Consider the following 56,061-nt stretch of genomic DNA (forward strand, 5'->3'; position numbering starts at 1 on the left):
AATATCTACCCCACTATCTCAGCTGGTTCCGGTATATGAAGCAGAATGAAAAGTCAGATCAAGGTCTGCTGTTTGCTGCTATGACCAACACCTAACTACAACACAGCCTCAAATATACAGTATAAGGTGCAGGAGTAAAAAATTGACAAGAATACTGGCGATAGACCCAGGCTCACGCTTGACTGGTTTTGGGATAATTGATGTGGACGGCAGCCAGCGCAAATACGTGACTTGCGGTACAATTCGTTTGCCTGAGGGAAATCTGGCAGACAAGTTGCGCTTAATCTTCCAGTCCGTTAGTCATATTATCGACGAATATACGCCCCATGAATTTGCGATAGAGGAAGTCTTCTTGGCGAAAAACGCTAATTCAGCGTTAAAACTGGGTCAAGCTCGCGGGGCGGCGATTGTAGCGGCTGCAAATGCGGGCTTAGATGTCTGTGAATATGCAGCCAGGCGGGTAAAGCAGTCCGTAACTGGCAGTGGTAATGCCGACAAAAGTCAGATTCAGGCGATGGTGAAGTTGCTGTTAAAACTTGAAGTAGAGCCCCAAGTCGACGCGGCTGATGCTTTAGCAATCGCCTTGTGTCACGCCAGTACTCGAACGGCATTAGGTATAGAATACGGTAAAGGAAAGCGAGCTGGGCGTAGCGCCAAGCGTTGGCAATTGTCAGATGTTAGGAATATAAATAAATGATCGGCAGAATAAGTGGTACCTTGCTAGAGAAAATGCCGCCGGAATTGCTGGTAGATGTGAACGGGGTTGGGTACGAGTTGTTTGCATCAATGAATACGATTTATGAAATGCCTCAGGTAGGCGGGCAAGTGGTATTGCATACCCATTTGCAGGTAAAGGAAGATGGTCATACTCTGTTTGGCTTTTACACCAAGGATGAAAGGGCGTTGTTTCGAATCCTAATAAAGGTGAATGGCATCGGCCCGAAAATGGCGCTGTCTATTTTATCGAGCATGAATGCCAGCGAGTTGGTAGAGGCTGTACAAGAATCCCAGGTTGCCGCCCTCACTAAGATCCCCGGTGTCGGTAAGCGCACCGCAGAGCGTCTAGTGGTAGAATTGCGCGATAAGCTAGGGGCTGCCGCTAAGCAAGACCTATTTTCTCCCGGTGTAGTAGTGCAAAAGGTGCAATCAGATCCCCGTCAAGAAGCGGAAGCAGCGTTGATTGCTCTTGGTTACAAACCCCAAGAGGCAGCCAAGATGATAGCGGCGTTACCAAAGGACAGTAGTGATAGCGAAACCTTAATCAAGTTAGCGCTTAAGAGTATGTTGAGGTAACCACATTGATTGAATATGACCGCATCGTCAGTGGAGAAGTACGTGGCTCAGAAGGGCAAGTCGATCGTGCAATTCGTCCCCAAAGCCTTGGTGAGTACATTGGGCAGCCGGTAGTTAAGGAGCAAATGGGGATTTTTATCGAAGCGGCTCGTCAGCGTGGAGAACCGCTCGATCACTCGTTAATATTTGGTCCTCCAGGGCTTGGTAAGACCACCTTAGCGAATATTATCGCCAATGAAATGGGTGCGGAAATTCGTACGACTTCAGGGCCAGTCTTAGAACGAGCAGGTGACTTGGCTGCTCTACTGACTAATTTAAATGAGGGGGATGTGCTCTTTATTGACGAGATACATCGTCTAAGTCCAGCGATCGAGGAAGTGCTGTACCCTGCTATGGAGGACTATCAAATAGATATCATGATCGGAGAGGGGCCAGCAGCTAGGTCGATCAAAATTGATATTCCACCCTTTACCTTAGTGGGCGCAACAACTAGAGCGGGCTTGCTGACGTCGCCGTTGCGCGATCGTTTCGGTATTGTGCAACGTTTGGAGTTTTATGATGTCGAAGCATTGACTCAAATTGTTGCACGTTCTGCGGGTAAACTTGGTGTAAATTTAGATCCAACAGGCTGCTATGAGGTCGCAAGGCGATCCCGTGGTACACCACGCATAGCGAACCGCTTGCTGCGACGTGTGCGCGATGTGGCACAGGTATCTGGTGAGGCAATAGTTGGCCAAGCGGTTGCCCAACGCGCCTTAGATATGTTAAGTGTAGATTGTCAGGGGTTCGACCATCTGGATCGTCGTATGTTGTTGACTATGATCGAGAAGTTTGACGGTCGCCCAGTCGGCTTGGATAGCATTGCCGCGGCAGTCGGGGAAGATAAAGACACAATCGAAGATGTGATTGAACCGTTTTTAATTCAGCAGGGCTACGTGATTCGTACACCCCGTGGAAGGCAAGTCACCAAGCGCGCCTATGAACATTTTAATTATCAATTACCAGAAGATTTAGGTTAGAGGAAGAGTACATGTCCATTTGGGGTCTAATTGCCAGTGCAAGTCTAGTGGTGCAGCTGGTTATGCTGGTGTTGTTGTTAGCCTCGGTATTTTCTTGGGTGGTTATTTTTCAGCGGATCAGAGTGCTGAAACGGGCGCGTAAAGTGCGCAGTCAATTTGAGGATATGTTCTGGTCTGGGACTGACCTAAATAAGCTCTATCACCAACTTAATCTTGAAGGTCGAAAAGTAGAAGGCATCGAAAATATCTTCACCGCCGGTATTAAAGAGTTTGCTCGTCTGCGTAAGCATTCTGGGGTAGATCCCGATGCGGTTATGGGGGGCGTGGAGCGAGCCATGAAAGTGGCCCTATATCGTGAAGAAGAGCGTCTTGATCAGCATTTACCTTTCTTGGCAACAGTTGGCTCGATTAGTCCCTATATTGGTCTGTTTGGTACTGTGTGGGGGATTATGCATGCATTCCTTGGCTTGGCTGAAGTACAACAAGCGACGCTAGCAACCGTTGCGCCGGGTATCGCCGAGGCTTTGATTGCGACAGCGATTGGTCTAGCGGCAGCGATTCCGGCGGTAGTTGCTTACAATCGATTCTCTGCGGGTGCGGATTCTCTGGTCTCTTCTTATGAAAACTTTGCTGATGAGTTTTCAAGTGTCTTGCATCGTCAAGTGCATGCCCGTGATGGAGGCGTTTAATGGCTCGTAGTAGACGACGGGGTAAGCGTAAACAAGTCGCAGAGATTAACGTCGTACCTTACATTGACGTCATGCTCGTGTTGTTGGTCATTTTCATGGTCACGGCACCGATGCTGACGCAAGGGGTCGATGTGGAGTTGCCGAATGCAAACGCCACACCTATCGAGTCCGACAATTCTGATGTACTGATTGCCTCTGTGGATCGCGATGGTCAGTACTATATTGACATCGGAGGAGAGCAAGCTCCCCTAGGTTTAGAGGAATTAAAAGACAGGGTGCGTAAAGTGTTGGCCCAAAACCCTAGTTTGCCTGTTTTGGTACGAGGCGACAAAAATGTTTCCTACGGTGATGTGGTGGGGCTTATGGTCGCTCTGCAAGGTGCCGGTGTGCAGAATATTGGTTTGGTGACTGAGCCTGAATGAAGATGAAGTGGCGAGATAGAGACGGATATGGCTTACCTGTCATGCTGGCCGTGGGCTTACACCTATCGGTGGTGTTAGTCGGTGTTGCTGTGGCTGCTTGGGATGGCAGTGAGGTCACTCCGCCGAAACGTCCTCCGATAGTGAATGCAACAGTAATAGACGTATCGCAGACTATTATTGGCCAGCGAGAAGCAGAGCAAGCTGCTCAGGCAGCCGCTCAAGCGGCTGAGGCTGCGCGGAAGAAACAAGAGCAACAACGAATCGAACAGCAAAAGCGCGCCGCCGCAGAACAAAAGCGTCAGGCTGAAGCTGAACGAAAAAAACAGGAAACAGCTCGGCAGCAAGCAGAAGCGAAGCGTCAAGCTGAGCTAGAAAAACAACGCCAAGCAGAAGCTCAAAAACGTCAGGCAGAGCAGCAGCGTCAGGCAGAACAGCGTAAGCAAGCCGAAGCAGAGGCCAAAAAGCTTGCCGAACAACGGCGTCAGGCAGAGCAACAACGTTTGGCCCGCGAAGCAAAACAGCGTCAAGAAGAGGCTCGTCGCCAGGAGCAAGAACGCCAAGCTCAGTTGGAGCGAGAGCGGCAGGAGCAGGCGGCTCGAGAGGCTGCTGAACAGCAAAGACAGGCAGAAGAAGCCTTGAAGCGGGCAGTCGCGGAAGAGGAAGCGCGTAAGCAAGCGGTGGCTGAACAGCAAATGGTTCAGTCAATTAGTAGTTTAATAAATCAGAGAGTCACCGACGCTTGGATAAGGCCACCGAATGCGCGTAATGGAATGAAGACTAAGCTGCGTATCTACTTCTTGCCCAATGGTGAAGTCAATAACGTGCAGGTGTTAGAGCAAAGTGGCAATGGTCTATTTGACCAGCGGGCCGTGGATGCTGTCTACAAAGTAGGACGAATCGAGGAATTGTCGGAAGTGGATCCCTATATTTTTGAACGAAACTTCCGTCAAGTAGACTTATTGTTTAACCCACAAGACTTGAGAAACTAATGAATTTTAGAAATATTGGCCTTATATTGCTTCTGCTCGTAGCTGGCTTGGTGCAGCGAGCGCATGCGCAATTAGTCATTGAGATTACCAGTGGTGCTGATCAACTATTGCCCATTGCTGTTGTGCCCTTCGATGACGCAACCGCTCAGCCTTTGCCTGTTGATGTGGCGGAGATTATTGAAAATGACTTATTGCGCAGCGGGGTGTTTGAAACGATTCCTCGACGCAACATGATCAGCAGACCGAGTGACGCTAAAGATGTCCATTTCCGTGATTGGCGTCTTTTGCGTGCTGATTACGTGTTAGTTGGACAAGTGCTGAAAACTGCCCAAGATCGCTACCGCGTTGTCTACGAGCTGATGAATGTGGCGACAGAGCAGCGTGTCGGTAAAAAGGAGGGCATTGATGTGGCGGGTGCTAACCTGCGTGATGCCGCTCACTATGTGTCCGATAAAATTTATGAGCAGCTTACGGGTATCCGGGGCGCATTTAGTACGCGGATATTGTACGTGACAGCCGAAGGGGATCGGCTAGCACCTACCTTTAAATTGCAGGTGGCGGACGCAGATGGTCATCGGCCTCAAGTTGTGGTGGAGTCGAAAGAGCCTATTCTCTCTCCGTCATGGAGCCACGACGGTAAATTTATTGCCTATGTTATGTTCCGCAATCGTCGTCCGAATATATTTATTCAAGAGCTGGCGACTGGTAAACAGGAGCGATTGGCCCAGTTTCCAGGATTAAACGGTGCCCCCGCATGGTCTCCGGATGGGAAAAAATTAGCCGTTGTTTTATCGAAGGACGACAACCCCGAGATTTACGTACTAGATATTGTCACTAAAAAGCTAACCCGTATGACTAACCACTATGCAATTGATACAGAGCCTAGCTGGGAGCCGGATGGCAAGGGCATCATCTTCACCTCTGATCGTGGTGGTAATCCACAAATTTACCGCTTAGATGTGGATAGCAAGGAAGTAGAACGGGTTACCTTCGAGGGGGAATTGAACACCCGCGCTCGTTTGACTCCAGACGGTCGCTATCTTGTCACCGTACAAAAGAATGATGGCAGTTATCATATCGCCTTGCAGGATATGCGTAATGGTCGTGTACAAGTATTAACAGAGACCTATCTTGATGAGTCCCCAAGCATTGCTCCTAATGGTAGTATGGTGATGTATGCGACGACTCAGGGTAATAAAGGTATTCTTGCAGTAGTTTCCGTTGATGGATTGGTAAAATATAAGTTACCATCAGCAGATGGTGACGTGCGAGAGCCTGCTTGGTCTCCGTATTTCAAATAGAAGCGCATTAAGGAGCGACTAATGAGTGTAAAAAAACTGGGTAAGTTTGCAGTAGTTGGTTTGTCTGCTGCGTGGTTGGCAGGCTGTAGCACAACGGCAACTGAAGCAGATTCTGCTACGACAGCAGAAGAAAATGCAGCAACCACCGAAGAGCAGGCTGCTGCTGGGACTGATGCTGCTGGTGATCAGGCATTTGGTGCAGGTGGTGAATCCTCTGTGTCCAGCACTATCATCGTTGACGAAGAAGCGGCTGCACAACAGGCACAGCAAGACCTACTTGCAGGTGTTGATACGGTATTCTACTTCGATTTCGATAAATCAATCGTTCGTCCAGAAGCTCGTGAAGCGTTAGCGAAACATGCTCAATTCCTAGTGGCTAATCCTGATGCTCGCATCGTTTTAGAAGGTCATGCCGATGAGCGCGGTACCCGTGAGTACAACATGGCTTTGGGTGAGCGTCGTGCAAAAGCGGTTAGCCGTTATCTGACTATCCAAGGTGTTGCTGCCTCTCAAATCGAGACAGTAAGCTTTGGTGAAGAAGTACCAGTTGCGTTTGGTCATGACGAGTCTTCTTGGCAGTTAAACCGTCGTGTAGAAGTACGTTACGAGTAATGATAGCGATAAAGAAGCAGGCATCTGCTTGTGTATTAGGGCTGGCGCTGTTTACAGCGCCAGCTGCTAATGCAGAAGGCGCAGCCTTGTCCCCCAATGCGGCAGCAGACTTGCTATATCAGCTGGAAATGCTGCAACAGGAAGTTTCTTCCCTTCGAGGTCGACTTGAAGAGCAAGAACATGAGTTAAACAAGATGCGTGAGCGTCAGCGTGATCGGTACGTTGACTTGGATCGTAGAATTTCCCTGTTGTTAACTCAGCAAGCCCAGTCCCCTGTGGTAGGTACCGCTGTTGTGTCTGAAGCAGACAGTTCACCCGATGTGGCGACTCCGACTGTAGTCGCGTCTCCCGTTGTCACGGGTTCAGTTGCTACTGCCCCTGTTGCTTCTGTGTCCGTCGCTACCGCTCCCGTGGTGTTGCAGGCTCCGGCAGCAAATGTGGAAGAGTCCTACAAAGCGGCCTATGAGCTGATACGCAATAAGCAGTTTGATCAGGCGAAAGCGGCATTTGAGCAGTTTGTTCAGCAGCACCCCAATGTTACGTTAACAGGCAATGCCTATTACTGGTTAGGTGAATTAGAGCTTGTTTTGGGTAATCCGGCCGCTGCAATCAACCAGTTCTCAGTTGTTGTTAACAAATTTGTGGGGCACTCTAAAGTGGCTGATGCCACCTATAAGCTAGGTATCGTGTCCGACCAAATAGGTCAGCAGGATATTGCTGTTCAATACATGCAGCGCGTGGTTTCTGACTTTCCTGATAGTTCGGCAGCGACAAAAGCGACTGCTTATTTGACTAATTTGAAATAAAAGCTTGCAATTCAATGGGATGTCATTAAGATACGCAACCCGTTGGGTCGTTAGCTCAGTTGGTAGAGCAGTTGACTTTTAATCAATTGGTCACTGGTTCGAATCCAGTACGACCCACCAACTTTTCCTTTTTATGATCGATGGGTCGTTAGCTCAGTTGGTAGAGCAGTTGACTTTTAATCAATTGGTCACTGGTTCGAATCCAGTACGACCCACCATCATCTTCCTTTAGTCGCCATTTCCTCAAGGGGATGATCATGTCTGACGTGGTAGATAAGATCGCACTTCGCGAGACGGTTCAGAAATTCCTTTCTGAAGCAGAACACGCTATTCAAGCTCCTTCTATTGATACCGCTGAGTTACGCGCCGAGATTAAGCAGCTGTTAAAGCAAAAAGATGCCGTTCTCGTTGCGCACTACTACACAGACGATGCGATACAAGAACTGGCTGAAGAAACAGGTGGTATCATCGCAGACTCGCTAGAGATGGCTCGCTTTGGCGCCAATCATCCGGCGAAGACTTTGATTGTTGCTGGTGTTAAGTTCATGGGCGAGACCGCAAAAATTCTCAGTCCAGAAAAAACCGTACTGATGCCAACGCTAGAGGCCACTTGCTCCCTAGATATCGGCTGTCCCGCAGAAGAATTTTCCGCGTTTTGTGATGCCCATCCAGATAGAACAGTGGTTGTATATGCTAATACTTCCGCTGCGGTTAAAGCTCGTGCAGATTGGGTGGTTACTTCTGCTATAGCGCTAGATGTGGTGCAGTACTTATCCGATCGCGGTGAAAAAGTGCTTTGGGCACCTGATCAGCACCTTGGTGGTTACGTACAACAACAGACCGGCGCCGATATGGTGTTGTGGGATGGTGCCTGTATTGTGCACGAAGAGTTTAAAGCCAAAGGGATCTTAGACCTTAAAGCGGTTTATCCTGATGCGGCGATCCTAGTGCACCCAGAATCCCCAGATGCGGTAGTCGAAATCGCGGATGTAGTCGGTTCAACTTCTCAATTGCTGAAAGCGTCCCAGCAGATGGATAACGATACTTTTATCGTCGCTACTGACAGGGGCATTTTCTATAAAATGAAACAGGCTTCTCCTGGTAAACGTTTCGTGGAAGCGCCAACGGCTGGTTCAGGAGCTACCTGTCGCAGCTGTGCTCACTGCCCGTGGATGGCTCTAAACTCCCTTGAGCTATTGCGTAACGCCTTGAGAGATGGAAGTGGTGCTATCGAAGTCGATGAGGCGACGCGCATTGGGGCGTTGAAGCCATTGCAACGCATGTTAGACTTTAGCAAGTAGTCATTTAATAAGCCCTCAATTGAAGAGGGCTTGATCAATTTCCAGTCCTTTCATTTTTTCGTACTGACTCCTAAGTTCAAGGCTGCGGTAGTGGCTACTATCAACGTTCAACGCATCTTGCAAATAGCGCAAGGCCAGTTCCGTATTGCCATTCCAGTAGGCTTGTTCAGCTTTAATCGTATACAGCATCGCTTCATCGTTATTATTTCGGGCGGCAACAAGATTGCCCCGTAGGCGTTGTTCTATTTGGTAACGATAGGCCTCGGTTGTTGCTGCAATATAAGGAAGTCCAGGCTGTATAAGATGCAGTAGTGTTGTCATGGTGAGATTGTTTGGCGCAATTTGTAGTTGTCTGGTTAGCCAAGTTTTTGCCCGTAACTCTTGTTGGGATTGCAGCCACACCTGTAATTGGAGATAGCTAGTAAACTCATTTTCGCTAGTTATTTGGTCGAGATGCTGCTGAGATTTCTCGATTTGATCTAGCAGTAGCGCTAGCAAGGCTAATGCAAAATGCTGACTATCCGGAGAAGTAACTTGGCTTTTTAAATAGGGCTCTGGGTTATCCACGAGCGCTGCTCGGTACGCCAACAGGGTAGCTCGAAAATAGCGGAAAGAAGCGTCGGAGTTTGCGGCGAAGGAGGGTTGACTCGTTATGCGATTATCCTCTGGCGTCAGTTGGTCGGCGGCGCGACTGAGTGGGAGGGGGTGAGTATAGAGGAATTCTAAGTCTGGATTGGCTTGGCTTTGTGCGGAAAGTCCTAGTAACAAACGAGTCATCCCCGATGGCGCCTTGCCAGCCATACGCAGAAGTTCTCGGCCTCGACGATCAGCTTCACGTTCGTGATCCCTTGAATAGGACAATAGATTACTTGCTTGATTGGCGGCGCCACCAATGGCAATCGAAGTGCCCGCTTCCGCACTGCCATTCGCCGCCGCAAATATGCCTGCAAGCATCAGTGCTAGCGCCTGGCGTTGCTCATTCGCGCGCTGTTGTTGTCCCCTTTCATAATGACTGAGCTCTAAATGGGCCAGTTCGTGGGCAAGAAGTCCCATAAGGCTGTCTTCTTGGTCGATTAGAACCAAAATGTCGCTATAGATAAATAGGTGATTGCCGGGAATCACGAAGGCATTAGTCTGTCGGCTGTTGAGTAATGCGATATCCACCATTTTATTGGTCAGTTGCGAGTAGGGTGTCAACTCAGCCAGCTTAAGACGGAGATAATCGTAAGCTGGGGGAAAATCTATTAATCCAGGGCTTGAAGATATCTTGCGAAACCAATGGTGCCCTAACACAAAGCTAGGGTTAGTTAGGCTGCGCTCATCCGCTTTCGGGATGAGATCAGGTAGTTGGCTGCCGGAGTAGGGGGAGCTAAAAACACTAGTGCTAACCAATCCAACCAATAAAAATGCGGTAAATAGTGGTTTGTTAACCTTGCTGACAAGTAAAAAAAATAGTCTCATAAAGCCCACTGTTCAGGAGTCAATGGTAATGTTGCAAACAGAGTTAGAGTATGACCTATTAGTGGATGCGAGAGAAGATCGCTGTCCAATGCCATTACTAAAGGCCAAGTTGGCGTTGGCGAAATGTCAGCCCGGTCAAATCATTTGTTTGATGGCGACCGATGAGGGTTCTTTGCAAGATGTGCCACGTTATCTGGATATGGTTTCCCATCGACTGTTAGAGCAGGCGATGGTAGAAGATTGTTGTTACTTTCTAATAGAGAAGGGAGTCGCTTGATGTTTAAGGTTGTTGACAGTCTCATTAAGCGTTACTTGTCTAACGAAGAAGTCGTTATATTTATACTGTTACTACTCGCTGGCTTAGGCGTTCTGGCTTTTTGGGGAGGGATTCTTGCGCCGGTGCTCATCGCCATCGTGCTGGCGTTCCTTATGCAAGGAGTTGTCAACAAGCTCAAAGGCTTTGGATTAGGCCATACGGTTGCCGTCTCTATTGTCTTTCTGGTCTTTATGGCTGCCTTTGGTTTGTTTATCGGTTTCATGATACCGATCGCGTGGCGTCAAGCGGTAAAGCTCGTGAATGATTTGCCCCGTATGGTCGGCGAGTTGCAAGATCTGGTAGATATGTTTGCTTTGCAAAATATCGACTACATTAGCCAATCTGCACTGAATGAAGTGATTAATACGATTACGGCAGAGGTTGCCAATCTCGGCCAGTGGTTAGTTTCCTTTTCCTTGTCGAGCATTCCATCTCTTTTTTCCTTGCTGATTTATCTAGTTTTAGTTCCTATCGTCATGTTTTTCTTAATGAAGGATCAGGATCGCATCATTGCTTACCTGACTTCTTGGTTGCCAAAAGAGCGACGGATGATGAACATGATTGCCCACGAAATGAATGATCAGATCGCCAACTACATTCGTGGCAAATTTATTGAAATGGTCGTTGTGGGGATCGTTTCCTACATCGTATTTTTGTACTTTGACCTACGCTACGCCGAGCTAATGGGATTGTTAGTGGGTCTATCCGTGCTTATTCCCTATATTGGAGCAGCGGCGGTTACGGTGCCGGTTGCACTGGTTGCCTTCTATCAATTTGGGGCAACAAACGAATTTCTGTATGTGTTTGGAGCTTATTTGGTAGTGCAGGCTCTAGATGGCAATGTATTGGTGCCAGTGTTGTTCTCCGAGGCGGTGAACTTGCATCCGGTAGCCATTATTGTGGCCGTGTTGATATTTGGTGGGTTGTGGGGTTTTTGGGGGGTGTTCTTCGCTATCCCGTTAGCCACGCTAGTGAAAGCCATAATTAACGCCTGGCCAAAGGGGCATGATTACGAAGCGGATCAGAGTTAGTTTGGAAATATTGCGCACGAGGAGGTTTATCCTCGTGCGCTCAAGTTGCTAGGCGAGAATTTGTTCAGCGTGTTCTTTGGTTTTGACTTTGCTGATTATATCCGCAATTTTACCCTCTTCATCAATAATGAAGGTGGTACGAACCGTTCCCATGTACTCTTTACCCATGAATTTCTTTAGTTGCCAAGTACCGTATAGGTCATGCACGCTGTGATCTTCATCGGCGATTAACGTGAAAGGTAATTCATTCTTGGCGATGAAATTTTGGTGGCGTTTTGGTGAGTCGGTGCTGATGCCAAGCACCACAAACCCTTTACCTGTCAGAGCGTCAATGTTGTCACGCAAGTTACAGGCCTGAGCAGTACAACCTGGCGTAGAGTCCTTCGGGTAAAAATACAATACCACTTTTTTGCCACGGTAATCCGATAGACTAATCATCTCGCCGTTTTGGTTGGGGGCGGTAAAGTCTGGGGCCATCTGCCCGATCTCAATGCTCATATTTTGCTCCATTCGGTTTGGATGAATTGTGTATTCAGTGAACTTACGGTGGAAATGATGAAATGGATGGGCTGACAAAGCAAATTTTCCTACTAGTTTTGGGTAGAATTGTTGTCAGTCCCTAAGGCCAACGTTACTATTAGCACGCATTTTCTAATCGGAGGTTTCCACATGATCACAGGTAGTTTAGTAGCCCTTATCACCCCAATGACCGACAGCGGTGACGTTGATAAGGTTAAGCTTGATGATCTGGTGGAGTTCCACATAGCCAACGGTACTCATGGCATTGTCGCGGTGGGTACAACGGGCGAATCAGCAACACTAACTTACGATGAACATGCGGACGTGATCCGTCAAGTGGTGACTAAGGTTGCTGGTCGCGTTCCTGTGATTGCGGGTACTGGCGCTAACTCAACCCACGAGGCGATTGATTTAACTAAGCGTGCCAAGGAAGCAGGGGCTGACGCTTGTTTGTTAGTGACGCCTTATTACAACAAGCCTACTCAAGAAGGCTTATTTCAACACTTCAAGGCCATCGCTGAGGCAGTTGATATCCCTCAGATTCTGTACAATGTACCAGGCCGAACAGCTTGCGATATGAGCAATGAAACCACTTTGCGTTTGTCTAAGTTGAATAATATCGTTGGTATCAAAGACGCTACCGGTGATTTAGAGCGGGGTAAGGCTCTGATTGAACAAGCGCCAGAAGATTTTGCCGTTTACTCCGGTGACGATGCAACGGCTGTTGGGCTCATGTTATTGGGAGGTAAAGGTAACATCTCCGTTACTGCCAACGTGGCACCTAAGCAAGTTGCACAAGCAGCGGAAGCTGCGTTAGCCGGCAATAGCGAACTAGCCCGTGAAATCGATGGTGGAATTAGCCCATTGCATAGCAACCTTTTCTTAGAGTCAAACCCGATACCAGTAAAATGGGCATGCGCCGAGCTCGGCCTCTGTGGTTTCGGTATCCGTTTGCCGTTGACGCCTTTATCAGATGTTCATCATGAAGCAGTGCGTCAAGCCTTACGCGTAGCGGGAGTGGCGCGTGATTAAGTCTTTTTCTGTATTGATTATGCCACTAGCGTTGATTGCTAGTGGCTGTGCGGTAGTAAAAGATCACGGGCTAGATTATCAATCTGCCGCTGTGAATGAGACTAAGCTCGTACTGCCAGAGGATGCCCAAGCGCCAGTTGATAAGTTGGTTATCCCTAACGACGGCAAAGTTGCAACCCTCACTCCAACGGGTGATTTCAGTGCTCCTAGAGCTCAGATGATTTATCAGTCATTGGGTGGAGCGGACATCTTCCTGTCAGAGAGTTCGGTAAATCTGCACTTTGATCAGCCTACGACTCGTGTATTGGCGACTCTGAAAGGATACTGGCGCGATAATTATGAAATTGAGTTGGAAGAACAAACAATAGAAAATGGTGCGACTACCCTAGTTACAGCTCCTGTTCAGCTTCAAGAGCAAGGGGGCTGGGCAGCACTTTGGAGTAAGATCACCCGACTTTACCCAGACAAGTATCAATTTCGCTATGTTCTCCAAGGTCACGAGAACCTAACCGAAGTCACGGTGTCCATGGCGAAAGTGGTTGAAGGAGAAGACGAAGTTTGGCTATCGCCAGTGGCTGATGAACTTGCTCTAAGAGAAACTGTACGTTCTTGGTCTAAAATTGGTCGCCGTAGTTTGGATGGTTCTGCGCTGCTGTCTGAGCAAACCACCATCGCCGGTGGCGGAAAGTACTGGGTAGATCATCAGCGTCTTTTCGCCATGAAACTCGATAGCGCTCAATTATCCGATGAGCAAGCCATTGCTAAGCTAGATGTACTTCCAGGCGTCTATCTCAGCCAGTCAGAGCAAGGGTATAGTTTATCCTTAGTGCCTGAGGAAAAAGTGGCTAGAGTAGGCGATATTGTGGATTTTACTCTTCCAACGGGAAACGGCGAGTCCGCTAAGTTATTTAAAGTAAAACGTCGCAACCTAAATGATGTGGATTGGCAACAGCGCCAATACCCAGTTACGGTACAGCGTCAGCCGAATGGTACTTTTATCCAGCTTGATACCAGCGCTGACAGTAATCCTGAATTAACGTCGTTCCGCTTGGCCTATCAGCTGACCCAACGATAATTTATTCCCTCACAGCAACACACTCGGAGACTGCTCAATGGAAAAACGACAAGAGCTCTATGCGGGCAAAGCAAAATCGGTATTTCGTACCGATGACCCAGATAGAATGGTACTTGTATTCCGTGACGATACATCAGCGTTTGATGGTAAAAAAGTTGAACAACTTGATCGTAAAGGCATGGTGAACAATAAGTTCAATGCTTTTATTATGACTAAATTGGCGCAAGCTGGTATTCCTACTCACTTTGAAAAGCTTCTTAGTGATAACGAGTCTTTGGTTAAGCGCTTGGATATGATGCCTATCGAGTGTGTTGTTCGTAACGTCGCTGCGGGTAGTCTCACTCGTCGTTTGGGTGTGCAAGAGGGAACCGAGTTAACACCGCCTACGTTTGAGCTATTCTTGAAAAACGATGCTTTGGGCGACCCAATGATCAACGAATCTCACGTTGAGGCGTTTGGTTGGGCGAAGCCTGAACACCTAGCAAAAGCGAAAGAGCTAACCTACCAAGTCAACGATGTGCTGAAAGCCTTGTTTGCTGAGGGCGGTATGATCTTGGTGGATTACAAACTAGAATTCGGTTTGTTCAACGGTGAAGTGGTGCTCGGCGATGAGTTTTCTCCAGACGGTTGTCGTCTGTGGGATGCAGAGACCAAAGAAAAAATGGACAAAGATCGTTTCCGCCAAGGTCTAGGCGGTGTGATCGAGGCCTATGAAGACGTGGGTCGTCGTATCGGTATCGATTTCGACGCCTAAGCGGTTTGCCAGTTAAGGAGGGGTAACCCTCCTTAGTTGTTTCTGACCAATACCTCCCTGGGACAAGCATGAATTTCCTTCCGGTAACCATTGGCTTACGTTACGCACGTGCCAAACGCAGTAATCATTTCATCTCCTTCATTAGTTTTTCCTCCATTGCGGGTCTCGCCCTAGGTGTGGCAGTGCTAATTACGGTACTGTCGGTAATGAATGGTTTCGATCGTGAGTTACGCCAGCGTATTCTGGGGATGGTGCCCCATGCCACTGTGTGGGGAGAACCCACATTGGATGACTGGCAGGAAACGGCACGGTTGGTCGAGGCGATGCCAGGGGTAGTGGCGGTGGCACCCCATACCCAGGCCCAGGTGATGTTTCAGTCTCAATATGGAGTGCATGGCGCTTTGCTCAATGGGATTGACCCGGCGTTAGAGCAAAAGGTATCCATCATTGGTAACCACATTAGTAGTGGGTCGTTGGATGGGCTCAATCAAACACGCTTTGGGATTATTCTGGGCGAGCAGTTGGCACGTATGTTGGGAGTTAAAGTCGGCGACAAGGTGACGGTCATATTGCCAAAGGCCAACGTTTCCATAGCAGGTATTACACCAACTCTGAAACGCTTCACGCTTGTAGGCACCTTTAAAGTAGGTGCTGAGTTAGATGCCTCGTTGGCATATATCAACATTAAAGACGCCGCCACCCTGAAGCGCTACACCGGTGATGGTGTTGAAGCCCTAAGAATAGCTTTTGACGATTTGTTTTCCGCACCAACCATGATTTGGGATATCGCCCGGGTAGTACCGGGACAGAACCGCGTTAGCGACTGGACTCGAACCCATGGTAATTTGTTTCAGGCAATCAAAATGGAAAAAACCATGATTGGTTTATTGCTGTTACTGATAGTGGCTGTGGCGGCGTTCAATATCGTTTCCACCTTAGTGATGGTGGTAACGGATAAGCGTACCGACATCGCCATTTTACGTACCATGGGGCTTACTTCTGGCCAAGTAATGGCGGTGTTTATCGTACAAGGAATTTTTATCGGACTGCTTGGTACCTTAATTGGCCTCGGTTTGGGGGTGGCAGCAGCGCTCAATGTGAGCGATGTGATCGCTTGGGTAGAAGGGATTATGGGGACTCAATTTCTTAATGGTGATGTGTACTTTATCAGTTATTTACCATCAGAATTACAATGGTCGGATGTGCGTTTTATTGTGATTAGTGCCTTCATTATGACGGTTATGGCTACGCTTTACCCGGCGTGGCGAGCTGCTAAAGTTCATCCTGCGGAGGCGTTGCGTTATGAATAATCCAGTTTTGCAATGCGAGCAGTTGGAAAAGAACTATCTTGATGGGCGAGATAATATTGCGGTAATTCGCGGTGTAGAGTTTGCCTTAGGAGCGGGGGAAGCTATTGCTATTGTGGGGGCTTCTGGTTCTGGCAAAACCACGTTATTAAACCTACTTGCGGGGTTAGATACGGCGTCTAAGGGAAGTGTGAAGCTTGGTGGCGTTGCTTGGGAAAGCTTATCTGATAAGGGGCGGTCAAAATTACGTAATCAGGATTTGGGCTTTGTGTATCAGTTTCATCATTTGCTGCCTGAGTTTTCGGCACTGGAAAATGTGATGATGCCTATGCTAATCAAGGGCATAGCTCGTAAAAAAGCTAGTGAGGAGGCGCAATCCCTATTAACAAGTGTGGGTCTGGCCCATCGCCTGCATCATCGTCCTTCAATGTTGTCCGGTGGAGAGCGTCAGCGCGTCGCTATCGCGCGGGCGTTAGCCAACCACCCTAAGTGTGTGTTAATGGATGAGCCAACAGGAAACCTAGATGAAACAACATCCCTAGAGATTCAGTCATTAATTGGCGAGCTCAAACGCCAATATGATATGGCGTTTGTAGTAGTAACCCATGACGAGCGTATGTTGGGGTGGATGGATCGTGCCTATCGCTTAACGGAAGGTAGGCTGGCATTAATGTGACCTAAGCTAGTCTTGGTCTCCCTTAGGGTTGTGATCTGGTAGGATGCGACCCAAACGTAACAGTTTGCGGTTTTGCCAGCGTTTTACCACATGCAAACGCCATAGCAACAAAATGCCAAAGTACGACAGTCCACCGACGACCAGCCCTGCGACTATCGAGCCGACGTATAACGGTAGCCAGATATGCTCCATCTGGTGCCACATCCATTCCACCGACATTTTAAATTCCATATCGCTGGGACCGCCGACTAGAAAGGTGCCTAAAAGATAGTTAGCATAGAACACGATCGGCATGGTTATTGGGTTGGTCAACCACACTAAAGCAATAGACAAAGGGATGTTGGCACGCATGGGCACCGCGCAGAGAGCAGAGGCAACCATTTGAAAAGGCATGGGCAAGGCGGCCCAAAATAAGCCATTTAGAAAAGCGCGCGCAACGGAACGTCTGGTTAGGTGCCAAAGGTCTGCTTCGTAGATTTTGCTCCCCAGTATGCCAAGTGCTTTGTTTTGCCTTAGCTTATCAGGGTGTGGTATGTACTTCTTAAAATAGTGCTTTGGCATAGTCCGGTACAGCAATAAACAAGGGCAGGGAGGTCCTGTGTTGCTAATTCAAATCATTATTTGCATCTTCGCGGTACTGATGCCGGAAGCGGCAAGATGGCCATATTTTACGCTTATAACTATCCTTTGTCTCTGCAAAATCTATACAGGTGATTGGCGGACGCCGATATTGCTTGTTGTTTCCACTGTTTTGTTGATCTTACACGGGGTATTTTCTCATCCGAAGCTGGAGAGTATTTCCGAGATCTCCTTCAATATAGATAAAGCTTGTTACGTTTCGGTTAAGTTAACCGGTGTTGGCGTGCTGGTTGGTGAGAATGGCGGTTATTTGCTTGCTCGGCCATGCAATGACTCGTCCCCCGCGGATATTTCAGTTGTTGCAGTGAAATCGGCACGCGCACTAGGGTATGGGAGTTGGCAGGAGCGACGCTTCTTTGCTGAAGGCGCAAAATGGCGCCTCGATATAGTCACACCATTACCCTCCCATTTCATTGTCTCTGACTTATCTGATTACTCCCGCGGAGAAGCCTTAACTAGGGCGTTAATATTCGGGGAAAAAAGTGCTATTTCTCAACAAGATAAGTGGTTAATTCGTCACTTGGGTATTGCTCATCTATTCGTTGTCTCTGGACTTCATATTGGCTTTGCTTGGATGCTAAGTCGATTTATCAGTCGCTTAATTTATTTGTTTTATCTAGCGGTTGGGCGATCTGCCACCCCATTGCCACAAGTACTACTGGAAGCACCGCTAGGTATCCTTGCTTGTGCCATTTACGGTTATATGAGCGGTTGGGGAGAGCCCGTTATTCGCGCCTTTTTGATGGTAGTTTTATGGGGTTACTGGCGTAGTCAATGGCACCGAGTAACCCTATTTGGTTTATTGCAAACTGCGGTTTTGCTGATGCTATGGTGGCAGCCTTACCGAATAGTTAATGCAAGTTTTTGGTTGTCCGTGTCTTTTATTCTGTTATTGGTGATCTTGTTGCCTCGGTTAGGCAAAAGCTATGGCTGGTACCATCTTTGCCTTCTATTATTTTCACTCTTTCTCACTGCTGGTTGGCAGGAAAGCCAATCCCTAGTGGCACTATTGACCAATATGGTGCTTGTGCCTGTAACGGGGTTTATTTGGTTGCCATCCGCAGTGGCCGTATTGCTGATTGACAATGTTGTTCTATCGTCCCACTACTATCATGGTATTGGGCAGATGTTTGGTCTGCTCTGGCATCTAGCAGCATGGGGGGACTCGGTTTCTTTGAATACCACGTGGGGAGAGCATAGTAAGTTACTACTGGTAATCTTCGCCTATGGATTGGTGCTGCTAATGCCCTTGTGGCGGGCTAGGCTGGGTCTGATATTGCTGATGTTGGCGCTCATTGATGAGCCAAATTCTGATCTCATGGTAGAGAACCGCGGGGGAGATTTATTGGTTAGAGCCAACGGCAAGGTTGTGGAATTGGGAAGTTGGCAGGCTCTGCCTCGGAGACTCACGCCCAGTGAGTACTTTCCAAATGCCATCATTGCCCAACGTTTACCAGACTACAGCGCTGGAGAGTGGCTGAGGAGTGCGCCCAAATGGGTTCTAACACGCCACGCTACTCAGTACCAAACCCAGTTGCTAGCGGCGCTGAAAATTCCACTGTATGTTGTGCAAACCAATGAAACACTGCATTTTCGTGCAAACACTCGCAAAGGGATTGAGGTATCGTCATCACTCTGCCCAAGGGGGCTAAAACTTTTTGCGACGTCAGCTTGCAAACGTGTTGCTGCGTTGGAGAGTGTGGTAAATTAAGCCCACATTTGCACAGGAGGTCTCGTGTTAGAATTTATCAAAACCGGTGGCGTTTTTATGTGGCCACTTCTTGGCTGTTCCATTTTAGCGCTAGCTATCATCATCGAGCGTTTTTGGTCGTTACGTAAAGGGCGGGTGGTTCCGAATGGATTAATGGCCGATGTCATGGCTCGTTTGAGAGAAGATCGCATGACCGTTGATTATATTCGCTCGTTACAATCAACTGCAGGTTTAGGCTTTATTTTTGCTGCTGGATTATTGAATTCCAAACACGGTCGGCAATCCATGAAAGAGAGTATTCGCGAAGCAGCGAGTCATGTTATCCACGAATTAGAGCGCTTCATGAGCACGTTGGGAACGATTGCTGCGATCGCTCCACTGCTAGGGTTGCTGGGTACTGTCGTGGGTATGATTAAAGTATTTTCGGTGCTGATGGAAGAGGGGGCTGGCAATACCGCTTTGTTGGCTGGAGGGATTTCCGAAGCGCTGTTAACCACAGCGGCAGGGCTTGGGGTCGCCATCCCAGCATTGATTTTTCATCGCTATTTTTCCCGTCGAATTGACGAGTTGGTGGTATCGATGGAGCAGCAGTGCAACAAATTGGTCGATGCTTTACATGCCGAACGCACAAGCTAAGGAGCGGCAGTGAAATTTCGTCGCCAAAAAATCGAAGATGTGCAGATCAATCTCACGCCACTGATAGACGTGGTTTTTCTGCTGCTAATTTTCTTTATGGTTAGCACTACTTTTAAGCAAAGCACCGAATTGACTATTGATTTACCGACAGCGAGTTCCGGGGCGCCATCTCTAATCGCGCAACAGCCGGTAGAGATCACCATCACAAAAGATGGACGTTATGTTATCAATGGACAAACCTTAGTAAATCAAACCACCGATGTTTTGGTGCAGGGGTTGAAGGAAACCTTTGCTGAAGATTTTAAACGTCCGCTAATCATTACTGCTGATGCGGGAGCGGAGTATCAGATGGTAATGCGTGTCTACGATGCGGCAGCCCGCCTAGGTATCACAAAACTAGCCCATACCGCTCAGCAGGAGCAGGAGTGAGCTGGATAGAGAGACAAATTTCAGCCTCTTGGTATCGTCCATTTGGTTGCTCTTGGCTGCTTTACCCTCTGTTGCCATTGGCCCGTTGGCTGATAGCGCGCAAGCGGCAGGCATTTTTGCGACACCCACCGGCTGTATTGAAAGTGCCGGTCGTGGTAGTGGGCAATATTACAGTGGGTGGTACGGGCAAATCGCCCTTAGTGCTGGCTTTGGTGGAACTGTGTCAGCAGCAAGGCTGGCGTGTTGGTATTATTAGTCGCGGGTATGGGTCAAATGTCACGCAACCGGTGCTCGTTCGCCACGACAGCCTAGCGAGTGATGTGGGAGACGAGCCACTTATGTTGGCCCAGCGTAGCGGTGTCCCGGTGTGCGTACATCCACAGCGACGCCTCGCTGCTGAAGCATTATTGCAGCACCATTCCCTTGATCTAATTCTTAGTGACGATGGCTTGCAGCATTATGCTCTACCGCGTGATTTAGAAATTGCCATGATAGACGGGCATAGAGGTGTTGGTAACGGTCAACTGCTTCCTGTAGGTCCTTTACGTGAGCCAGTTTCGCGCTTACAAAGAGTGGATTTTCGCTTCTTAATCGGCGCTCGGGATACGAGTGTCGCGGGTTTTCCTGTGACAGCTGTTCCTTTGCTGCCTGTGGTACTGAGAAATGTATTTAACCCTAAGCAAACTTTGCCTTTGTCGGAGCTTCAGGGAAAGTCATGGCAAATACTAGCGGGGATCGGTAATCCACAAAGATTTTTGCAAACACTGCAAGAGCTAGGTTTGACAGCCGACTCACCGAAGCATCTGTTTCCCGATCACCATGTTTTTGCAACTGAGGATATTCCTAGTGATGGCAAAGTCGTGATGACGGAAAAAGACGCAGTGAAATGCCGCGTGTTACCAACGCAAAACCGCGAACTTTGGTACCTAGAAGTAAAAGCTCAGTTACCTACAGCAGTAACCAATGCGTTGCTGGAAACGATTAACTCGATAATAGAGATGAGAAAACATGAACAAAGCGCTACTTGATATCTTGGTTTGCCCTGTTACCAAGGCCCCCCTTGAACTGAGTGCAGATGGCACCGAACTCATTAGTCGCGTCGGTGGTATGGCCTATCCCATTCGAGATGGCATCCCAGTCTTATTAGAAACCGAAGCGCGTACTCTTACCACTGATGAGCGCCTCCACGACGATAGCGCAAAATGAAAGTGTTAATGGTCTGCCTTGGGAATATTTGCCGTTCACCGGCGGCTCAAGGTGTGTTGGAGTTTCTCGCCCGCAAACATCGTCTTGATATCCAAGTGGATTCTGCAGGTACGGCTGCATACCATATAGGTAAGCGTCCTGATGCGCGTTCGATTGCTGCCTTAGCAGAGATCGGTATCGATATTTCACAGCAGCGTGCGCGACAAGTCTCTCGTCATGACTTTGAGGAGTTTGACTGGATATTGGCCATGGATCGAGACAATTTAAACAATCTCGCTCAATTAGCTCCAGCTCAAGAGCGTGCGAAAATAGCCTTGCTAGGGGAATATCGTAACGGGCTTAACGGAGGAGAAGTTGCAGATCCGTATTGGGGAGAGGCAGCCGAGTTTGCGCAAATGCGCGAACACCTGATGGTTTTATTACAAGACTTCATTAGCGAGATAAAGTCGTGACTGCAGCACTGCCTCACCCATTAACGCCTGATGTTGAATTAACCGATTACAACACCTTGCGGTTTGCTTATCGGGCGCAATATCTCTGCGAAGTAGAGACGTTACACCAATTGCACGAAATATTGGAGTGGGGGAAGCAAAACGCCCTGACTTGGCGAATCTTTGGTGGCGGAAGCAATTTGGTTATTTGTCAGGATCTGCCTGGTATTACGCTAATTAACCGATTAAAGGGCCGAGTCGTGCTCCGAGAACATGACGATTTTGTCGATATCGAAGTTTGCGGCGGAGAAAACTGGCATGAACTGGTTGCTTGGACGGTAGCACAAGGCTGGTGGGGGTTGGAAAATTTGGCTCTGATCCCCGGAAGCGTTGGTGCTGCCCCCGTGCAAAATATTGGCGCTTATGGGGTAGAAGTTAAGGACTGTATTTTAGCTGTGGAAGTGTTGGATACCCATACCATGCAGCTTTGCCATCTGTCCCCAACTGATTGCGATTTTGGCTATCGGGAATCCGCATTCAAACACCAATGGGCTGGTCGTTACATCATAGTGAAGGTGTGCTTTCGCTTGTCCAAGCTTCCTAGGCGAGTGTTAAATTACGGCGGTTTGAATCAGCGTCTTGCGGAAAATTGTAGTCAGCAAGAGATTTTTGATACGGTTTGCCAGATTCGCTCGGCTAAGTTACCCAATCCCAATGAGTTGGCTAACGTGGGCAGTTATTTTAAAAACCCGATCGTTGCTGACCATGTCTATAGAGAGTTACTCAATCGCTACCCCGATTTGGTGGCGTTTCCCTATGGTCAAGACTGGAAACTTGCAGCGGGTTGGTTAAATGAGAAAGCGGGCTGGAAGGGCAAGCGTGTAGGTGGTGTTGGAGTTTACTCAGAGCAGGCTTTGGTGCTAGTAAACTACCAAGATCGTCACGCAGCAGGTTTGTTGTCGCTGCAGCAGCAAATTGAGCAGTCAGTGTTGGCTCAGTTTGGTGTGCAGTTGGAGCGCGAGCCGATTTTGTTGCCGGGCGAGGCCGAATAGTGTCTACGAAAGTGGGTATATTCGACTCTGGTTCGGGCGGACTCACGGTATTGGCCAGCTTGCGTCAAACTATGCCGCACCATGACTACCTCTATGTGGAGGATGCCGGCTTTGCTCCCTATGGTAGTCATAGTACATCAGTGATTACCGACCGCTGCGTTAAAATAACAGACTACTTATGTCAGCAAGGCGTCACCGCTTTAGTGGTGGCATGTAATACCGCGACAGTAACAGCGATTCATATCCTGCGAGAGCGTTTCGCACATATGTCTTTCGTTGGTATCGAGCCTGCCGTGAAGCCAGCATACGATATAACCCGAAATGGTAAAGTGGCGGTGTTAGCTACACCTATCACTATCGGTAGTCCGCGTTTACAGCAATTGATTGAACTATGGGGAGCGGGAAAAGAAACTTCCCTATTCCCATCGGCGAGTTTGGCGCAACTGATTGATCAACCTAGTGCGATGTTGGAGTTACAGCAGGAGTTGGATCGAATTGCTGAGCAAGTCAAACAAAGTCAAGCGGATGTGCTGGTTTTAGCCTGTACCCACTATCCTCATGTGAAAGACTCCTTACAGCAGCGTCTTCCAGAGGTAAATATTATTGAGCCAAGCCTTGGAGTAGCCAAGCGTCTATCGTCAATTTTGCCAATAAGACAACATGTGGACACTAGATTGATGGGTAGTGTCAGTTACTTTACTACCGGTAAGATGAGGCAGTTAGGGCGCTATCCATGCGCCCCTAGGGAAATCGATATCTAACCTTTTCTTAAGCGTCGCTGCCTGTACAGGCTAGTGCTAATTTCAGGGCTTCCTTGCGTGAAGAAGCGAAAGCATTGGCCGGCAATCTGGTAGTGACGCCGAGCTTTTCTAAGCGTTCCGTAGTTTGCCCATTCGGGCTAAAGATAAACACCTGACAGTTTACCTCTATGGCGTCTTTAATGGCGTTTTCTAAGGCTAAACCCACAGTTAAGTCCATCATTGGAACCGCACTTAAGTCCAAGACCATAGCATCATGTCCCGCTACATGGGCATGTTGTCGTGCAATGGCCTTACTGACGCCAAAAATCATTGGTCCCGACAAATAGAATAGCAACACTTTACCATCTGCCTGATCCAGCAGTTGTCGCTCTTCATCGGTGAGCGGGATGCTGTCATCGGCATCACTGATGGCCTTAACATTGGACTCTTGCAGACGACTCAATCTTTCAATAGTCAAAATGTTGGCAATGAAGACACCAATAGCAACCGCAATCATCAAATCCACAAAGACAGTGAGTAGCATCACCCCGTACATGATAAGAGTTGGAGCTAACGCCACCTTGTGGGCTCGTTGTAAAAAAGACCAGTCAAGGATATTGATGCCAACGAAAACCGCAATGCCGGCCAAGGCTGCCATTGGAATGGATTGAGTAAGTGAGGACGCGCCGACAACGACCACCATCAGTAAGAGAGCACGTACCACGCCGGCTAGAGGTGAGCGAGCGCCAGCTTGGATATTGACGACAGTTCCCATGGTGGCGCCTGCTCCTGGTAGGCCACCGCAGAAACCAGAAATGGCATTGGCGATTCCTTGACCCACTAATTCACGATTGGAGTCGTGGTCTTTGCGTGTCAGGCTGTCGGCAATTACCGCAGTAAGAAGCGTGTCGATACATCCAAGTGTACCTAGTACTAGCGCATCCGCCAGCATGGTCGTCATTTCACCATAGCTGAACGTTGGCCATTGTAAGTCTGGCAATCCCGAGGGGATGACACCGATACGGCGAATATCTTCCTGATCAAACAGAATAACCGACAGCAAGGTAATACCGACCAGAGCAACCAGCTGTGGTGGCACGAAGCGCCGCCAGCTTTTGGGCATGTAATACAGACTTGCCAGGGTCAAAATGCCTAAAAACAATTCGCGAAAGGAGAGGTTGCTGATTAACTCAGGTAGTGCGCCTAGGGTGCCAACTACGCCCCCCGGCGGGGTGGGTTGCCCGAGCATAGGAGCCAATTGCAAAATGATTAAGATAACACCGATACCAGACATGAAGCCGGAAATGACGCTGTAGGGCATTAAGGTGATGTACTTACCTAAGCGCAGAGTGCCTAACAGTATTTGAAAACCACCGGCTAATATCACGACAGTGAATGCCATCGCTTTGCCATTTTCAGGGTTGGTGGCAATTAATGACGAGAGTACCGCTGTCATAATTACCGTCATGGGGCCCGTAGGTTCAGATATTAAGCTGGTGGAGCCACCAAATAATGATGCAAATAGACCAACTAAAATTGCTCCCCACAGACCCGCCTCCGCCCCGGCACCAGACGCGACGCCAAAAGCGAGTGCCAAGGGTAAAGATACAATGGCAGTCGTGACACCACCGAATATATCTCCCTTTAGCGAAATCTCTTTGAAACGGTTTAAATCAACTAACATAGTAACTATCTTGTTCAACTAAGCCCTAGGTTAAGCAGAAAAAAGAGCCCGCAATCGCGGGCTCTTAACAGTACAAGATTATTCGTTTACCGAATTCTCTGGTGCCTTCTCTTCGATAGTATGATCGGACTCCGTAGCGAGGCGCGGATCATTTTTTACTCTACCTGGTTGGCGACGACGGCGCTCTTGAGCCTGTTCTCGTTTCGCTAATAACTCTGCCTTGCTTGCCTCTTGTGCGGCAATTAAAGCTGCAGGTAGGGCGACTGGCTGGCGTTCCGTTGCCGGCTTGACGGTAGCTTTCCCACGCGCGCGACGAGGTGTACGAACACGCTTTTCAGTCCCTTCGCTTACTTCTGCTGTCTGTTCAGGCAGTTTGTCTGCTTCGCTGTCAGCATCGGCTACTTGGGTATCCGTTTCTGCCGCTTCACTTGGCTGGGCGTCAGTTTCAGTTGCTACGTCCTCGGTTGTCGTGTCAGGCGTTACTCCAACCGCCACTGGTTCTGCTTCAGCGGTATCAGGTGCAGATTCTGGAGTAGCAGCTTCCTGAGCCTGAGTCTCTGGCGCTGGTTCGACTGTAGCGTCTGGAGATGCGATTTCAGTCGCCTCAACAATCGTAGCGGACTCTTCCTCCTGAGTTGGCTCTGATGCTGGTGCTTCAGATGGCGCCGGCGCCACAGTTAGGTCAACGTCAGTTGCTGCTGTTTCACTCGCCGAGGTGGCATCCTCAATCTGCTCTACTGCAGGCGTCGTTTCGACTGCTGCTGTAGCTTCCGCTGCCGCATTTTCAACTGCATCGGTTTTAGGTGCTTCTACAGTATTAGTGATCCCGTTAGATTCAGCCGTTTCAGACTCGGCTGTAACGCTGGTAGCTACGACATTCACCACTTCTTCCACAGCGTCTGTAGTCTGTTGTTCAGGCACTGTGTTTTTGTCTTCCGCCTGACTTGGGCGACGTGAACGGCGCGAGCGACGTGGTTTGCGTTGCTCGTCACGCTGTTCACCATCTTGCTTGACGTCATTAAAATCAGAGTCGCCTGATGCTGGGAGTTGCTTTTCATCTTTCGCAACAGACTCTTCTTTGATCATTGTCGCTTGTTGTTGGGCAAGCAATTCCTGTTCCTGAGCTTCTACTTTTAGTGCACCAGAACGACGCTTATTGTCGTTACGAGTACGTTGGCGTTCCTCAACCTCTGGAATTACTTTTTTCGCACGCGGTGCTTTTACCACAGGTGTATCGCTGTCGTTGTCCTCGTTACGGCGGCGACGGCGTGGATTCTTCGGTGTACGCTCTACTGGCGCATCAACTTCTTGCGCCTTGGCCCGGCGTGTCTCACGAGTAGATTGTTGAGTGTCCTGCTCAGCATCCTTTTGGAAGTCCTTGCGCTGATGCTTGCTACGCTTGTTACGGCTTGGGCGTGTATTTGGCGTCGCTTTCGCTTCTGGGGCTTTTATTTCCGCGCTAGTTTCCGGTACAGCCGCCTCGCTACCACTACCGAATAGCGCATTGAAAAGGCGCTTAAAGAAACCAGGCTTTTTAACCGGTTCTGGCGTTGCCACTGGGGCTGGAGCAGGAGTCGGTGCTGGCGCAGCAGGGGCGATGCTGGTCACAGCAGCCTGTGGACGGGCTTTTTGGTCAGCTTGGCGGGGTTCGTAAGGTGGATGCTCAGGTGTTTCTACTAGAGTGTAAGAGCTATCGTCTTGACTAATGATAGAATTATCATCGCGGATACGTTCTACATGGAAGTGCGGGGTTTCCATGTGCGGATTCGGTACCAGAATCACATGCACGTGGTGACGTTTTTCGATTTTCGCGATATTAGTACGCTTTTCGTTAAGTAAGAAAGTGGCAACAGACACCGGCAAAATGGCACGAATTTGAGCAGTACGTTCTTTGGCGCATTCTTCCTCGATTAGGCGTAAAACGGATAGAGCTAGTGACTCCACATCGCGAATAAAGCCTTGCCCATTACAACGTGGACAAACAATGCCGCTAGTTTCGCCAAGGGACGGGCGCAAGCGCTGACGAGACATTTCCAACAGACCAAAGCGGGAAATGCGTCCCAGTTGAACTCGCGCACGATCTGCCTCTAGGGCCGTTTTCATGCGATTTTCCACTTCTTTTTGGTTGCGCACCGGCGTCATGTCAATAAAGTCGATGACGACCAAGCCACCAATGTCACGCAGACGTAACTGACGCGCAATTTCATCGGCTGCTTCTAAGTTGGTTTGTAGAGCAGTCTCTTCAATATCGCCGCCTTTGGTTGCGCGAGCGGAGTTGATATCGATAGAGACAAGGGCTTCGGTTGGGTCGATTACAATAGAGCCGCCAGATGGCAGGCGTACTTCCCGTTGGAAAGCCGTCTCGATTTGAGTTTCGATTTGGAAGCGGTTAAATAAAGGTGTTGGATCGGTGTAAAGTTTGATGCGACTTTTGAAGTGCGGCATCACTTGCATCACGAAGTTGATCGCGTCTTGGTAAACAGATTTCTCGTCGATTAATACTTCACCGATATCTTCGCGCAAATAGTCACGAATCGCGCGAATAACAATGTTGCTTTCTTGGTAGATCAAAAACGGAGCAGGGCGCTCAGAAGCTGCTTTGGTGATGGATTCCCAAAGCGTGTTAAGATAATCCAAGTCCCATTGCAGTTCTTCAGTAGAGCGACCAACCCCTGCCGTGCGGACGATTAAACCGCCCTCATCTGGCACATCTAAACCATTCATGGCTTCTTTAAGTTGGGTGCGATCATCACCGTCGATACGACGGGAGATACCACCAGCCCGTGGGTTGTTAGGCATGAGTACTAGGTAGCGGCCTGCTAAGCTAACGAAAGTGGTTAACGCCGCACCTTTGTTGCCACGTTCCTCTTTATCGACTTGTACGATAACTTCTTGGCCTTCGGTAATCACATCTTTGATATTGATGCGACCATCGTGGTTGGATCTTTTTGAAAAGTAAGTTTTGGAGATTTCTTTAAGAGGCAGGAACCCGTGACGCTCAGCACCGTAATCGACGAAAGCGGCTTCTAAGCTAGGCTCTACGCGGGTGATTCTCCCCTTGTAAATGTTCGCTTTCTTTTGTTCCCGAGATCCTGATTCGATATCTAGATCGTAAAGACGTTGCCCGTCTACCAGCGCAACACGCAGTTCTTCTTGCTGGGTTGCATTAATAAGCATTCTAATCATGAAAAATGAACTCTGTAGTCTGAAACAAACGAGTTCGCAGGGCAGGCGGTATTGACGAGGCCAGTAACGTCGCGCGTTAGCCAGATTTCGTAATGTGTTAAGTAGCAGGTCGCAGACAACACGTACGCTCCAACCGTACTGCATGAGCTAACATGGTGGCTCAATGTAGATAATGGCACAATGTCGATTTGTGTGCGTCGTGGCGGTGACCAGCTCGGAAACTTTTCCTACCCCATGAACATCGATTGGCTCATGTGGTTAATTAAATATATGTGTAACTGTCGCTAAGGTAAGACATTGCCAAAGTGTCGCTTTGGCTTGGGTTCTTCATTCTGTACAATACTGTCTTCGAGGTGTTTTGTTGCCTCTTACCCTCAACGCGCTTGAATATAGCAGTAAAATCTAAGTGCTTCAATTACATAGGAAACCATTCTTTTGGCTAGCAACGACTCAGAACGCCCACAAGTGCGATTTTTTGAAATAGATGACAGTCATCTAGGGCAGCGCCTCGATAATTTTCTGTTGTCCAAACTTAAGGGATTGCCAAAGGGCAAGCTCTACAATTTGATGCGCAAAGGAGAGATTCGCGTCAATAAAAAACGGATTAAACCGGATTATCGTCTTGAAGTTGGCGATATGGTTCGTGTTGCACCCATCAATTTAGCCCCAGTTGCAGACAAGCCAGTGGTGAATGACGGCCTGAAAGAGTTAGTGCAGAGTCGCATCCTGTATGAAGACGATGCTTTGATGGTGATAAATAAACCGTCGGGATTGGCGGTGCACGGCGGTAGTGGACTCAGCTTTGGTTTGGTTGAAGTAGTACGTCAGCTGCGTCCCGACGAAAAATTTATTGAGCTAGTGCATCGGCTTGATCGTGATACCTCCGGTCTCATCATGATCGCCAAAAAGCGTCCTATGTTACGCAAGCTACATGAAGCCCTACGAGAAAAGCATGGAGTGAAGAAGATCTACCAGGCGCTGGTGTATGGGGCTTGGCCTAAGCATCAAAAAGAAGTGAATGTGCCGCTGCAAAAAAATGAATTGAAATCTGGTGAGCGAGTTGTCAAGGTTGATACAGAAGGGAAGGAGTCCCTGACTCGATTTAGTATTTTGCGACAGTTCGAGCATTTCACTTTGATTGAATGTGAGCCAGTTACTGGGCGTACACACCAAATTCGTGTGCATACTCAGTTTGCCGGTCATCCTATTGTTGGGGATGAAAAGTATGCTCCAAATTTCAAGAATCGTAACGCCAAAGACTTTGGCTTGAAGCGCCTGTGTTTGCACGCAGCGCGGTTGACCATCAATATTGACGGCAAGCATCAGGTGTTCGAAGCGCCGTTGGATGATGATTGGCGCGAGGCTATGAACGAAAATCTTACGGCAAGATTTTAAGTGAGCAATGAAGGGAGACCCTTTGTGTTTCCCTTCATAGATTTATGTCTAAATGCTACGGCAGCATGATAGTGGCTTCACCAGTCACTACTTTTTTACCTTCCACCGTGCAGACGGTTTCTAGTACCGCTCGCTTACGACGTTCGTTTAGTTCTTTCACAGTTACCGTGGTCGTTACTTCTGCACCAATAAACACGGGGGCGCGGAATTTCAGGGTCTGCTCTAGGTAGATTACTCCTGGTCCTGGTAGTCGGGTGCCGATCGCTGCGGAGATAAAACCGGCAGTCAGCATTCCGTGGGCAATGGGTTGACCGAAGCTGGTGGTAGCAGCGTATTCCGCATCTAAGTGAACGGGGTTGTTGTCACCGGTAACAGCGGCGAAGGTGTGTACATCGTCCTCGGTCACTATGCGGGTAATGGACTCCGATTGGCCGACGGTTAAATTCTCAAAGCTATAACTCATTTTGCGTCCTTATTTACATTTTGTTGCCTATGGTACACTCCCGTCCAAACTTTCTTAAGAGGCGAATATGACGAAGCTGGTGATTTTTGACTGGGACGGCACCTTGTTTGATTCCATTGGGCGCATTTGTACCGCGATGCTGCGCGCGGGTCGACAAGCTGGTGTTGCGGAGCGTACCCATGCGGATATTCAAGATATTATCGGCCTTTCCCTAGATGTTGCGATCCATAAGGTATGGCCTGAAGAGTCAGATCTCGCTCGCCAGCAAGTCGCAACATTGTACAAAGAGTTTTACGTGGCCTCTGATCAAACCCCGCCCAAGCCTTACCCAGGCGTGATGGAGATCTTGTCATGGTTGCAGCAGCAAGGTGTACAAATTGCAGTGGCGACGGGCAAGACTCGTCGGGGGTTGGATCGAGTGATGGCACTGTCGCAAACGCAGCACTTTTTTGCCGCTACTCGCTGTGCGGATGAAACCATCTCGAAACCTGATCCGTTAATGTTAAAAGAGATATTAGATGAACTTGGCGTGTTGCCATCTGAAGCCATCATGGTGGGTGACACCGAGTATGATTTGGAAATGGCCCAGCGTGCTGGTATGCGCTCAGTTGGGTTAGATTATGGCGCCCACAGTACAGAGCGTTTGTGGCGTCACGAACCGATAGCGGTGCTTGGTAATTTAATGCAGTTGAAGGAGTTGTTGTAATGGCTTGGACTGAAGAAGAGGATGCGAACGGGGTAAATCAAGTCCCACTTAATAAAGAAGAAGCAGAGTCTAGTGCCTCTGGTAAAAAAGGAGCGACAGAAGGTAAGGATGCTGTTTGGTTTGAAATGATGGAGAAAGTGCTCGGTGCCACTGTCATTGAGCAGCGCCGAGCGCGTCGCTGGAAAATCTTTTTCCGCTTCGTGTATTTGCTGGTTTTTGTTGGTATTGGTGTCGGCCTGTTTTGGGGGCAACAGGAACATGAGTCCTACGGCGGTGGTCAGCAGGTTGCAGTGGTACCAATGGTGGGAGTAATTGGCAGTGGTGCAGAAGTGGATGCCAACGAGTATGTCGCTTTGCTGCAAGATGTCTACTCTGATCCGCGCACCAAAGCGGTATTGATAGAAATGAATAGCCCAGGCGGAAGTCCAGTCCATGCGGATATTCTTTACCAATTCATCGTTTCCCAGCGCCAGCGTCACCCAGATATTCCTGTGGTGGTAGCGGTGGAGGATTTGGCAGCCTCAGGGGGCTATTACATAGCGGCGGCGGCAGATGAAATTTACGCGAATCCCGCGAGCCTCGTGGGCTCCATCGGAGTGATCTCGGCTGGGTTCGACGCGACCGGTCTGATGGAGAAATTGGGAATCAAAAGACGTTTATTCACTGCTGGGGAAAACAAAGGCTTCATGGATCCATTTAGTCCCATGTCCGAGCAGACTCCAGCTCATTGGCAAGGGGTGTTAAACGATACCCACAAGCGCTTTATTGATGCTGTTCGCCAGGGGCGAGGCGAGCGCTTAAAGGAAGATGCTAGCACTTTCTCTGGGTTGGTGTTTAGTGGTGAAGGTGCTCTAGCTCTTGGTTTAATAGATGGTTTTGACTATAGCGCTAATATGCTGGCGACTCGATTTGCGAATTTGGAGCCAGTTTATTACGAGCCAGCTAAGGATCCGTGGGAACAAGTGGCCAAGGAGTTTGGTGTCTCTTTTACTGGCTCGGTGTTAAATCTGCTACGTTGGTGATGTGACGGTCGGGCTGATCTAACCAAGTGGATCCAGTCCAAACTTTATCAGTAATTCGCTGGTGGCGATCAACGGAAGTCCTTCTAGGGCGGTTGGGTCGTTACCAGCCATTTTCTTAAATAGGCGAATGCCTAATCCTTCACACTTAAAGCTACCAGCGCAGTCCAGCACGGATTCCTTGGCGAGATAACTCAGTATTTCTGCCTCGGTAAGTTCCTTGAAAGTCACATCAAATGGCACCGAACGGTACTCAAATTTCATATCGCTTACGCGAGTGATGGCAATGCCAGTCAAAAACGTGACTGTGTTGCCGCTGAATCTCATTAGCTGTGTTAGCGCTTTCTCAATAGTGCCGGGCTTTTGGATGACTTCCCCTGCAAACAAAGCTGTTTGATCGCTGGATAGTATTAAGCTGTCACCTTGATATAAAGTCGCTACTTTGCGTCCCTTTTCTAAAGTCATGCGTTGCACATAGTCTTCTATGGCTTCTTCGATAAGTGGGGTCTCATCAATATCCGCAGGATGAGTGCTAAACGGAAGTTGCAAACGTTGTAGTAGCTTCTGGCGATATGGCGATGCAGAGGCAAGAATAAGATTGGCTGACATGATTTTCCTAGGTTTTGCTAGTGAAATGGGAATAGCTGTGGCAGATTATCACTAATCCACTGCAAACCCGCAAAAATCTAATGGTTACGGCTAACTTTGTTTTGACAAGCTATAGGGTAGGCAATATCATTGCGCGCCATGTTGAATAACACATTACCCAAATATTTTGACCCGCGAAAATACGCTAATCAAAAAGTAGCGTTAGAAGGTCGTGTCGCGCTGGCATTAATGCCAGAGCTCAGCGAAGTTTTGACGTCCAATGAGGGCGATGCGGTTGTTCATCTAGACTTTAGAGTCGACGAAGATAGGCGCTATATCGCAACTGGTAGTGTTAAGGCGACTGTGCATCTTGAATGTCAGCGTTGCATGCATCCAGTTGGTATCGAGTTAGGCGTCGATTTGTCGCTTGGCTTCGTCTATGACGAAGATCATGCTAAAAATCTACCCGCTGAATACGACCCCGTTGTCATGACCGAGGGGGAGGTCATTCTGGCCGATATGATAGAGCAAGAGCTTTTGCTTGCGCTCCCTATAGTTGCTTATCATGAAGAAAATGGTTGCAACCCAATGGCTCTAAAGTATGCCTCGTCTACCGATGACGCACCGGATGACGAAATAAAACCGAATCCATTTAGTGTATTGGCCGATCTTAAGGTCAAGAAAAGTTAGGAGCTCCAAAAAATGGCTGTACAAAAATCTAAAGTGACTCGTTCACGTCGTGGTCAACGTCGTTCACACGACGCTCTAACTGGCCCAACTCTATCAGTAGAGCAGACTAGTGGTGAAACTCACCGCCGTCACCATATCTCTGCAGACGGTTTTTACCGTGGTCGTCAAGTAATCACCCCTAAAGGTGAGTAATAGATACCCGAAATGATTAGGGTAGCTATTGACGCTATGGGCGGGGACTTAGGTCCCCGCATTGCTTTTCAGGCTGTGGAGTCTATTCTGCAGCAGCATGACTCAGTGTTATTGCATATTTATGCTCGTCCTGAGCTGACGTTGCCTCCGCAACTCGCCACCCATTCTCGTGTTGTCTTTATCCCTTGCTCCGATGTCGTTGCTCAAAATGAAGCCGTAGATCGACGTTTGTTTAGTCGCCGGGATGCTTCCTTGTATCGCGCCTTGGATGATCTAGCACAAAGCAAGAACGATGTGGTGGTGACCTTAGGTAATACCGCCGTTATGGTCGCATTAGCTCGGCATCTTCTTGGTCTGTTGCGACCCAAGCTATACCCCGCGTTAATTCGCGAGCTGCAAACATCTCCCTTGCGTTGCTTGGTGGATTTGGGGGCAAATGTTCATTGTCCACCGAGCATGCTGCAGGGGTTTGCGCAACTGGGCGCAGCGTATCTTGAGGTTCATCCAGGGGAAAAAGCGCGAGTAGGCCTGCTGAACGTTGGCGTTGAAAGTAGTAAAGGAAGTCATGTTATTCGCGAAGCTAACAGTCTGTTGGCAAGGGAGTGTTGGCCGTCCTATGCTGGTTTCGCTGAAGGCTTTGAGCTATTTCAAGGGGAAAAAAATGTCATCGTTTGTGATGGCATCGTCGGCAATGCTGTGTTAAAAGCTGCCGAGGGCTTGCTAGCGTACATTGGCGCACAAGTTGGTCCAGGACATGAAATTAATCAATTATTTGCCAAGCAACATCGTCATGGTGCTTGCTTGGTAGGGGTGCGTGGCAACTTGGTAAAAGGTCACGGCCGTTCGGATGTTAACGCTATGGTTGGGGCACTGGAATATGCCATTGAGGTTGCCCAGTTCAACTTAGCTGTCGAAATAGAGAAGAAATTACATACACAGGGGATAGTATGAACAAGTCATTAGCCTTTGTTTTTCCGGGGCAGGGTTCCCAGCAGCTAGGCATGCTGGCGGATCTGGCGGAGCAATACGCAGTGATCAAAGAAACCTTTGCGCAAGCGTCTGAGGTGTTGGGGTACGATCTTTGGGAGTTGGTGCAAAATGATGCTGACGCTCTAAACCAAACAGATAAAACCCAGCCAGCGTTGTTGACTGCCAGTGTAGCTTTATGGCGCTTGTGGCAAGAAAAAGGCGGCGAGCAGCCTGCTTACGTCGCAGGCCACAGTTTGGGTGAGTACTCAGCGTTAGTTTGCGCCGGTGTTATTGCTTTTGAAGACGCGGTAGAGCTAGTGAAGTTGCGTGGTGAATACATGCAACAAGCGGTGCCTGCAGGTGAAGGTGCCATGGCAGCTATTATTGGCTTGACGGATGAGCAAGTTGTAGAAGCCTGCGCCAAAGTTGAGTCGGGCATTGTTAGTGCGGTGAATTTCAACTCCCCTGGTCAAGTGGTTATCGCAGGTCAAGCTGCAGCGGTAGAGGCGGCAATGGCTAACGCAAAAGAGGCTGGCGCAAAACGTGCTTTGCCATTACCGGTTAGCGTGCCATCCCATTGTGAATTAATGATTCCAGCGGGCGAAAAGCTGGCGCAGAAGCTAAACAGTATTACTTTCTTCGAGCCGCAAATTGCCTTGGTGCAAAACGTGACGGCTCAAGCAGTGTCAGATGCGGAAGTGATTAAGACCAATTTGGTGGCGCAATTAAGTCAGCCAGTGCTTTGGACGCAATCGGTCGCGCTGCTGAGCGAGCTTGGTGTAGAAACGACTGTCGAATGCGGTCCCGGTAAAGTGTTGGCAGGATTGAATAAACGTATCGTGAAAGGGCTCAATGCTATCTCCATCGGAGATGCGGCAAGTTTTGAAGCGGCACTAGCGTAACAACAGATAGGAGAAAACGATGAGCAATAAAGTAGCATTGGTAACCGGCGCTACCCGTGGTATTGGTAAAGCCATTGCCCAGGCCTTGGTCGCTCAAGGTGTTACCGTGGTCGGTACTGCAACCAGTGAGAGTGGTGCAGCGAGCATCTCTGAATACCTAGGCGACAATGGCAAAGGGTATGTGTTGGATGTTTCTAGTGACGAATCGGTTGATGCGGTACTGAAAGATATCGTTGCGCAATTTGGCGCGCCGACGATTTTGGTGAACAACGCAGGTATTACGCGCGATAACCTAATGATGCGCATGAAAATGGACGAGTGGGATCAGGTTATCAACACTAACCTAACTTCTGTGTTCCGCGTATCGAAAGCTTGCTTACGAGGCATGACAAAAGCTAAATTCGGCCGTATTATCACCATCAGCTCCGTTGTAGGTTCCATGGGTAATGCTGGACAGGCCAACTACTCGGCAGCGAAGGCTGGTTTAGAAGGTTTTAGCCGTTCCTTGGCGGCAGAAATCGGCTCTCGTGGCATTACAGTTAACTGTGTTGCCCCAGGCTTTATTGAAACAGATATGACCAAAGATTTGCCAGAAGAGCACAAAGCGAACTTGATCGCAAAAGTGCCTGCTGCGCGTCTAGGTCAACCAGAAGAAATTGCGGCTGCAGTGGCGTTCTTGGCATCGGATAACGCGGGTTATATCAACGGCGAAACTCTGCATGTCAATGGCGGTATGTATATGTCGTAATTTGAGTTGAATTTTCAATTCAAATCAATGAGAATACGTTCCCGGTTCATGATGAGAATCTCAGTCCGTGTAACGGGCGTAACGAATTTTATAATATGCTCAAAATGAGCTATTAACGAGTAAAGTAGGAACTTCTAATGAGCAACATTGAAGAACGCGTTAAAAAGATCGTTTGCGAACAGCTAGGTGTTAAAGAAGAGGAAGTAGTAGCATCTGCCTCTTTCGTAGATGACTTAGGTGCAGACTCCCTAGACACAGTTGAGCTTGTAATGGCTCTTGAAGAGGAATTTGATACTGAAATTCCTGATGAAGAAGCTGAAAAAATCACCACTGTTCAAGCTGCGATCGACTACATCAACGCAAACTTGTAATTCTCTGGTGAACTAAGTTTCCGAAAAGCCGCTTGTATTTTAAGTACAGCGGCTTTTCTTATTCTTGATACCTGCACCTAACATGGGTAGGTACTTTTTGGAGGAGCCTTATGTCTCGTCGTCGGGTAGTTGTCACCGGAATGGGTATGGTGACCCCCCTTGGCAACACAGTGGAAGATACTTGGGACAATATTCTCGAAGGAAAAAGTGGCGTTTCTGCTATCGAACACTTCGACGCCTCACAGTTTTCCACTCGTTTCGCAGCACAAGTAAAAGGGTTTAATGCCGAGCTTTACATGAAAGCAAAAGAAGCTCGTAAAATGGACCTATTTATCCAATATGGGATTGCAGCGGCTGTGCAAGCGTTAGAAGATTCCGGTATCACCGAGTCTAATGTTGACTACAGACGGGTTGGTTGTGCAATTGGTTCGGGTATTGGCGGTTTGCCGATGATCGAAAAGAACTTGGAATTGCTCAACGAGTCTGGTCCAAAGCGTATTTCTCCCTTTTTTGTGCCGGGCGCCATTATTAATATGATTTCTGGCCACGTTGCCATTCGCTTTGGTTTTCAGGGACCAAATATCTCTATTGTGACTGCCTGTACCACAGGTACACACAACATTGGTATGGCTGGTCGTATGATTGCTTACGGTGACGCTGAAGTTATGGTGGCAGGCGGAGCCGAAATGGCGATTACTCCATTAGGTATTGGTGGTTTCGGTGCCGCCAGAGCCTTGTCTACGCGCAATGATGATCCGTTTACAGCCAGCCGCCCATGGGATAAAGGGCGAGATGGCTTTGTAATGGGTGATGGCGCGGGCATGGTAATCTTGGAAGAATATGAACACGCTAAAGCTCGAGGAGCCAAAATATACGCCGAGCTTGCTGGTTTCGGTATGAGTGATGATGCTTTCCACATGACTGCCCCACCGGAACGAGGAGAAGGTGCTGTAGCCGCCATGGATGCCGCTCTGCGTGATGCTGGTTTGGCTCCAGTCGATGTGGATTACATCAATGCCCACGGTACTTCTACACCAATCGGGGATCTGGCTGAAACTGAAGCGGTGAAACAGTTAATGGGAGCCGATGCTTCAGATGTGGCGATTAGTTCTACTAAGTCCATGGTTGGGCATTTGCTGGGTGCTGCTGGAGCGGTTGAATCAATCTTTTCAGTACTGGCGATTCGTGATCAAGTTGCACCGCCAACCATCAACTTAGAAGAGCCTGGTGATGGTTGTGACTTGAATTATGTGCCGATGACCCCACAAAAGCGTAAAATTGATGTGGTACTCAACAACTCGTTTGGCTTTGGCGGCACAAACGGGACGTTAGTCTTCAAATCTATCTGATGATATCGTCAGTCGGTGCTGAATGACGCCGCTAACCGGATGTATTTCGGTTAGCGGCTCACCGCTATTGTATTGAAGTGGGAGTGGCTTTCAGGCTGTTAATGACCTGGGAAATGTCATAATCCTTTTCCTGAGAGTCGTACTGATACAGCTCCTCTTCCAATACTTCGTAGAATGCGATCTCTTCATCACCAAGATAATGTAGGCATTCTCCCCCAAGAAACCACAACAGTTCTCGTTTCATTAGTGGTACTAGGTGTGGGTAACAACGAATAAAACGTGCCACTAGTTCTTGTGCATCGAACTGAAAGTTAGGGGAAGCCGTTGCAGCTTGGGAGATGGCGTGCTGCCACTGCTCAATGAAATCCTGCTCTTCTTCATCGAGTACTTCCCGATCAAACGGGTCGTGCTCACGCCAGCGTTGTTGAAGTTCTGTCATTAACGTCACGATATATTGGGTGCGATTACTCAAGGGTAATAAGCCTCTTAACTGAATTTACTAAGATCTCAACGAGAACAGCTATTATGACATATGCGATCGAGATAAGAGACCTACGTAAGCGCTACGATAATGGTTTTGAAGCGCTTAAAGGCGTCAGTTTAAATGTGGAGCAGGGCGACTTTTTTGCCCTGTTGGGCCCGAATGGTGCAGGTAAGTCCACCACCATCGGCATACTGTGTTCCCTGGTCAATAAAAGCGGTGGTCATGTCGCTATATGCGGTGTGGATATCGATAAGTCGTTTGCCGATGCTAAAAAATACTTAGGCGTAGTGCCTCAAGAATTTAATTTCAATGTCTTTGAGACCGTATTCAATGTAGTGGTTACCCAGGCCGGATTTTACGGAATTCCCCGTCAACTGGCGGAAGAGAGAGCGGAAAAATACCTAAAGCAGCTGGATTTATGGGAAAAGCGCAATGTGCAATCCCGTATGCTATCGGGTGGCATGAAACGTCGTCTGATGATCGCACGAGCCTTGATCCATGAGCCGAAAATCCTGATTTTGGATGAGCCTACGGCCGGAGTAGATATCGAATTACGTCGTTCCATGTGGGAGTTTATTAAAGGGCTAAATGAGCAAGGCACTACCATTATTCTAACGACCCATTATTTAGAAGAGGCTGAGCAGCTATGTCGCAATATTGCCATCATCAATGCCGGTGAGATTGTAGAGAACACATCGGTAAAAGCCTTGTTGCGTACTCTCAATCAAGAAACCTTTATTCTAGATTTAGATCGGGAGCTCGATGCTGGTTTGCTGGGGCAATTTGAAGCCAAACCGGTAGGTGAAAGTAGTGTCGAGGTGGTCATCACTAAAGGACAATCTCTCAACGGCATTTTCGCTGAGTTACAGTCGGCCGGTATCCAAGTGCTAAGCATGCGTAATAAATCCAATCGTCTAGAAGAACTATTTGTGAAGCTTATCAAGGGGGATAAATAATGTCGTCCCAAGAAATTTGGATCGCGTTTTACACCATATTGCGTCGCGAAATTCGTCGCTTTATGCGTATTTGGCCACAAACTCTGTTGCCACCTGCAATCACTATGTCGTTGTATTTTGCGATCTTTGGCAATCTGATCGGTAGTCGAATTGGTGAAATGGGGGGCTTCAGTTACATGCAGTATATTGTCCCCGGCTTAATTATGATGTCGGTGATCACTAATTCTTATAGTAATGTGGCATCGTCGTTTTTTTCTGCCAAGTTTCAGCATTCCGTACAAGAGCTGTTAGTGTCCCCAACGCCTAACTGGGTGATTTTGACCGGGTATGTGCTCGGTGGTGTTGCCCGTGGCCTGTTCGTGGGTTTGATAGTGACCGTATTGTCGTTGTTTTTTACTAAGCTGCATTTGCAGAATTTATTGCTTACAGTGGTAGTAGTCTTTCTCACGGCAGTGATGTTTTCACTGGGTGGCTTTGTCAATGCCTTGTTTGCGCGCAGTTTCGATGATGTTTCTATAGTGCCAACCTTTATCCTAACGCCGCTGACCTATTTAGGTGGGGTGTTTTACTCGATCAGTCTGTTGCCAGATTTCTGGCAAGCGGTGTCCCTATTGAATCCCGTGTTATACATGGTGAATGCATTCCGTTACGGTATTCTCGGTGTATCAGATATCAATGTGGGTTGGGCATTAGTTATTATAGTGGCCTTCAGTGTTGCTCTATTTGCGGTCGGATTATCTCTACTTAATCGCGGCCGTGGTATTCGTAGTTAATTTGTATTTTTGAGGTTGTAATTGTATGGGTGCATTGCCCCTTGGTCAGCAGACAGAGTATGTCTCCCAGTATGACAAGGACTTATTGTTTCCAATCCCTAGGGTGGATAAATGGACTGAAATGGGGATCGGTGCCGAGCGCTTACCGTTTTTCGGCGAAGATATTTGGAATGCCTACGAAGTCAGTTGGTTAAACGAAAAAGGTAAACCTATTGTCGCTATTGCTGAGTTCCGCTTGCCTTGCAATAGCCCGAATATCATTGAGTCTAAGTCATTTAAGCTGTATTTAAACTCCCTAAACCAGATGCGCTATGCCAATGAATACGAAGTGCAAGCCTTGTTGGAACGTGATTTGTCCGAAGCGGCAGGGGCGCCAGTGCAAGTGGTGTTGCGCGATGTGGAGGCTATGGAGGCGCTGGTGGTGCTGACGCCGGATTATTGCATTGATGCCTTGGATGTGGCGATCGAGCATTATCATCCTGAAGCCTCTTTGCTATCTGCTGATGCTGACCAAGTTGTAGAAGAGCGGCTGGTAAGTCACTTGCTTAAGTCCAACTGCCCAGTAACCAATCAGCCGGATTGGGGTTCTGTGTTTATTGATTACAAAGGCCCGCGTATCAGTCACGAAGGTTTGTTGCAATACATTGTCTCCTTCCGAGAGCACACGGACTTCCATGAGCAATGTGTCGAGCGTATTTTTATCGACATTATGCGACAGTGCCGCCCGGAGCAGCTGACTGTATATGCACGCTACGTGCGTCGCGGTGGATTGGATATTAATCCCTATCGCTCTACTGGGGATATTCGTCTTGGTAACGACAGATTAGCGCGTCAATAGAGGTCAGTTCTTAACGTACCAGTAATAATTTTGACTTGCTGGTACGTCATTTCTAATTAAGAGTGCCTAGGTATTTCCGCTCTAAATCTGAGTAGGCAAGTTGTAAGCGGTCTAGCTCTAATGATTTGCGGTTATACTCGGTGCGCAACTCCTTCTCTTGGTTATGAGTCGCAGCGTTGACTAGCTGGTTTTTCAAATTGGTTGTGGCTTCTACCAGTTGACGATTGCGCTGGCGTAACCTATTGAGCTCGATCGTATCGTTTGTGCTACCGAGGGTCTTGTTTACCGAGTTCTCTAATTTCATGCGTGCGGCTTTCCTATCCAGTTGTTGCAGTAGTTCCTGATTCTCTTTTTCGGCGATCTCTAACTCTTGTACCAACAGTTGCACACAGGTTTCCGACTCTTGAAGTAGGCGCTCTAAGACTTTGACTTCCTTTTCTTGTTCTTCATAAATTGCATTATCGACCGCATCATTTGCTTTAGCATCCGATATGTCCGTCATGAAATCATTCAGAGTATCCTTTTTCGAACTGTTTACTTTGGTGAATTGTCCCACAGCAGTAGCATTTTCCTGTTGTAGCTTTTGCTCCAGAGCTTGCAACTCCTGGTCGCGCTTGGATATATCCTCTTTTAACGATTCTATAGATAGGTTAGTGGTATCTAACTCGTTGTTAAGCTGCCCAATCAGTGATTTTGACTCATTTACCAAGCGCTCCATACGTTGTAGGGCAACGGTGCGATTGTCTTTGTCTTGTTGGCTACCGTTCTCTTTTTGTTGTGCAAGTTGAGCCTGTAATTGCTCGATCACCGTCTGTTGACGGTCCGACAAATGCTGTAATGACTGTAAGTGCTTGTGGGAATCGTGCCGTAGTCTGTCTTCATTTTTGCTAATGGCGGATGGCTTAGGCGCAATCGAGATGGGTTCATTGTGGTACGCCTGTAATTTTTCATTTTGGCGGCGGAGTTTATCTAACTCAGCAGAAAGGCGCGCCAATTCTTGTTCTTTGATTTTCAAACGATTAAGACGTTTACTGGCTCTATCTATGCTGTCAGTGATGTCTTTATGTAGCAGCTTCTGATTATTGATTAGCTCCTCTTTGGAAAGGAGTAACTCGCCAGCTTGCTTAAACTCGTCATCCACTTCGCGAATACTGAGGGTTAAGTTCTCTTTGTTTTGCTGGTTCCCAGAAGAGGAGGCTACTGCATTCAAAATGCTGGCCATAAACCGGTTAAGAATCGGCCGTGGGCGGCTACTGGCTTCATTCAAAATGATTGCCCGTTCCGCCTTCAGTAGCGTTCCCCAAATTTTGAAGCGTGTAATCAAGGTTAGATCATCGACAGGTCGAAGACTTTTCAGCTTTTCTGCCGCAAAAGTCACCTGTTTATCCAAGAACGCAGCGAATTGCTTCATATTGCGCTCTTCCGCTTCTTCCCCAGTGGGTTCTGTAGTTGCCTCTGCACTCAATTCGGAGTCGGAGGAATCATCTTGTCGGCGGCGTAACTTAGCGCCGCGCCAAAATAAAAAAGCGCTGATGAACACCATGACTGTAGACACTTCCAGTAGTGCCCATAAAATCCACTTTGGCATCGCTTACCCCTCCCTTTTCGTGCACTAGGTTTGAATTTACATGCGCTCAGAAGTTCGCTATGTTGCACTTTCTATAAATATTAACGGAACTTGTGCGCTTATGAGTAAAGAATTTGTGTCTTTTATGCGTCGCCGTGTATCCGCGGCAACATTGGATATTCCGGCACCAAACAAAGCAGAGTGGCGCACCATATTGGACGCAGCTAGCCGCGCGGCGGATCATGGCAATTTAAAGCCATGGCGCTTTCGGGTCTACCAAGGGGAAGCCAGAGCGCAAATCGGTGAAATTTACTGGCAACATGCAAAGGCAGAAGTGCCTGAATTGCCCGAAGACAAAAAAGCGGGCTTTGTGAAAAAAGCCTATCGAGCACCCGCTATACTGATGGTTTACGCCAATGTCGTCGAGCACCCGAAAGTGCCGCGGGATGAGCAAATCATGGCCACTGCAGCGGCTGCGCAACAAGCTCTATTGGGGCTTGATGCCTATGGTTTTGGTGGTATCTGGCGCACTGGGCCGGCTTGTTTTACCGAGCAAACCAAACAGCTACTTGGCTTAGCGCCCAACGAAGAGGTTGTGGGACTCATCTATTGTGGTACGCCGACCCAAGACCTGGTTTATGTTGGCGACACCGGTATCGACGACCGCCTGACTTTCGTTGATGAATAAGCATTTAAATTTATAAAACGCTTGCAATTCAACAGCTTCGCCACTAAGATACGCCCCACAAATCGCGATGAGCGGTTAACCTGTTTTGGTGAGCTGTCCGAGTGGCCGAAGGAGCACGCCTGGAAAGTGTGTATGTCGAAAGGCATCAAGAGTTCGAATCTCTTGCTCACCGCCATATTAGAAACCCCGTTGGGTACGCCTAACGGGGTTTTCGCGTTTTTCGTACTCAAAAAACTAAAACAACTGCGCCGCTTCTTTGAATACTACCGGTTTGCCTTGGTCCGATATGGAAGCGACGATGATGCGAGCTTGCATCATTAGTTTGCCGGTGGTAGCGCAGGTGATGCGTTGGTTAAAGGCAAATTTAAAGCGGGAGACGGTTTCTGGCTCGGTGCTGATGACGGCGGTCATGCCGCTTTTTAGGGGGGCTTTGTAGTCGAGTTCCGCACGCATAACCACAAGGTGGATACCTTGTTTGGTGATTTCGGCGAAGTCCAGGCCTTTATCTTTTAGAAACGTGTGACGGGCGTGTTCTAGGTAGTTCTGGTATACGGCGTTGTTTACGATGCCTTGCATGTCGCATTCGTAGTCGCGAACGTCGATTTTAATGGTGTGTATGCTCATAGTTACCGTGTTGCGATGCGGTTTCTTCCTTGCCGTTTGGCGTTTTCTAAACACCGGTTGGCCCGAGCAATAAAGTTTACGGCAGTTTCTTGGCCGATAACAGTGGCGACACCGATAGAGACGGAAATGTTCTCGATATTGCTGCCTCGCTTGTTGCGAAGCCGTTGACGCGACATCTGTTCCCGCAATATTTCCGCATATTCCGACGCGTAATCTAAGGTTGCCTCATTGATCAATAGGGCAAAAGTGCCACCTTCTAATCGAGCTAAAGCTGAGTTATCAATTTTGCGGTTACGAATTAGGTTCGCCATGTAGCAGATCAAGCCAGTGCCCGCACGTCGTCCATACTGCTTGTTTACGGCTTTTAGATAGTCGATATCGATCAAAAGAATAGAGAGATCATCCTCCGAGCCGGGTAACCACTGGTAAAGATAGCGCTCTAGGCCTTTTTGGTTAAGTAGGCCGGTCAACGGGTCCAATTCGACGTTGTTGCGTAGTTCTTCCAGTTCCGATTTGAGCCCTTGAATCTCTTTTTGCACCAGTTGTAGGGAAGTCTGAAATTTATCCGCATCTTGGAGGGCTTTATGGGTACCTTTTTCAAGGTAATTCACGACTTTGTCAAGGTGCTGCTGACGATCGGCCCGTTTCAGCACGTGGCGGCTTTTGGTGACCACCTGTTCGAGCTGTTGAATAGAGCTCTTCATTTGTTCAGAGCTGCTGGCGACGGTGTTGATAAGTTGTTCTAAGGTATCTTTGTGTTCGCTGCCATAGCGCGCTTCCTCGGCAAGGAGGAACTCGTGGAATAGCTCCCGCGATATGAAACTGGGCAAGTGACCGATACGCGCCAGGGTATTATCGACCAATTGATTCAGGCGCGGAGACGTCTTGCGTACGTACTCGTACCAGATGCCGTAATTGTAGGGCGTGGGGGCAATATCCAATTTTTGCATAAGGGGAACTGCCTGGCGCAGGAAGCCGTATGCTTGCCTTGGACTATCGTTATGCATTCCAACCTCAGATACGAAAAGTTAACGGAAACCTAATATGTTAACGCCAGTTCAATTAGTCTATGTAATTGATATTATGGCGTAAATTTTTAAAATTCCGTATGGATTACGTTATCTGAGGCGGAAAATGTTAACACAAATGTAATAATATGTAATTTAGCCGCCGGCAAGCTTAGCTTTGATACCCATGTCTGCCAGAAAACGCATCACTTTTTCCCTTTGGTCTCCCTGAATTTCTACTGTCCCTTCTTTAACTGCACCGCCAACGCCACAATGGCTTTTTAATTTCTTCGCTAGCGTCTTTAGCTCTTCGGCTGTCATGGCAAGATCTTTAATTAAAGTGACGCCTTTACCTTTACGTCCTTTAGTCTCGAGCTGAACACGTACGTTGCCGCTGCCCAGTATGGCGTCTGTTGCCTGACAGGCGCAGTCGTCGATGGGATTGTTGCATTCTGGGCAAAGTCTGCCTTGGTCGGTTGAGTAGACCAAACGTTTATTTTTCATATCAATATCCTAGGGTTACGAAATTGTCTGATGACGATACAAATAGCTGAGCAGATCTTGAAAGTCGGCCGGATAAGGGGCAGTGACATCGACCCTTGCCCCAGAAAAGGGGTGTGTAAAGCTGAGTCGATGAGCATGAAGCATCAATCGCAGAGCGGTAAAGCCGTGTTCGCGAAAGGCATGGTTTTGATGACGGCAACCGTAACGGGTGTCCCCTAAAATCGGATGGAAGATATGCTTAAAGTGCCGTCGAATCTGGTGTTTGCGCCCCGTATCGATACGCGCTTCCATAAGGCTCAGCCGCGCCGTGGGGTAGCGACTAACAGGAATTGGTGCTTCAAACCTTGCTAAAGGTGAATAGTGCGTCACCGCGTCCTTTTCGGTGCCCTCGATTTTAAAACGACTTCTGCCTTTTTCCTCGTTGAGAGTCGCTAATGGGTAATCCACTACTCCGGCTTCTTGGACATGCCCCCGACTAAGGGCATGGTACACCTTGGTTACGGTGTGTGACATGAAGTCACTACCTAAACGGCGGGCTGCTTCGGGGGTTAGGGCTAACAGTAAGGCGCCGGATGTTGCCCGGTCGAGTCGGTGAACGGGGTAAACCCACTGGCCCAGTTGGGTATTCAGGCGTTGTACTACCGCGTCATCTTCCCCTTTGGCAAGGTCGGTACGATGTACCAACAAGCCGGATGGTTTGTTAATAATGACTAGATGTTCATCCTGGTATAGCAGTTCTAAAGGTGCAAATTCACCTGCGTGATCTGTTCCGGCCATTGTAGGCTCTTGAGGTAAGAAATTGGTCGTCACTTGGTGTCCTGTAACCGCTGATTAGGGTTGTAATAATTCGATTACGGCAGGGTAAAGGTTTTCAAGCACCTTTTTTTGTCCCTCTACGTTGGGATGTAGGCCGTCACTCAACATGAGGGAAGGATCTAGGGCCACATTTTCTAGCATAAAAGGGTAGTAGGCGACACCTGTTTCTGTGGCTAGCTCCTTAAACATATTGAAGAATTGCTCGGTGTAGAGGCGCCCGTAGTTGGGTGGCAAATGGTTACCCACTAACAATACTTCGGCTCCTTGGCGACTGGCGGCGTTTATCATTTGTTTGAGGTTGTCTTTTGCTATATCTAGTGGGTATCCCCGTAACCCGTCGTTGGCTCCAAGTTCCAAAATGACCCAATTAGGCTGGTGGGTACGTAAAAGGTTTGGGAAACGGGCGGCACCGCCTTGGGTGGTTTCGCCACTGACACTTGCATTCACAATATTTACGTTGGGGTGAGATTGTGAAAGTTTCGCAGACATGAGACTCACCCAGCCATCTTGCTGTCTTAAATTATAGGCAGCGCTTAAACTGTCACCCATTACTAATAGATTTTGCGCATTAATTGGCGATGCGTTCGCCAGAAATAGCAGGCTAAATAACAGGATAATCTTCTTCATAAGGGCCCTTCTAACTATGGACGATACCAATAACGCGGTGGTACTTAAAACCAACAACCTTACCCACGATGTTCAAGCAGGCGGTCAACCGCTGCAAATACTGAAAGGAATTTCTTTTGAAATCAAGGGTGGCGAGAGTGTCGCCATTGTCGGTGCTTCTGGTTCCGGTAAATCCACTCTGCTTGGCTTATTGGCTGGTTTGGACCGTCACACCGGTGGGGATATCGAATTAGCAGGACAATCCCTAAACGCTTTGGGGGAAGAGCAGCGGGCGCAGCTTAGAGCGCAACACGTGGGTTTTATCTTCCAGTCCTTTCACTTACTGCCGAGTTTAACCGCCTTGGAAAACGTGATGTTACCCGGTGAGCTAAAAGCCCGTGATGATGCCAAAGAACTAGCGCAGTCTTTATTGCAGGCGGTTGGTTTATCCCATCGTATGGGGCATTACCCAAGGCAGCTATCCGGAGGTGAGCAACAACGGGTGGCGATCGCCCGAGCCTTTGCTTCTGAGCCAAGTATCTTATTCGCCGATGAGCCGACTGGTAATTTGGACTATGAAAATGGTCAGAAAATCGAACAACTATTGTTTGATTTGAATAAAGAAAAGCAAACAACGCTGGTGGTGGTTACCCATGATCCAGAGCTTGCGGCGCGATGTGACCGTCGTCTGCATATGCATGATGGACGAATCTCGGAGCAGGAGGGGGCAGCGTGATAGCTTGGCGGTTATTGTGGCGGGAAGCCAAAACAGGGGATTTGTTAACGCTATTTTTAGCCTTGGTGTTGTCGGTTGCCACCGTGAGTGGTATCGGGCTATTTGTTGATCGTTTACAAACGTCTTTTACCAACCAGTCTGCCACCCTGTTAGGGGCCGATCGCTCGGTGCGGGCAGATGAACCTTTTGCATCAGAATGGTACCAACAAGCGCAGCAGCAAAATTTGCAAACAGCCACCACCGTCGGTTTTTCGTCGATGGTGTTTGGTGGGCAAGGGTTGCAATTGGCGCAAGTGACGGCAGCTTCAAATAACTACCCGTTAAGAGGCGAATATTTAGTCGATAATCAGCTATTTGGTACCGGCATAAGCTCAAATGAAGGGCCTAATGTCGGGGAAGTTTGGATTTCTTCCCGCTTGGCGAGTTTGTTGTCGGTGTCTTTAGGTGAAACTGTTCGCATCGGGGAGGCGGAGTTTACTGTGAGTCGCTACCTAGTGCGGGACCCGGGGGCGACCAGCTCTGCTTTCGCGATAGCTCCTCGAGCAGTGATTAATCTGGATGATCTGGCCAAGACGGAAGTTATTATTCCTGGTTCGAGGGTGCGCTATGCCTTCCTCTTTTCGGGAGAACCAGACAATTTAACCTCTTTTGAACAGTGGCTGACGCCCCAATTGGGAGAAGGACAGCGTATTCGCACCCCGATTCAACGGGGCGAGCGGATTGGTGATACGGTTGGCCGTGCTGAGTCGTTTTTGCTGCTGGCGGGGGCTTTAGCGGTGATTATGTCCGGTGTGGCGATGGCATTGGCATCGAGCCGTTATGTTAAGCGCCACTTGATTCAATTTGCGGTGATGAAAACCATCGGTGCGACGCCAAATAAGATTGCGGCGATTGTGTTATTGCAGCTGGCCGTGATTTTGGTGGCTGGCATCTTGGTGGGCTCCGCCCTAGGTTATGGGGTACAGCACATTATCAGCCAAGTGTTGCAAAGCCTTATGTCTATCGCATTACCCGCACCTAGTTTAATGAAACTTTGGTTAGGGGCGGCGACGGCCTTTATCTCGCTGGTGGCGTTTTGTCTGCCGTTGTTGATTCGTTTAATTCAAGTGACGCCGTTGGCGGTATTGCAACCTTCAGCAGCATTGCCTCCGAGAGTGGCGGTAACCTATCTAACCGGCATCGGTGGCCTATTTACCTTGATGGTGATCTACACGGGGGGCTGGTTGATGCCGCTAGTTATGCTGGTTGGTATCGGTATTACCAGTTTGGTGGTGGGGTTGCTTGGGCGTTTCTGTTTCCGCTTGCTGCGCCGTGCTGGTCAGAATATGAGTACCGGCTGGCAGATTGGCTTGGCTGCATTGCCGCGACGAATGCTGTCGAACCTGTTCCAGCTGTTGGTGTTTACCTTGATTATTATGCTGGCGCTGATCCTTTATGGCGTACAGAACAATCTGATCGCTGATTGGCAGCGGCAGCTCCCAGAGGGCACGCCAAATCACTATTTGTTTAATGTCCTAGAGAATCAAAAGGACGGTATCCAAAGCTACGCCCAAGACAATGAGTTGGCCATGTCCGAGTGGTTCCCCATGATTCGGGGTAGGGTAACTCATCTGAACGGGACGCCGGTGGCAGAGTTGTTTGATGAAAGCAAGGATGAGCCAGAGTTGGTGGAGAGAGAGCTTAACCTCACTTGGTCGACCCCAGAGCGGGAGCAACAGAATGTGGTAGCGGGTGAGTTCGATAATATTGGTGTCTCCGTCGAGCAGGAGGCGGCCAACGAGGTGGGGCTGGAAATTGGCGACGAGATGACAGTGAGCCTTGGAGGGCTAGATTATACCCTTCCGGTAACCTCCATCCGTAAGGTTGATTGGGAGTCTATGCAGCCCAACTTCTATCTGATGTTGCCTGCTTCAGTACTGGAGGAGTTCCAAGCTAACTTTGTCTCCAGTATTTTCCTAGACGCAGAGAGCGCGCCACCGTTCTATCGGTTTATGGCCAACTATCCCACGGTTTCCATGTTAAATATTGGTGAACTGTTACGTCAGGTGCAGGATATCGTCGCCCAGGTGGGGCAAGCGATTCAGCTGGTGTTGATCTTTATTTTAGCCTCGGGGGCCTTGGTGCTGTCTGCCAGTGTCCGTACGACCCTAGACGAGCGTTTGGAAGAAGGAGCTCTGCTACGTACCCTGGGTGCGCGCAAACAGATCGTACGTCAATCCATGCTGATTGAGTTTGGTGTACTAGGTGGTTTGGCGGGACTACTCGGCGCCTTTGGTGCAGAGTTGGCACTTTATGGTGTACAGAAGTTTATCTTCAATATGGAAACCAGTTTTCATGGTGTAATCTGGCTAGTGGGGCCGGTTGCTGGTTTGGTAATTGTGACAACCATTGGTATATTTGCCGCTCGAGCTGTTATTAGCGTTCCTCCTATACGAATACTGCGAGCAAATTAACTTCTATGACTCCCATTACTGGTCACGGCTATCTTATTACTCGCCATAGTCGTGACCAGAATGGCAAGCTCATATTGAGCTACTATCTCAATACTCCCCACGGCATTATTGAAGTTTGTGTTGTCGGCGAACAGGATGTGTTCTTCACCAATGCGGCGGTAGATTTCCTACCTCAAGTGGACGGTCTAATCTGTGAAACCTTGCCATTAAAGTCGTTTGCCGGTGAGCCAGTGACCATTGTACGCTGTGACAGTCTTGCCCTGAAACAGCAAGCGGTGGAGCGCTTGCGTCGCGGCGGCTACGAACTATACGAAGAGGATATCGCTCCTCAAGATCGCTATTTGATGGAGCGGGGTATTCGTGGCCTAGTAGAGTTCATCGGAGTGCCACAGGGTGCCACTGGTGTTGTTATTCGTGGGCGCTTACGTCGCGCTAGGGAAGAAAACGTTCCCCAATGGCAAGTTTGGTCTATCGACATCGAAACTTCCGTCAGTCGTAATGAAATTCTTTCGATCGGTATAGTCAGCGAGGCGCTGGAAGTTGTGCTCGCCGTACAGACTAGCGAATGTGATCTTGCCAATGTGATCCCTTATGGGGATGAAAAAGCCTTACTGCTCGGTTTTATGCGCTTTGTGCGCAAGCATCAGCCTCATGTTTTTATCGGCTGGAACGTGATCGGCTTTGATATCCAAATGATTGACCGGCGTTGTCGCTTTTACCAAATTACCCCAGCTTTTGGTGTGCAAGGGGAGCCTTGGCATGTACGTATGAGCAAAGGGACGGGTAAAGCATTCGCTACGATTCCCGGTCGGGTGGTGTTGGACGGTATTACGTTGCTAAAAGTAGGCGGATATCATTTCGACAGTTATAGCTTGAATCACGTGAGTGCCGAGCTGCTTGGGGAAGAGAAACTGCTGACGGCGAGCTCTAGATGGCAAGAAATCGAGCGTCTGTATGCCGAAGAGTTTGAGCGCTTTATCGAGTACAATCTGCAGGATTGCCGTTTGGTAGCCAAGATTTTCGCCAAGCTAGCCCTTTTAACTCTGCAGCAAACCCGCGTCGATTTAACCGGTATCCCGCTAGAGCAAACCGGTGGCTCGGTGGCATCATTTGAAAATCTCTATTTACCCCGTTTACATCGTTCTGGTTATGTAGCGCCCAGCTGGCGTGACGAGCCCTTTGTACCAAGCCCGGGGGGATTTGTGATGAACTCGGTGCCAGGGCTTTTTCGCAATGTGCTGGTTTTTGACTTCAAGAGCCTGTATCCCAGCATTATTCGTACTTTTTTCATTGATCCGCTGGCGCGAGTTGTGGACGCCCCTAGCGGTAGAGTGCCAGGGTTTCGTGGGGCGGCGTTCAACCGTCAAGTGGCAATTTTGCCCGCCTTGGTGGGTGAGTTAGCCGAGGCCCGAGAACAGGCCAAAGCCCAGCAACAGAGCATTCTTAGCTATGCCATCAAGATCATTATGAACTCCTTTTACGGCGTACTTGGCTCGGACGTGTGCCGTTTCTATCATCCGCAATTGGCAAGCTCTATTACGCTCAGGGGGCATGAATTGCTCAATATGAGCAAAGAGTGGATGGAGCAACAGGGGGCTAAGGTCATTTATGGAGATACGGACTCCCTATTTGTATGGCTTGGGGATGACCTAGACGAACAGAAAGTATGGCAAACCGGTGAACATCTGTGTGCTGGGTTGAACCAATATCTTACCGATTGGTGCTGGCAATATGCCCAGCTAGAGTCCCACTTAGAATTAGAGTTTGAAACCCTATATAGCCGCTTCTACATGCCTACCATTCGTGGTCAAGAAGAAGGAAGTAAGAAGCGCTATGCTGGACTAAGTAATGGCAGCTTAGTATTCAAAGGGTTAGAGGCAACTCGAAGCGACTGGACGGAGCTGGCGCGACGCTTTCAAACTGAGCTGTTTGAGCATCTGTTCCACGATCGCGATGTGACTGAATATGTGAAAGACTTTGTAGCACGTTTACACCAAGGGGAGTTCGACCATGAGTGTATCTATCGTAAGCAACTCACTAAACCCGTCTCCAGCTATATCAAGGTCATTCCACCCCATGTAAGAGTAGCGAAACAGATAGACCTTGAACGGCAACGTCAGGGGCTGGAGCCCATGTTTGAGCAAGGCCGGCAACGGGTGGAGTACTTTTATAGCCTAGAAGGGGCGCAGCCGTTTGAAAGTTATGAAAATTTAACACGAATTGACTATGATCATTACATTAATAAACAGCTTTTGCCGATTGCTGAAGGTGTTTTGGCGTTGCAAGGAATTGAAGTAATGTCACTGCTGACGCCACAATTCAATCTAATTTAGTGGTAGCGCCTCGTTGACTGGTTGAGGCGGCAATGGAATCTTTGGGAGAGATGGCATGAATGCCCATCGGACGACCTTCAAATCGATCTATTTAATCGCGCTGTTGTTTTGTGGGATTTCGCTCGTTGCTTGGCACCAAGCCAGCAGTTTTACCGAGTTGCGTCCGCTGGGTTCAAGCAAAGATGTCTTATCTTATACTTTCGTAGATGATGGTTCTGTACTCTCCGTTGAACAAATTCAAAGTCAAGCGTACCGCGCGGCCAAGCACGGGGATCTTTCTTTTGGTTATCAATCTGACGCATTGCTGGTAAGAGTTACGTTGCCCCAAGGGGTGAGTCAGGACGCCATTTTGGTGGTGGACTACTCGTTGCTTGATCGATTGGAGTTATGGCAAATTAGCGACACCAAAGTCGTCGGGCAATGGCAAAGTGGAGATATGCAGCCCTTCTCATCGCGTCCGCTAGCCAGTCGTCAGTTTCTCTTTCCATTAGTCGAGACATCTTCGCCAACCGAGCTATTTCTGATGGCTCAGAGTGAAGGTACCTTGAAAGTGCCACTTTACTTTTCTTCTTTTGCTGTGGAAGACGCCCGCGGCCAATACACGAGTATGTTGCTGGGTGGGTATCTTGGCTTTATTGCGCTAATGATGCTGGTTAGCGTGATGATGGCACTTATTGCCGGGGATCGAACTTATCGCATCTATATGCTTTATGTCGCATCAATCGGTTTATTTAATGCTCAAATGACCGGCTTGCTGTTTCAGTGGGTTTGGCCAGAATCCCCGAAATTTAACGCCTCTTTTACTAACGTGGCTATCTACCTTTCAGCCGCCTGTCAGATTTGGTTCGTCATGGCCTTCCTGAACGTAAAATCAAAAATTGCCCTCATAATCGGACGCGGTTTTGTGCTGATCTGTATTTTGGGCATGGCCTCGGCGTTTCGTCCCAACACCTATGCTTTATTAACGTCTGTTGGAACGGTAGTTCTAATAGCTTCAAGCTTGTTGTGTGTGATGCTAGCAGTAAACAGATTGAAGCAATCTGCTACCCATGGGAGTGACTGGTATTTCATGGCAGCTTGGGTGTGTATGCTACTTGGAATCAGTATTACTGCAGCGGGTGTCATGGGGTTGCTACCGTCTACCTCGATAGTCAACAACGCCACGTTAATTTCCTCCATGTTAGAAGTCTATTTCCTTTTGGCGGCTCTGATTGATAGATATAACCGGGAAAAAAATCAAAGTGTCTCCGCCTTGTCTCAAGCCCTGTTGGAATCGCAAAAACGCGAACAAATTGAGCGCCATTTGTTGTTTCAGGCAACCCACGATTCCCTATCGCGATTACCTAAAAAGGAGTTGTTGATTAGTCGTTGGGGGGCAAAAGACGCGAATTCGTTACTGCAACATGAAACGGTGTCCGCCTATATCGTGCATTTTGAAGGGTATTATGATCAGGTATTAGCGTTGGGACAGGAGGCTGCAGAGGCGATTGTACTTGCGTTGCATACGCGGCTACGCCACTACACCAAAAATAATAACGCCATAGTGCGTATTGATGATCAGTGGTCGCAGGATAAGGTTGCGGTGCTGGATACCTCCGATATGTGTTTTATCGGCGTCAATGACGGTTTGCTAACGAGTCCCGCAGAGCTTGAACACCTCTATCGTTGTTTATGTGAACCTGTTCCATTCGGATTGCTAAAGCTTGAAGTTAAACTAACTATTGGCGTAGCAACGGTTTCCCAAGAAAATGACCTGAGTAGTACTTTGCGCCGTGGGCAAGTGGCAGCCAAAGAAGCTGCAAACCGAAACTTGCACTTCCTTTTGTATGACGAGAGAGAAGGAGAAGATCCAGAGTATTCGGCAAAGTTACTAACGCGCTTTCAACAAGCCATGCAATTTGAAAACTTATTTATGAAGTTTCAGCCACAGATAGATCTCCGTACCGGTGAAGTGGTGGGTTTTGAATCTCTATTGCGATGGTTTGATGTAGAGGAGGGGGTATATCAATCGCCGGATCACTTTATGCCTTTGGTTGAGCATACTGGCTGGGTGGGGCCGTTGGCAGAGTTTGTTACCCACTATAGCTGTCGTTTTTTACAGCGCTTTTATGCCCATTTTGGCGTACAGCCCCAGATATCTATAAATCTATCCGGCAGAAATCTAAGCGACCCCCATTTGCCTGAAAAACTGATAAATATCATTAAAAGCTATTCAATTTCACCTGATAAGGTCGTTTTTGAGGTCACAGAGACCGCATTTGTGGGAGACGCCACCAAAGCGAAAATGATATTATCTCGCTTGTCGGAAAGCGGCGTGAAAATCGCGCTGGATGATTTTGGCACGGGATATTCTTCGTTGAATTACCTACGTACACTGCCATTCGATAAATTAAAGATAGATAAGTCTTTTCTCGATGACATAGATCGCTCAAGCCACGCAAATACAATCATGGCTGCGACTCTTGCTCTCGGGAACGAGCTGGGTATGGACGTAATCGCCGAGGGAGTGGAAACACAACAAATGGCTGAGCGCCTGCAAGCCATGGGTTGTCACTACTGTCAGGGCTTTTATTACGCCAAACCCTTAACAGAAGCTGAACTATTTGAGTGGTACGCCGCTCGCAATAGTAATGGAACTATTATTGAGTAAAACATGAAGTTACCGCCGAAACGATTAATCACCCATGACCGCCTTCGTAAAGCTATTCAAGAATTGATTCTTGAGATGGATTGGCCAGCAGTGACCGTACAGGATGTAGCACAGAAAGCGTCAGTCAGCGTTGGTACTTTTTATAACTATTATCAGAGCAAAGATGAAGCGCTGGCGGATATTCGCGCCTGTCTTACTGATCTTATGCGTCGCGATCTCGGTGCGTTATTAGCCACTCAGGAAAGTGTCGAGAAACGCATCGCGTTATTAGTGAAGTACTTCTGCAATTTGATCAATAATAAACCCTCTTGGGCGAGTTATTTCTTCAAGGCCGAACGCTTTAGTGATCGCATTGATGGAGGTCTTTCCTACTGGTTAGTGCCCCTGATCTTAGAAGGTCGCCATTTTGAGCGGATGCATTTTGACAGTCCAGAGATTGCGGCTAATTACATTGAAAATGGCTTATTTCCATTGCTCAAGCGCTTCCATATGGAACAAACCCAGGTGACGGAATTACAGAGCCATCAACTGAGCATGATCACGCTCGCATCCCTTGGATTGCATGGTGAATCTCTTGAAGTTGCTGTACAACAGGTCTGCCCCGTTACGCCATTGGCCACCTTGCCAGTATCTATTTTTGAGCTAGAGAGGCAGTTACTTGGCTTTTCATAGTATCGCGCTACTTGGCACCCTAGGGTGCCATCTGTGTGAACAGGCTCACGCCATTGTTCATCATGTGGTAGGCGAAGAGTTTCGCATTTATCAAATTGATATCGCATCTCGAGAAGAATGGGTTGCTCAATATGGTCTGCTGATCCCAGTAGTGGAATGCGGCGGGCAAGAATTGCATTGGCCTTTCAACGATGCTGATGTCGCTGCATGGCTAAGTGCTATAGAAGAGCCTCAGCGAGTCAGTCAACTGGCTCCTCTGATGATAATTGAGTCCCCAAAGTCGCGAAGATATTTGCGCTAATCACGGGGCTTTGAATTGCTGGATTAGTCGCTGATGCCAAAGAGGTCGGCATTATTTTTGTTGGTCTGCTGAATCAGCTGTTCCAAATCGACCCCTTTTTGTACTGCGATTGCCTGAGCAATCACCGGAAGGTATTTCGGATGATTACGTTTTGGTCGAGGGCGAACATTTCGAGGCGTTAGATAGGGAGCGTCCGTCTCTAATAAAATGCGATCTAATGGCAAATAATTTAATGCTTCCACTAACTCGCTGTTACGGCGTTCGTCCAGTAGCCAACCGGTGATGCCGACATAAAGTCCTAAATCCAAATAAGTAGCCAACTGCTCTTGATCGCCCGTAAAACA

60 protein-coding genes and 3 tRNA genes (1 of these 63 only partly in view) are annotated in these 56,061 nt (G+C 48.4%); 48 read left to right on the forward strand and 15 right to left on the reverse strand.

What is annotated here, in order from left to right; translation table 11 throughout:
* Positions 1-142: 142 nt before the first annotated feature.
* The 12 genes from ruvC (at position 143) to nadA (ending at position 8,432) form a co-directional block, all read left to right on the forward strand.
* Positions 143-697 (forward strand): crossover junction endodeoxyribonuclease RuvC, encoded by a 555-nt coding sequence (gene ruvC / locus FJM67_RS00005; RefSeq protein WP_140586461.1) that lies wholly within the window; start codon positions 143-145, stop codon positions 695-697.
* Positions 694-1,293, forward strand: coding sequence for a Holliday junction branch migration protein RuvA (ruvA, locus tag FJM67_RS00010; protein WP_140586463.1), 600 nt, complete (start codon positions 694-696; stop codon positions 1,291-1,293). Before ruvC ends, ruvA begins: the two co-directional genes overlap by 4 nt.
* A gap of 5 nt (positions 1,294-1,298) precedes the next feature.
* On the forward strand, positions 1,299-2,312 hold the full coding sequence (gene ruvB / locus FJM67_RS00015) for a Holliday junction branch migration DNA helicase RuvB (RefSeq protein ID WP_140586465.1): 1,014 nt from the start codon (positions 1,299-1,301) through the stop codon (positions 2,310-2,312).
* Positions 2,313-2,323: 11 nt separating this feature from the next.
* Entirely contained in the window at positions 2,324-3,001 is a 678-nt protein-coding gene (gene tolQ, locus FJM67_RS00020; RefSeq protein ID WP_140586466.1) for a protein TolQ, read from the forward strand.
* The gene (gene tolR / locus FJM67_RS00025; protein ID WP_140586468.1) at positions 3,001-3,423 is read left to right on the forward strand and encodes a protein TolR; all 423 of its coding nucleotides are present in this window, start codon (positions 3,001-3,003) and stop codon (positions 3,421-3,423) included. The genes tolQ and tolR overlap by 1 nt, the downstream gene beginning before the upstream one ends.
* On the forward strand, positions 3,420-4,412 hold the full coding sequence (gene tolA, locus FJM67_RS00030) for a cell envelope integrity protein TolA (RefSeq protein WP_235889950.1): 993 nt from the start codon (positions 3,420-3,422) through the stop codon (positions 4,410-4,412). Before tolR ends, tolA begins: the two co-directional genes overlap by 4 nt.
* Entirely contained in the window at positions 4,412-5,713 is a 1,302-nt protein-coding gene (gene tolB, locus FJM67_RS00035; RefSeq protein WP_140586470.1) for a Tol-Pal system beta propeller repeat protein TolB, read from the forward strand. Before tolA ends, tolB begins: the two co-directional genes overlap by 1 nt.
* Positions 5,714-5,734: 21 nt before the next feature.
* Entirely contained in the window at positions 5,735-6,325 is a 591-nt protein-coding gene (pal, locus tag FJM67_RS00040; protein WP_140586471.1) for a peptidoglycan-associated lipoprotein Pal, read from the forward strand.
* The gene (gene ybgF / locus FJM67_RS00045; protein WP_140586473.1) at positions 6,325-7,131 is read left to right on the forward strand and encodes a tol-pal system protein YbgF; all 807 of its coding nucleotides are present in this window, start codon (positions 6,325-6,327) and stop codon (positions 7,129-7,131) included. The genes pal and ybgF overlap by 1 nt, the downstream gene beginning before the upstream one ends.
* Positions 7,132-7,175: 44 nt before the next feature.
* Positions 7,176-7,251, forward strand: a tRNA-Lys gene (locus FJM67_RS00050).
* A 22-nt stretch (positions 7,252-7,273) separates the two neighbouring features.
* Positions 7,274-7,349, forward strand: a tRNA-Lys gene (locus FJM67_RS00055).
* 39 nt (positions 7,350-7,388) lie between these two features.
* Positions 7,389-8,432 carry a quinolinate synthase NadA gene (gene nadA, locus FJM67_RS00060; protein ID WP_140586475.1) on the forward strand — a complete coding sequence of 348 codons (1,044 nt, stop codon included), beginning with the start codon at positions 7,389-7,391 and terminating at the stop codon, positions 8,430-8,432.
* A gap of 15 nt (positions 8,433-8,447) precedes the next feature.
* Here the strand turns inward: nadA and FJM67_RS00065 are convergent, their stop codons facing one another.
* A complete protein-coding gene (locus FJM67_RS00065; RefSeq protein WP_140586476.1) occupies positions 8,448-9,893 on the reverse strand; it encodes a M48 family metallopeptidase in 1,446 nt (481 codons plus the stop codon).
* A 28-nt stretch (positions 9,894-9,921) separates the two neighbouring features.
* Here FJM67_RS00065 and FJM67_RS00070 point away from each other — a divergent pair, with 28 nt between their 5' ends.
* A complete protein-coding gene (locus FJM67_RS00070; RefSeq protein ID WP_181161388.1) occupies positions 9,922-10,170 on the forward strand; it encodes a sulfurtransferase TusA family protein in 249 nt (82 codons plus the stop codon).
* On the forward strand, positions 10,170-11,240 hold the full coding sequence (locus FJM67_RS00075; protein ID WP_140586480.1) for an AI-2E family transporter: 1,071 nt from the start codon (positions 10,170-10,172) through the stop codon (positions 11,238-11,240). The genes FJM67_RS00070 and FJM67_RS00075 overlap by 1 nt, the downstream gene beginning before the upstream one ends.
* 48 nt (positions 11,241-11,288) lie before the next feature.
* Here the strand turns inward: FJM67_RS00075 and bcp are convergent, their stop codons facing one another.
* Positions 11,289-11,738 carry a thioredoxin-dependent thiol peroxidase gene (bcp, locus tag FJM67_RS00080; protein WP_140586481.1) on the reverse strand — a complete coding sequence of 150 codons (450 nt, stop codon included), beginning with the start codon at positions 11,736-11,738 and terminating at the stop codon, positions 11,289-11,291.
* 171 nt (positions 11,739-11,909) lie between these two features.
* Here bcp and dapA point away from each other — a divergent pair, with 171 nt between their 5' ends.
* The 5 genes from dapA to FJM67_RS00105 all read left to right on the forward strand — a co-directional run bounded on the left by dapA (position 11,910) and on the right by FJM67_RS00105 (position 16,603).
* Positions 11,910-12,791 (forward strand): 4-hydroxy-tetrahydrodipicolinate synthase, encoded by an 882-nt coding sequence (dapA, locus tag FJM67_RS00085; protein ID WP_140586483.1) that lies wholly within the window; start codon positions 11,910-11,912, stop codon positions 12,789-12,791.
* Positions 12,784-13,866, forward strand: a complete 1,083-nt coding sequence (locus tag FJM67_RS00090; protein WP_140586485.1) for a hypothetical protein — start codon at positions 12,784-12,786, stop codon at positions 13,864-13,866. Before dapA ends, FJM67_RS00090 begins: the two co-directional genes overlap by 8 nt.
* 37 nt (positions 13,867-13,903) lie before the next feature.
* The gene (purC, locus tag FJM67_RS00095) at positions 13,904-14,620 is read left to right on the forward strand and encodes a phosphoribosylaminoimidazolesuccinocarboxamide synthase (RefSeq protein ID WP_140586487.1); all 717 of its coding nucleotides are present in this window, start codon (positions 13,904-13,906) and stop codon (positions 14,618-14,620) included.
* A gap of 68 nt (positions 14,621-14,688) precedes the next feature.
* Positions 14,689-15,930: a lipoprotein-releasing ABC transporter permease subunit gene (locus tag FJM67_RS00100; protein WP_140586488.1), complete on the forward strand. Its 1,242-nt coding sequence runs from the start codon at positions 14,689-14,691 to the stop codon at positions 15,928-15,930.
* On the forward strand, positions 15,923-16,603 hold the full coding sequence (locus tag FJM67_RS00105) for an ABC transporter ATP-binding protein (RefSeq protein ID WP_140586490.1): 681 nt from the start codon (positions 15,923-15,925) through the stop codon (positions 16,601-16,603). Before FJM67_RS00100 ends, FJM67_RS00105 begins: the two co-directional genes overlap by 8 nt.
* 6 nt (positions 16,604-16,609) lie before the next feature.
* Here FJM67_RS00105 and FJM67_RS00110 read toward each other — a convergent pair whose 3' ends face one another.
* Positions 16,610-17,164, reverse strand: coding sequence for a DUF2062 domain-containing protein (locus FJM67_RS00110; RefSeq protein ID WP_140586492.1), 555 nt, complete (start codon positions 17,162-17,164; stop codon positions 16,610-16,612).
* A gap of 37 nt (positions 17,165-17,201) precedes the next feature.
* Between FJM67_RS00110 and FJM67_RS00115 the strand changes: the two genes are divergently transcribed.
* The 8 genes from FJM67_RS00115 to murI are packed head-to-tail and all read left to right on the forward strand — an operon-like array spanning position 17,202 to position 23,468.
* On the forward strand, positions 17,202-18,953 hold the full coding sequence (locus FJM67_RS00115; protein WP_140586494.1) for a ComEC/Rec2 family competence protein: 1,752 nt from the start codon (positions 17,202-17,204) through the stop codon (positions 18,951-18,953).
* A gap of 24 nt (positions 18,954-18,977) precedes the next feature.
* Positions 18,978-19,589: a MotA/TolQ/ExbB proton channel family protein gene (locus tag FJM67_RS00120; protein ID WP_140586496.1), complete on the forward strand. Its 612-nt coding sequence runs from the start codon at positions 18,978-18,980 to the stop codon at positions 19,587-19,589.
* A 9-nt stretch (positions 19,590-19,598) separates the two neighbouring features.
* On the forward strand, positions 19,599-20,018 hold the full coding sequence (locus FJM67_RS00125) for an ExbD/TolR family protein (RefSeq protein ID WP_140586498.1): 420 nt from the start codon (positions 19,599-19,601) through the stop codon (positions 20,016-20,018).
* Positions 20,015-21,046 carry a tetraacyldisaccharide 4'-kinase gene (gene lpxK, locus FJM67_RS00130; protein WP_140586500.1) on the forward strand — a complete coding sequence of 344 codons (1,032 nt, stop codon included), beginning with the start codon at positions 20,015-20,017 and terminating at the stop codon, positions 21,044-21,046. Before FJM67_RS00125 ends, lpxK begins: the two co-directional genes overlap by 4 nt.
* Positions 21,027-21,224: a Trm112 family protein gene (locus tag FJM67_RS00135; RefSeq protein WP_140586502.1), complete on the forward strand. Its 198-nt coding sequence runs from the start codon at positions 21,027-21,029 to the stop codon at positions 21,222-21,224. The genes lpxK and FJM67_RS00135 overlap by 20 nt, the downstream gene beginning before the upstream one ends.
* Positions 21,221-21,676 carry a low molecular weight protein-tyrosine-phosphatase gene (locus tag FJM67_RS00140; protein ID WP_140586504.1) on the forward strand — a complete coding sequence of 152 codons (456 nt, stop codon included), beginning with the start codon at positions 21,221-21,223 and terminating at the stop codon, positions 21,674-21,676. The genes FJM67_RS00135 and FJM67_RS00140 overlap by 4 nt, the downstream gene beginning before the upstream one ends.
* The gene (gene murB, locus FJM67_RS00145) at positions 21,673-22,707 is read left to right on the forward strand and encodes a UDP-N-acetylmuramate dehydrogenase (protein ID WP_140586506.1); all 1,035 of its coding nucleotides are present in this window, start codon (positions 21,673-21,675) and stop codon (positions 22,705-22,707) included. Before FJM67_RS00140 ends, murB begins: the two co-directional genes overlap by 4 nt.
* Positions 22,707-23,468: a glutamate racemase gene (murI, locus tag FJM67_RS00150; protein ID WP_181161389.1), complete on the forward strand. Its 762-nt coding sequence runs from the start codon at positions 22,707-22,709 to the stop codon at positions 23,466-23,468. The genes murB and murI overlap by 1 nt, the downstream gene beginning before the upstream one ends.
* Before the next feature lie 7 nt (positions 23,469-23,475).
* Here the strand turns inward: murI and FJM67_RS00155 are convergent, their stop codons facing one another.
* Positions 23,476-25,131 carry a SulP family inorganic anion transporter gene (locus FJM67_RS00155; RefSeq protein ID WP_140586510.1) on the reverse strand — a complete coding sequence of 552 codons (1,656 nt, stop codon included), beginning with the start codon at positions 25,129-25,131 and terminating at the stop codon, positions 23,476-23,478.
* A gap of 78 nt (positions 25,132-25,209) precedes the next feature.
* Positions 25,210-28,317 carry a ribonuclease E gene (gene rne, locus FJM67_RS00160; RefSeq protein ID WP_140586512.1) on the reverse strand — a complete coding sequence of 1,036 codons (3,108 nt, stop codon included), beginning with the start codon at positions 28,315-28,317 and terminating at the stop codon, positions 25,210-25,212.
* A 435-nt stretch (positions 28,318-28,752) separates the two neighbouring features.
* Between rne and rluC the strand changes: the two genes are divergently transcribed.
* Positions 28,753-29,712, forward strand: a complete 960-nt coding sequence (rluC, locus tag FJM67_RS00165) for a 23S rRNA pseudouridine(955/2504/2580) synthase RluC (RefSeq protein ID WP_140586514.1) — start codon at positions 28,753-28,755, stop codon at positions 29,710-29,712.
* Between the two features lie 55 nt (positions 29,713-29,767).
* Here the strand turns inward: rluC and FJM67_RS00170 are convergent, their stop codons facing one another.
* On the reverse strand, positions 29,768-30,175 hold the full coding sequence (locus tag FJM67_RS00170) for a MaoC family dehydratase (RefSeq protein WP_140586516.1): 408 nt from the start codon (positions 30,173-30,175) through the stop codon (positions 29,768-29,770).
* Between the two features lie 67 nt (positions 30,176-30,242).
* Between FJM67_RS00170 and FJM67_RS00175 the strand changes: the two genes are divergently transcribed.
* Positions 30,243-30,881 carry an HAD family hydrolase gene (locus tag FJM67_RS00175; protein WP_140586518.1) on the forward strand — a complete coding sequence of 213 codons (639 nt, stop codon included), beginning with the start codon at positions 30,243-30,245 and terminating at the stop codon, positions 30,879-30,881.
* Positions 30,881-31,903: a S49 family peptidase gene (locus FJM67_RS00180; protein WP_140586520.1), complete on the forward strand. Its 1,023-nt coding sequence runs from the start codon at positions 30,881-30,883 to the stop codon at positions 31,901-31,903. Before FJM67_RS00175 ends, FJM67_RS00180 begins: the two co-directional genes overlap by 1 nt.
* A gap of 18 nt (positions 31,904-31,921) precedes the next feature.
* Here FJM67_RS00180 and FJM67_RS00185 read toward each other — a convergent pair whose 3' ends face one another.
* Positions 31,922-32,509: a Maf family protein gene (locus tag FJM67_RS00185; protein ID WP_140586522.1), complete on the reverse strand. Its 588-nt coding sequence runs from the start codon at positions 32,507-32,509 to the stop codon at positions 31,922-31,924.
* A gap of 138 nt (positions 32,510-32,647) precedes the next feature.
* On the opposite strand from FJM67_RS00185, the gene FJM67_RS00190 reads away from it, so the two are divergent.
* The 7 genes from FJM67_RS00190 to fabF all read left to right on the forward strand — a co-directional run bounded on the left by FJM67_RS00190 (position 32,648) and on the right by fabF (position 37,709).
* On the forward strand, positions 32,648-33,178 hold the full coding sequence (locus tag FJM67_RS00190) for a YceD family protein (RefSeq protein ID WP_140586524.1): 531 nt from the start codon (positions 32,648-32,650) through the stop codon (positions 33,176-33,178).
* 12 nt (positions 33,179-33,190) lie between these two features.
* The gene (rpmF, locus tag FJM67_RS00195) at positions 33,191-33,370 is read left to right on the forward strand and encodes a 50S ribosomal protein L32 (protein ID WP_140586526.1); all 180 of its coding nucleotides are present in this window, start codon (positions 33,191-33,193) and stop codon (positions 33,368-33,370) included.
* A 12-nt stretch (positions 33,371-33,382) separates the two neighbouring features.
* Positions 33,383-34,321 (forward strand): fatty acid synthesis protein, encoded by a 939-nt coding sequence (locus FJM67_RS00200; RefSeq protein WP_140586528.1) that lies wholly within the window; start codon positions 33,383-33,385, stop codon positions 34,319-34,321.
* A complete protein-coding gene (gene fabD / locus FJM67_RS00205; protein WP_140586530.1) occupies positions 34,318-35,241 on the forward strand; it encodes an ACP S-malonyltransferase in 924 nt (307 codons plus the stop codon). The genes FJM67_RS00200 and fabD overlap by 4 nt, the downstream gene beginning before the upstream one ends.
* Positions 35,242-35,260: 19 nt before the next feature.
* Positions 35,261-35,989, forward strand: coding sequence for a 3-oxoacyl-ACP reductase FabG (fabG, locus tag FJM67_RS00210; protein ID WP_140586531.1), 729 nt, complete (start codon positions 35,261-35,263; stop codon positions 35,987-35,989).
* Positions 35,990-36,126: 137 nt separating this feature from the next.
* Positions 36,127-36,360 carry an acyl carrier protein gene (gene acpP / locus FJM67_RS00215; protein WP_140586533.1) on the forward strand — a complete coding sequence of 78 codons (234 nt, stop codon included), beginning with the start codon at positions 36,127-36,129 and terminating at the stop codon, positions 36,358-36,360.
* A 110-nt stretch (positions 36,361-36,470) separates the two neighbouring features.
* Positions 36,471-37,709, forward strand: a complete 1,239-nt coding sequence (fabF, locus tag FJM67_RS00220) for a beta-ketoacyl-ACP synthase II (protein WP_140586535.1) — start codon at positions 36,471-36,473, stop codon at positions 37,707-37,709.
* Between the two features lie 64 nt (positions 37,710-37,773).
* Here fabF and FJM67_RS00225 read toward each other — a convergent pair whose 3' ends face one another.
* Positions 37,774-38,181, reverse strand: coding sequence for a PA2817 family protein (locus FJM67_RS00225; RefSeq protein WP_140586537.1), 408 nt, complete (start codon positions 38,179-38,181; stop codon positions 37,774-37,776).
* Positions 38,182-38,234: 53 nt separating this feature from the next.
* Between FJM67_RS00225 and FJM67_RS00230 the strand changes: the two genes are divergently transcribed.
* From FJM67_RS00230 to queF, 3 genes are read left to right on the forward strand one after another with little or no spacing between them, the layout of a single operon-like run.
* Positions 38,235-39,149: an ABC transporter ATP-binding protein gene (locus FJM67_RS00230; protein WP_140586539.1), complete on the forward strand. Its 915-nt coding sequence runs from the start codon at positions 38,235-38,237 to the stop codon at positions 39,147-39,149.
* Positions 39,149-39,922 (forward strand): ABC transporter permease, encoded by a 774-nt coding sequence (locus FJM67_RS00235; RefSeq protein WP_140586540.1) that lies wholly within the window; start codon positions 39,149-39,151, stop codon positions 39,920-39,922. Before FJM67_RS00230 ends, FJM67_RS00235 begins: the two co-directional genes overlap by 1 nt.
* A gap of 25 nt (positions 39,923-39,947) precedes the next feature.
* Positions 39,948-40,760: an NADPH-dependent 7-cyano-7-deazaguanine reductase QueF gene (gene queF, locus FJM67_RS00240; RefSeq protein ID WP_140586542.1), complete on the forward strand. Its 813-nt coding sequence runs from the start codon at positions 39,948-39,950 to the stop codon at positions 40,758-40,760.
* A 52-nt stretch (positions 40,761-40,812) separates the two neighbouring features.
* Here the strand turns inward: queF and FJM67_RS00245 are convergent, their stop codons facing one another.
* Positions 40,813-42,348 (reverse strand): hypothetical protein, encoded by a 1,536-nt coding sequence (locus FJM67_RS00245; RefSeq protein ID WP_140586543.1) that lies wholly within the window; start codon positions 42,346-42,348, stop codon positions 40,813-40,815.
* A gap of 100 nt (positions 42,349-42,448) precedes the next feature.
* On the opposite strand from FJM67_RS00245, the gene FJM67_RS00250 reads away from it, so the two are divergent.
* The gene (locus FJM67_RS00250; RefSeq protein ID WP_140586545.1) at positions 42,449-43,015 is read left to right on the forward strand and encodes a nitroreductase family protein; all 567 of its coding nucleotides are present in this window, start codon (positions 42,449-42,451) and stop codon (positions 43,013-43,015) included.
* Between the two features lie 87 nt (positions 43,016-43,102).
* Positions 43,103-43,190, forward strand: a tRNA-Ser gene (locus tag FJM67_RS00255).
* A 59-nt stretch (positions 43,191-43,249) separates the two neighbouring features.
* On the opposite strand, the gene FJM67_RS00260 is transcribed toward FJM67_RS00255, so the two are convergent.
* From FJM67_RS00260 to FJM67_RS00280, 5 genes are all read right to left on the reverse strand, one after another.
* Entirely contained in the window at positions 43,250-43,639 is a 390-nt protein-coding gene (locus FJM67_RS00260) for an acyl-CoA thioesterase (protein ID WP_140586547.1), read from the reverse strand.
* 2 nt (positions 43,640-43,641) lie between these two features.
* A complete protein-coding gene (locus FJM67_RS00265) occupies positions 43,642-44,589 on the reverse strand; it encodes a GGDEF domain-containing protein (RefSeq protein ID WP_181161390.1) in 948 nt (315 codons plus the stop codon).
* Positions 44,590-44,802: 213 nt separating this feature from the next.
* Positions 44,803-45,150, reverse strand: a complete 348-nt coding sequence (yciH, locus tag FJM67_RS00270; RefSeq protein WP_140586550.1) for a stress response translation initiation inhibitor YciH — start codon at positions 45,148-45,150, stop codon at positions 44,803-44,805.
* A 15-nt stretch (positions 45,151-45,165) separates the two neighbouring features.
* Positions 45,166-45,927: a pseudouridine synthase gene (locus FJM67_RS00275; protein WP_140586552.1), complete on the reverse strand. Its 762-nt coding sequence runs from the start codon at positions 45,925-45,927 to the stop codon at positions 45,166-45,168.
* A gap of 54 nt (positions 45,928-45,981) precedes the next feature.
* Positions 45,982-46,593, reverse strand: a complete 612-nt coding sequence (locus FJM67_RS00280) for an arylesterase (RefSeq protein ID WP_140586553.1) — start codon at positions 46,591-46,593, stop codon at positions 45,982-45,984.
* Positions 46,594-46,609: 16 nt separating this feature from the next.
* Here FJM67_RS00280 and FJM67_RS00285 point away from each other — a divergent pair, with 16 nt between their 5' ends.
* Genes FJM67_RS00285 through FJM67_RS00310 form a run of 6 tightly spaced genes read left to right on the forward strand, consistent with a single transcriptional unit; the run spans position 46,610 to position 55,717 of the window.
* Entirely contained in the window at positions 46,610-47,308 is a 699-nt protein-coding gene (locus FJM67_RS00285) for an ABC transporter ATP-binding protein (protein WP_140586555.1), read from the forward strand.
* Positions 47,305-49,761, forward strand: a complete 2,457-nt coding sequence (locus FJM67_RS00290; protein WP_140586557.1) for an ABC transporter permease — start codon at positions 47,305-47,307, stop codon at positions 49,759-49,761. Before FJM67_RS00285 ends, FJM67_RS00290 begins: the two co-directional genes overlap by 4 nt.
* Before the next feature lie 5 nt (positions 49,762-49,766).
* A complete protein-coding gene (locus FJM67_RS00295; protein ID WP_140586559.1) occupies positions 49,767-52,094 on the forward strand; it encodes a DNA polymerase II in 2,328 nt (775 codons plus the stop codon).
* Between the two features lie 55 nt (positions 52,095-52,149).
* A complete protein-coding gene (locus tag FJM67_RS00300; RefSeq protein WP_140586561.1) occupies positions 52,150-54,744 on the forward strand; it encodes an EAL domain-containing protein in 2,595 nt (864 codons plus the stop codon).
* Positions 54,745-54,747: 3 nt separating this feature from the next.
* Positions 54,748-55,416: a TetR/AcrR family transcriptional regulator gene (locus FJM67_RS00305; protein WP_140586563.1), complete on the forward strand. Its 669-nt coding sequence runs from the start codon at positions 54,748-54,750 to the stop codon at positions 55,414-55,416.
* Positions 55,403-55,717, forward strand: a complete 315-nt coding sequence (locus FJM67_RS00310; protein WP_140586565.1) for a glutaredoxin family protein — start codon at positions 55,403-55,405, stop codon at positions 55,715-55,717. The genes FJM67_RS00305 and FJM67_RS00310 overlap by 14 nt, the downstream gene beginning before the upstream one ends.
* Before the next feature lie 23 nt (positions 55,718-55,740).
* Here the strand turns inward: FJM67_RS00310 and FJM67_RS00315 are convergent, their stop codons facing one another.
* Positions 55,741-56,061 carry the final stretch of a TatD family hydrolase gene (locus FJM67_RS00315; RefSeq protein ID WP_140586567.1) on the reverse strand. It continues 447 nt past the right edge of the window, so only the last 321 of its 768 coding nucleotides appear in the window; its start codon lies beyond the right edge, outside the window; it ends in the stop codon at positions 55,741-55,743.

The sequence above is a fragment of the Maribrevibacterium harenarium genome (assembly GCF_006385675.1).
Classification (GTDB): domain Bacteria; phylum Pseudomonadota; class Gammaproteobacteria; order Pseudomonadales; family Marinomonadaceae; genus Marinomonas; species Marinomonas harenarium.

Coding starts and splice junctions, on each gene's coding strand:
- ruvA (WP_140586463.1), top strand. CDS start 694: ATGATCGGCAGAATAAGTGGTACCTTGCTAGAGAAAATGCCGCCGGAA.
- tolQ (WP_140586466.1), top strand. CDS start 2,324: ATGTCCATTTGGGGTCTAATTGCCAGTGCAAGTCTAGTGGTGCAGCTG.
- tolR (WP_140586468.1), top strand. CDS start 3,001: ATGGCTCGTAGTAGACGACGGGGTAAGCGTAAACAAGTCGCAGAGATT.
- tolA (WP_235889950.1), top strand. CDS start 3,420: ATGAAGATGAAGTGGCGAGATAGAGACGGATATGGCTTACCTGTCATG.
- tolB (WP_140586470.1), top strand. CDS start 4,412: ATGAATTTTAGAAATATTGGCCTTATATTGCTTCTGCTCGTAGCTGGC.
- pal (WP_140586471.1), top strand. CDS start 5,735: ATGAGTGTAAAAAAACTGGGTAAGTTTGCAGTAGTTGGTTTGTCTGCT.
- ybgF (WP_140586473.1), top strand. CDS start 6,325: ATGATAGCGATAAAGAAGCAGGCATCTGCTTGTGTATTAGGGCTGGCG.
- nadA (WP_140586475.1), top strand. CDS start 7,389: ATGTCTGACGTGGTAGATAAGATCGCACTTCGCGAGACGGTTCAGAAA.
- FJM67_RS00065 (WP_140586476.1), bottom strand. CDS start 9,893: ATGAGACTATTTTTTTTACTTGTCAGCAAGGTTAACAAACCACTATTT.
- FJM67_RS00070 (WP_181161388.1), top strand. CDS start 9,922: ATGTTGCAAACAGAGTTAGAGTATGACCTATTAGTGGATGCGAGAGAA.
- FJM67_RS00075 (WP_140586480.1), top strand. CDS start 10,170: ATGTTTAAGGTTGTTGACAGTCTCATTAAGCGTTACTTGTCTAACGAA.
- bcp (WP_140586481.1), bottom strand. CDS start 11,738: ATGAGCATTGAGATCGGGCAGATGGCCCCAGACTTTACCGCCCCCAAC.
- dapA (WP_140586483.1), top strand. CDS start 11,910: ATGATCACAGGTAGTTTAGTAGCCCTTATCACCCCAATGACCGACAGC.
- purC (WP_140586487.1), top strand. CDS start 13,904: ATGGAAAAACGACAAGAGCTCTATGCGGGCAAAGCAAAATCGGTATTT.
- FJM67_RS00100 (WP_140586488.1), top strand. CDS start 14,689: ATGAATTTCCTTCCGGTAACCATTGGCTTACGTTACGCACGTGCCAAA.
- FJM67_RS00105 (WP_140586490.1), top strand. CDS start 15,923: ATGAATAATCCAGTTTTGCAATGCGAGCAGTTGGAAAAGAACTATCTT.
- FJM67_RS00110 (WP_140586492.1), bottom strand. CDS start 17,164: ATGCCAAAGCACTATTTTAAGAAGTACATACCACACCCTGATAAGCTA.
- FJM67_RS00135 (WP_140586502.1), top strand. CDS start 21,027: ATGAACAAAGCGCTACTTGATATCTTGGTTTGCCCTGTTACCAAGGCC.
- FJM67_RS00140 (WP_140586504.1), top strand. CDS start 21,221: ATGAAAGTGTTAATGGTCTGCCTTGGGAATATTTGCCGTTCACCGGCG.
- FJM67_RS00155 (WP_140586510.1), bottom strand. CDS start 25,131: ATGTTAGTTGATTTAAACCGTTTCAAAGAGATTTCGCTAAAGGGAGAT.
- rne (WP_140586512.1), bottom strand. CDS start 28,317: ATGATTAGAATGCTTATTAATGCAACCCAGCAAGAAGAACTGCGTGTT.
- FJM67_RS00170 (WP_140586516.1), bottom strand. CDS start 30,175: ATGAGTTATAGCTTTGAGAATTTAACCGTCGGCCAATCGGAGTCCATT.
- FJM67_RS00175 (WP_140586518.1), top strand. CDS start 30,243: ATGACGAAGCTGGTGATTTTTGACTGGGACGGCACCTTGTTTGATTCC.
- FJM67_RS00180 (WP_140586520.1), top strand. CDS start 30,881: ATGGCTTGGACTGAAGAAGAGGATGCGAACGGGGTAAATCAAGTCCCA.
- FJM67_RS00185 (WP_140586522.1), bottom strand. CDS start 32,509: ATGTCAGCCAATCTTATTCTTGCCTCTGCATCGCCATATCGCCAGAAG.
- FJM67_RS00190 (WP_140586524.1), top strand. CDS start 32,648: ATGTTGAATAACACATTACCCAAATATTTTGACCCGCGAAAATACGCT.
- rpmF (WP_140586526.1), top strand. CDS start 33,191: ATGGCTGTACAAAAATCTAAAGTGACTCGTTCACGTCGTGGTCAACGT.
- FJM67_RS00200 (WP_140586528.1), top strand. CDS start 33,383: ATGATTAGGGTAGCTATTGACGCTATGGGCGGGGACTTAGGTCCCCGC.
- fabD (WP_140586530.1), top strand. CDS start 34,318: ATGAACAAGTCATTAGCCTTTGTTTTTCCGGGGCAGGGTTCCCAGCAG.
- fabG (WP_140586531.1), top strand. CDS start 35,261: ATGAGCAATAAAGTAGCATTGGTAACCGGCGCTACCCGTGGTATTGGT.
- acpP (WP_140586533.1), top strand. CDS start 36,127: ATGAGCAACATTGAAGAACGCGTTAAAAAGATCGTTTGCGAACAGCTA.
- fabF (WP_140586535.1), top strand. CDS start 36,471: ATGTCTCGTCGTCGGGTAGTTGTCACCGGAATGGGTATGGTGACCCCC.
- FJM67_RS00230 (WP_140586539.1), top strand. CDS start 38,235: ATGACATATGCGATCGAGATAAGAGACCTACGTAAGCGCTACGATAAT.
- FJM67_RS00235 (WP_140586540.1), top strand. CDS start 39,149: ATGTCGTCCCAAGAAATTTGGATCGCGTTTTACACCATATTGCGTCGC.
- queF (WP_140586542.1), top strand. CDS start 39,948: ATGGGTGCATTGCCCCTTGGTCAGCAGACAGAGTATGTCTCCCAGTAT.
- FJM67_RS00245 (WP_140586543.1), bottom strand. CDS start 42,348: ATGCCAAAGTGGATTTTATGGGCACTACTGGAAGTGTCTACAGTCATG.
- FJM67_RS00250 (WP_140586545.1), top strand. CDS start 42,449: ATGAGTAAAGAATTTGTGTCTTTTATGCGTCGCCGTGTATCCGCGGCA.
- FJM67_RS00260 (WP_140586547.1), bottom strand. CDS start 43,639: ATGAGCATACACACCATTAAAATCGACGTTCGCGACTACGAATGCGAC.
- FJM67_RS00265 (WP_181161390.1), bottom strand. CDS start 44,589: ATGCAAAAATTGGATATTGCCCCCACGCCCTACAATTACGGCATCTGG.
- yciH (WP_140586550.1), bottom strand. CDS start 45,150: ATGAAAAATAAACGTTTGGTCTACTCAACCGACCAAGGCAGACTTTGC.
- FJM67_RS00275 (WP_140586552.1), bottom strand. CDS start 45,927: ATGGCCGGAACAGATCACGCAGGTGAATTTGCACCTTTAGAACTGCTA.
- FJM67_RS00280 (WP_140586553.1), bottom strand. CDS start 46,593: ATGAAGAAGATTATCCTGTTATTTAGCCTGCTATTTCTGGCGAACGCA.
- FJM67_RS00285 (WP_140586555.1), top strand. CDS start 46,610: ATGGACGATACCAATAACGCGGTGGTACTTAAAACCAACAACCTTACC.
- FJM67_RS00295 (WP_140586559.1), top strand. CDS start 49,767: ATGACTCCCATTACTGGTCACGGCTATCTTATTACTCGCCATAGTCGT.
- FJM67_RS00300 (WP_140586561.1), top strand. CDS start 52,150: ATGAATGCCCATCGGACGACCTTCAAATCGATCTATTTAATCGCGCTG.
- FJM67_RS00305 (WP_140586563.1), top strand. CDS start 54,748: ATGAAGTTACCGCCGAAACGATTAATCACCCATGACCGCCTTCGTAAA.